The organism is Actimicrobium sp. GrIS 1.19 (assembly GCF_035984655.1).
In the GTDB taxonomy this organism is placed as follows: Bacteria; Pseudomonadota; Gammaproteobacteria; order Burkholderiales; family Burkholderiaceae_D; genus Actimicrobium.
In genome coordinates, this window is sequence record NZ_JAXCHT010000016.1 from 1 (window position 1) to 55,873 (window position 55,873).

General features: G+C 61.0%; 61 protein-coding genes and 1 tRNA gene (1 of these 62 cut by a window edge). 32 read left to right on the forward strand and 30 right to left on the reverse strand.

The window, feature by feature from the left end:
• The first annotated feature begins 253 nt into the window (after positions 1-253).
• Entirely contained in the window at positions 254-853 is a 600-nt protein-coding gene (locus RCH09_RS12230) for a hypothetical protein (protein WP_326941379.1), read from the forward strand.
• Positions 854-1,002: 149 nt separating this feature from the next.
• On the opposite strand, the gene RCH09_RS12235 is transcribed toward RCH09_RS12230, so the two are convergent.
• Both RCH09_RS12235 and RCH09_RS12240 read right to left on the reverse strand, forming a co-directional pair.
• Positions 1,003-1,218 (reverse strand): hypothetical protein, encoded by a 216-nt coding sequence (locus tag RCH09_RS12235; protein WP_326941380.1) that lies wholly within the window; start codon positions 1,216-1,218, stop codon positions 1,003-1,005.
• A gap of 704 nt (positions 1,219-1,922) precedes the next feature.
• Positions 1,923-1,999, reverse strand: a tRNA-Pro gene (locus tag RCH09_RS12240).
• Between the two features lie 169 nt (positions 2,000-2,168).
• Between RCH09_RS12240 and RCH09_RS12245 the strand changes: the two genes are divergently transcribed.
• Positions 2,169-3,290, forward strand: coding sequence for a M14 family metallopeptidase (locus tag RCH09_RS12245; protein ID WP_326941381.1), 1,122 nt, complete (start codon positions 2,169-2,171; stop codon positions 3,288-3,290).
• Positions 3,291-3,302: 12 nt separating this feature from the next.
• Here the strand turns inward: RCH09_RS12245 and RCH09_RS12250 are convergent, their stop codons facing one another.
• Together RCH09_RS12250 and RCH09_RS12255 are read right to left on the reverse strand one after the other, a co-directional pair.
• Positions 3,303-5,096, reverse strand: a complete 1,794-nt coding sequence (locus RCH09_RS12250) for a hypothetical protein (RefSeq protein WP_326941382.1) — start codon at positions 5,094-5,096, stop codon at positions 3,303-3,305.
• Positions 5,093-5,566 (reverse strand): CesT family type III secretion system chaperone, encoded by a 474-nt coding sequence (locus tag RCH09_RS12255; RefSeq protein WP_326941383.1) that lies wholly within the window; start codon positions 5,564-5,566, stop codon positions 5,093-5,095. The genes RCH09_RS12250 and RCH09_RS12255 overlap by 4 nt, the downstream gene beginning before the upstream one ends.
• A 169-nt stretch (positions 5,567-5,735) precedes the next feature.
• On the opposite strand from RCH09_RS12255, the gene RCH09_RS12260 reads away from it, so the two are divergent.
• The 9 genes from RCH09_RS12260 (at position 5,736) to motD (ending at position 14,443) form a co-directional block, all read left to right on the forward strand.
• Complete coding sequence (locus RCH09_RS12260) at positions 5,736-6,221, forward strand: CesT family type III secretion system chaperone (protein WP_326941384.1); 486 nt, start codon at positions 5,736-5,738, stop codon at positions 6,219-6,221.
• 78 nt (positions 6,222-6,299) lie between these two features.
• Positions 6,300-6,629, forward strand: a complete 330-nt coding sequence (locus tag RCH09_RS12265; RefSeq protein ID WP_326941385.1) for a DHCW motif cupin fold protein — start codon at positions 6,300-6,302, stop codon at positions 6,627-6,629.
• A 142-nt stretch (positions 6,630-6,771) separates the two neighbouring features.
• Entirely contained in the window at positions 6,772-7,944 is a 1,173-nt protein-coding gene (gene flhB, locus RCH09_RS12270; RefSeq protein ID WP_326941386.1) for a flagellar biosynthesis protein FlhB, read from the forward strand.
• Positions 7,941-10,022 carry a flagellar biosynthesis protein FlhA gene (gene flhA / locus RCH09_RS12275; RefSeq protein WP_326941387.1) on the forward strand — a complete coding sequence of 694 codons (2,082 nt, stop codon included), beginning with the start codon at positions 7,941-7,943 and terminating at the stop codon, positions 10,020-10,022. Before flhB ends, flhA begins: the two co-directional genes overlap by 4 nt.
• Entirely contained in the window at positions 10,019-11,317 is a 1,299-nt protein-coding gene (flhF, locus tag RCH09_RS12280; RefSeq protein ID WP_326941388.1) for a flagellar biosynthesis protein FlhF, read from the forward strand. The genes flhA and flhF overlap by 4 nt, the downstream gene beginning before the upstream one ends.
• Complete coding sequence (locus tag RCH09_RS12285; protein ID WP_326941389.1) at positions 11,310-12,134, forward strand: MinD/ParA family ATP-binding protein; 825 nt, start codon at positions 11,310-11,312, stop codon at positions 12,132-12,134. Before flhF ends, RCH09_RS12285 begins: the two co-directional genes overlap by 8 nt.
• Before the next feature lie 21 nt (positions 12,135-12,155).
• Positions 12,156-12,890, forward strand: a complete 735-nt coding sequence (locus RCH09_RS12290) for an RNA polymerase sigma factor FliA (RefSeq protein ID WP_326941390.1) — start codon at positions 12,156-12,158, stop codon at positions 12,888-12,890.
• On the forward strand, positions 12,872-13,612 hold the full coding sequence (locus RCH09_RS12295) for a flagellar motor protein (RefSeq protein ID WP_326941391.1): 741 nt from the start codon (positions 12,872-12,874) through the stop codon (positions 13,610-13,612). Before RCH09_RS12290 ends, RCH09_RS12295 begins: the two co-directional genes overlap by 19 nt.
• A 3-nt stretch (positions 13,613-13,615) precedes the next feature.
• Positions 13,616-14,443 (forward strand): flagellar motor protein MotD, encoded by an 828-nt coding sequence (motD, locus tag RCH09_RS12300; RefSeq protein WP_326941392.1) that lies wholly within the window; start codon positions 13,616-13,618, stop codon positions 14,441-14,443.
• Here the strand turns inward: motD and RCH09_RS12305 are convergent.
• From RCH09_RS12305 to flgA, 7 genes are all read right to left on the reverse strand, one after another.
• Positions 14,425-14,760 carry a hypothetical protein gene (locus RCH09_RS12305; RefSeq protein WP_326941393.1) on the reverse strand — a complete coding sequence of 112 codons (336 nt, stop codon included), beginning with the start codon at positions 14,758-14,760 and terminating at the stop codon, positions 14,425-14,427. The two genes, motD and RCH09_RS12305, sit on opposite strands and share 19 nt — an antisense overlap.
• A gap of 93 nt (positions 14,761-14,853) precedes the next feature.
• Positions 14,854-16,080: an MFS transporter gene (locus tag RCH09_RS12310; protein ID WP_326941394.1), complete on the reverse strand. Its 1,227-nt coding sequence runs from the start codon at positions 16,078-16,080 to the stop codon at positions 14,854-14,856.
• Positions 16,064-16,516 (reverse strand): MarR family winged helix-turn-helix transcriptional regulator, encoded by a 453-nt coding sequence (locus tag RCH09_RS12315; RefSeq protein WP_326941395.1) that lies wholly within the window; start codon positions 16,514-16,516, stop codon positions 16,064-16,066. Before RCH09_RS12315 ends, RCH09_RS12310 begins: the two co-directional genes overlap by 17 nt.
• 375 nt (positions 16,517-16,891) lie before the next feature.
• Positions 16,892-17,185 (reverse strand): hypothetical protein, encoded by a 294-nt coding sequence (locus RCH09_RS12320; RefSeq protein WP_326941396.1) that lies wholly within the window; start codon positions 17,183-17,185, stop codon positions 16,892-16,894.
• A 201-nt stretch (positions 17,186-17,386) separates the two neighbouring features.
• Positions 17,387-17,860, reverse strand: coding sequence for a flagella synthesis protein FlgN (locus RCH09_RS12325; RefSeq protein WP_326941397.1), 474 nt, complete (start codon positions 17,858-17,860; stop codon positions 17,387-17,389).
• A 2-nt stretch (positions 17,861-17,862) separates the two neighbouring features.
• Positions 17,863-18,165 (reverse strand): flagellar biosynthesis anti-sigma factor FlgM, encoded by a 303-nt coding sequence (gene flgM / locus RCH09_RS12330; protein WP_326941398.1) that lies wholly within the window; start codon positions 18,163-18,165, stop codon positions 17,863-17,865.
• A gap of 114 nt (positions 18,166-18,279) precedes the next feature.
• Complete coding sequence (gene flgA, locus RCH09_RS12335) at positions 18,280-18,972, reverse strand: flagellar basal body P-ring formation chaperone FlgA (protein ID WP_326941399.1); 693 nt, start codon at positions 18,970-18,972, stop codon at positions 18,280-18,282.
• 174 nt (positions 18,973-19,146) lie between these two features.
• Between flgA and flgB the strand changes: the two genes are divergently transcribed.
• From flgB to flgL, 11 genes are all read left to right on the forward strand, one after another.
• Entirely contained in the window at positions 19,147-19,563 is a 417-nt protein-coding gene (gene flgB, locus RCH09_RS12340; RefSeq protein WP_326941400.1) for a flagellar basal body rod protein FlgB, read from the forward strand.
• Between the two features lie 5 nt (positions 19,564-19,568).
• On the forward strand, positions 19,569-19,973 hold the full coding sequence (gene flgC / locus RCH09_RS12345) for a flagellar basal body rod protein FlgC (protein ID WP_326941401.1): 405 nt from the start codon (positions 19,569-19,571) through the stop codon (positions 19,971-19,973).
• Between the two features lie 23 nt (positions 19,974-19,996).
• A complete protein-coding gene (locus tag RCH09_RS12350) occupies positions 19,997-20,683 on the forward strand; it encodes a flagellar hook assembly protein FlgD (RefSeq protein ID WP_326941402.1) in 687 nt (228 codons plus the stop codon).
• Positions 20,684-20,722: 39 nt separating this feature from the next.
• The gene (flgE, locus tag RCH09_RS12355; RefSeq protein WP_326941403.1) at positions 20,723-21,937 is read left to right on the forward strand and encodes a flagellar hook protein FlgE; all 1,215 of its coding nucleotides are present in this window, start codon (positions 20,723-20,725) and stop codon (positions 21,935-21,937) included.
• Positions 21,938-21,974: 37 nt separating this feature from the next.
• Positions 21,975-22,715 carry a flagellar basal-body rod protein FlgF gene (flgF, locus tag RCH09_RS12360; RefSeq protein WP_326941404.1) on the forward strand — a complete coding sequence of 247 codons (741 nt, stop codon included), beginning with the start codon at positions 21,975-21,977 and terminating at the stop codon, positions 22,713-22,715.
• A 200-nt stretch (positions 22,716-22,915) separates the two neighbouring features.
• On the forward strand, positions 22,916-23,698 hold the full coding sequence (gene flgG / locus RCH09_RS12365) for a flagellar basal-body rod protein FlgG (protein WP_326941405.1): 783 nt from the start codon (positions 22,916-22,918) through the stop codon (positions 23,696-23,698).
• Positions 23,699-23,712: 14 nt separating this feature from the next.
• Entirely contained in the window at positions 23,713-24,384 is a 672-nt protein-coding gene (locus tag RCH09_RS12370) for a flagellar basal body L-ring protein FlgH (protein WP_326941406.1), read from the forward strand.
• A 9-nt stretch (positions 24,385-24,393) separates the two neighbouring features.
• Positions 24,394-25,503, forward strand: coding sequence for a flagellar basal body P-ring protein FlgI (locus RCH09_RS12375; RefSeq protein WP_442785035.1), 1,110 nt, complete (start codon positions 24,394-24,396; stop codon positions 25,501-25,503).
• Between the two features lie 33 nt (positions 25,504-25,536).
• Entirely contained in the window at positions 25,537-26,460 is a 924-nt protein-coding gene (gene flgJ / locus RCH09_RS12380) for a flagellar assembly peptidoglycan hydrolase FlgJ (protein WP_326941407.1), read from the forward strand.
• An 81-nt stretch (positions 26,461-26,541) separates the two neighbouring features.
• Positions 26,542-28,464: a flagellar hook-associated protein FlgK gene (gene flgK, locus RCH09_RS12385; protein WP_326941408.1), complete on the forward strand. Its 1,923-nt coding sequence runs from the start codon at positions 26,542-26,544 to the stop codon at positions 28,462-28,464.
• Positions 28,465-28,472: 8 nt separating this feature from the next.
• On the forward strand, positions 28,473-29,687 hold the full coding sequence (gene flgL / locus RCH09_RS12390) for a flagellar hook-associated protein FlgL (protein ID WP_326941410.1): 1,215 nt from the start codon (positions 28,473-28,475) through the stop codon (positions 29,685-29,687).
• Here the strand turns inward: flgL and fliR are convergent.
• The 13 genes from fliR to fliF all read right to left on the reverse strand — a co-directional run bounded on the left by fliR (position 29,684) and on the right by fliF (position 40,589).
• Positions 29,684-30,460 carry a flagellar biosynthetic protein FliR gene (gene fliR / locus RCH09_RS12395; RefSeq protein WP_326941411.1) on the reverse strand — a complete coding sequence of 259 codons (777 nt, stop codon included), beginning with the start codon at positions 30,458-30,460 and terminating at the stop codon, positions 29,684-29,686. The genes flgL and fliR overlap by 4 nt on opposite strands.
• 8 nt (positions 30,461-30,468) lie before the next feature.
• Entirely contained in the window at positions 30,469-30,738 is a 270-nt protein-coding gene (fliQ, locus tag RCH09_RS12400) for a flagellar biosynthesis protein FliQ (RefSeq protein ID WP_326941412.1), read from the reverse strand.
• Positions 30,739-30,747: 9 nt separating this feature from the next.
• The gene (fliP, locus tag RCH09_RS12405) at positions 30,748-31,503 is read right to left on the reverse strand and encodes a flagellar type III secretion system pore protein FliP (RefSeq protein ID WP_326941413.1); all 756 of its coding nucleotides are present in this window, start codon (positions 31,501-31,503) and stop codon (positions 30,748-30,750) included.
• Positions 31,493-31,948, reverse strand: coding sequence for a flagellar biosynthetic protein FliO (fliO, locus tag RCH09_RS12410; RefSeq protein WP_326941414.1), 456 nt, complete (start codon positions 31,946-31,948; stop codon positions 31,493-31,495). The genes fliP and fliO overlap by 11 nt, the downstream gene beginning before the upstream one ends.
• Positions 31,945-32,358 (reverse strand): flagellar motor switch protein FliN, encoded by a 414-nt coding sequence (gene fliN / locus RCH09_RS12415; protein ID WP_326941415.1) that lies wholly within the window; start codon positions 32,356-32,358, stop codon positions 31,945-31,947. Before fliN ends, fliO begins: the two co-directional genes overlap by 4 nt.
• Positions 32,351-33,352, reverse strand: coding sequence for a flagellar motor switch protein FliM (gene fliM / locus RCH09_RS12420; protein ID WP_326941416.1), 1,002 nt, complete (start codon positions 33,350-33,352; stop codon positions 32,351-32,353). Before fliM ends, fliN begins: the two co-directional genes overlap by 8 nt.
• Before the next feature lie 6 nt (positions 33,353-33,358).
• Positions 33,359-33,877, reverse strand: coding sequence for a flagellar basal body-associated protein FliL (fliL, locus tag RCH09_RS12425; protein ID WP_326941417.1), 519 nt, complete (start codon positions 33,875-33,877; stop codon positions 33,359-33,361).
• 203 nt (positions 33,878-34,080) lie between these two features.
• On the reverse strand, positions 34,081-35,394 hold the full coding sequence (locus RCH09_RS12430; protein WP_326941418.1) for a flagellar hook-length control protein FliK: 1,314 nt from the start codon (positions 35,392-35,394) through the stop codon (positions 34,081-34,083).
• 20 nt (positions 35,395-35,414) lie between these two features.
• Positions 35,415-35,855 (reverse strand): flagellar export protein FliJ, encoded by a 441-nt coding sequence (gene fliJ / locus RCH09_RS12435; protein WP_326941419.1) that lies wholly within the window; start codon positions 35,853-35,855, stop codon positions 35,415-35,417.
• Positions 35,856-35,887: 32 nt separating this feature from the next.
• Entirely contained in the window at positions 35,888-37,294 is a 1,407-nt protein-coding gene (fliI, locus tag RCH09_RS12440) for a flagellar protein export ATPase FliI (protein ID WP_326941420.1), read from the reverse strand.
• Complete coding sequence (locus tag RCH09_RS12445) at positions 37,291-37,947, reverse strand: FliH/SctL family protein (protein WP_326941421.1); 657 nt, start codon at positions 37,945-37,947, stop codon at positions 37,291-37,293. The genes fliI and RCH09_RS12445 overlap by 4 nt, the downstream gene beginning before the upstream one ends.
• Positions 37,940-38,935 carry a flagellar motor switch protein FliG gene (gene fliG, locus RCH09_RS12450; protein WP_326941422.1) on the reverse strand — a complete coding sequence of 332 codons (996 nt, stop codon included), beginning with the start codon at positions 38,933-38,935 and terminating at the stop codon, positions 37,940-37,942. Before fliG ends, RCH09_RS12445 begins: the two co-directional genes overlap by 8 nt.
• Complete coding sequence (gene fliF, locus RCH09_RS12455; protein ID WP_326941423.1) at positions 38,928-40,589, reverse strand: flagellar basal-body MS-ring/collar protein FliF; 1,662 nt, start codon at positions 40,587-40,589, stop codon at positions 38,928-38,930. Before fliF ends, fliG begins: the two co-directional genes overlap by 8 nt.
• A gap of 235 nt (positions 40,590-40,824) precedes the next feature.
• Between fliF and fliE the strand changes: the two genes are divergently transcribed.
• The 7 genes from fliE (at position 40,825) to RCH09_RS12490 (ending at position 46,437) form a co-directional block, all read left to right on the forward strand.
• Positions 40,825-41,166: a flagellar hook-basal body complex protein FliE gene (gene fliE / locus RCH09_RS12460; protein WP_326941424.1), complete on the forward strand. Its 342-nt coding sequence runs from the start codon at positions 40,825-40,827 to the stop codon at positions 41,164-41,166.
• A 562-nt stretch (positions 41,167-41,728) separates the two neighbouring features.
• Positions 41,729-42,799, forward strand: a complete 1,071-nt coding sequence (locus tag RCH09_RS12465; RefSeq protein ID WP_326941425.1) for a porin — start codon at positions 41,729-41,731, stop codon at positions 42,797-42,799.
• 226 nt (positions 42,800-43,025) lie between these two features.
• A complete protein-coding gene (locus RCH09_RS12470) occupies positions 43,026-43,304 on the forward strand; it encodes a DnaJ domain-containing protein (RefSeq protein ID WP_326941426.1) in 279 nt (92 codons plus the stop codon).
• Positions 43,301-43,828 (forward strand): hypothetical protein, encoded by a 528-nt coding sequence (locus RCH09_RS12475; RefSeq protein WP_326941427.1) that lies wholly within the window; start codon positions 43,301-43,303, stop codon positions 43,826-43,828. Before RCH09_RS12470 ends, RCH09_RS12475 begins: the two co-directional genes overlap by 4 nt.
• Before the next feature lie 39 nt (positions 43,829-43,867).
• Positions 43,868-44,566: a hypothetical protein gene (locus RCH09_RS12480; RefSeq protein WP_326941428.1), complete on the forward strand. Its 699-nt coding sequence runs from the start codon at positions 43,868-43,870 to the stop codon at positions 44,564-44,566.
• Between the two features lie 4 nt (positions 44,567-44,570).
• The gene (locus RCH09_RS12485; protein WP_326941429.1) at positions 44,571-45,797 is read left to right on the forward strand and encodes a hypothetical protein; all 1,227 of its coding nucleotides are present in this window, start codon (positions 44,571-44,573) and stop codon (positions 45,795-45,797) included.
• Between the two features lie 139 nt (positions 45,798-45,936).
• Positions 45,937-46,437 carry a hypothetical protein gene (locus tag RCH09_RS12490; protein ID WP_326941430.1) on the forward strand — a complete coding sequence of 167 codons (501 nt, stop codon included), beginning with the start codon at positions 45,937-45,939 and terminating at the stop codon, positions 46,435-46,437.
• A 19-nt stretch (positions 46,438-46,456) separates the two neighbouring features.
• On the opposite strand, the gene RCH09_RS12495 is transcribed toward RCH09_RS12490, so the two are convergent.
• From RCH09_RS12495 to RCH09_RS12510, 4 genes are all read right to left on the reverse strand, one after another.
• The gene (locus RCH09_RS12495; RefSeq protein ID WP_326941431.1) at positions 46,457-48,757 is read right to left on the reverse strand and encodes a helicase C-terminal domain-containing protein; all 2,301 of its coding nucleotides are present in this window, start codon (positions 48,755-48,757) and stop codon (positions 46,457-46,459) included.
• On the reverse strand, positions 48,721-49,230 hold the full coding sequence (locus RCH09_RS12500; protein WP_326941432.1) for a hypothetical protein: 510 nt from the start codon (positions 49,228-49,230) through the stop codon (positions 48,721-48,723). The genes RCH09_RS12495 and RCH09_RS12500 overlap by 37 nt, the downstream gene beginning before the upstream one ends.
• Positions 49,231-49,355: 125 nt before the next feature.
• Positions 49,356-49,931, reverse strand: coding sequence for a hypothetical protein (locus tag RCH09_RS12505; protein WP_326941433.1), 576 nt, complete (start codon positions 49,929-49,931; stop codon positions 49,356-49,358).
• 37 nt (positions 49,932-49,968) lie between these two features.
• On the reverse strand, positions 49,969-50,553 hold the full coding sequence (locus RCH09_RS12510) for a hypothetical protein (RefSeq protein ID WP_326941434.1): 585 nt from the start codon (positions 50,551-50,553) through the stop codon (positions 49,969-49,971).
• A gap of 338 nt (positions 50,554-50,891) precedes the next feature.
• Between RCH09_RS12510 and RCH09_RS12515 the strand changes: the two genes are divergently transcribed.
• Positions 50,892-51,314 carry a hypothetical protein gene (locus RCH09_RS12515; protein ID WP_326941435.1) on the forward strand — a complete coding sequence of 141 codons (423 nt, stop codon included), beginning with the start codon at positions 50,892-50,894 and terminating at the stop codon, positions 51,312-51,314.
• Here the strand turns inward: RCH09_RS12515 and RCH09_RS12520 are convergent.
• Entirely contained in the window at positions 51,306-53,966 is a 2,661-nt protein-coding gene (locus tag RCH09_RS12520; RefSeq protein WP_326941436.1) for a bifunctional acetate--CoA ligase family protein/GNAT family N-acetyltransferase, read from the reverse strand. The genes RCH09_RS12515 and RCH09_RS12520 overlap by 9 nt on opposite strands.
• 104 nt (positions 53,967-54,070) lie before the next feature.
• On the opposite strand from RCH09_RS12520, the gene RCH09_RS12525 reads away from it, so the two are divergent.
• Complete coding sequence (locus RCH09_RS12525; protein ID WP_326941437.1) at positions 54,071-54,694, forward strand: SAM-dependent methyltransferase; 624 nt, start codon at positions 54,071-54,073, stop codon at positions 54,692-54,694.
• A gap of 6 nt (positions 54,695-54,700) precedes the next feature.
• Here the strand turns inward: RCH09_RS12525 and RCH09_RS12530 are convergent, their stop codons facing one another.
• A complete protein-coding gene (locus tag RCH09_RS12530) occupies positions 54,701-55,063 on the reverse strand; it encodes a hypothetical protein (protein WP_326941438.1) in 363 nt (120 codons plus the stop codon).
• 160 nt (positions 55,064-55,223) lie between these two features.
• Here RCH09_RS12530 and RCH09_RS12535 point away from each other — a divergent pair, with 160 nt between their 5' ends.
• Positions 55,224-55,873: the 5' portion of a bifunctional enoyl-CoA hydratase/phosphate acetyltransferase gene (locus RCH09_RS12535; protein WP_326941472.1), read on the forward strand. It continues 376 nt past the right edge of the window; the window shows 650 of its 1,026 coding nt (coding positions 1-650); it begins with the start codon at positions 55,224-55,226; the stop codon falls past the right edge of the window.

Genomic DNA, 55,873 nt, shown 5'->3' on the forward strand with positions numbered 1-55,873 from the left:
GTAGGGCGAGTTTCTACTGATATTTCTTCAACTCCATAGTTGTTGCGATGACGATGAAAACTCCTGCCGAAATGTCGATTCATGAAACATTCAGGCTAGAGCCATCATCAGAGGCAACTCGAATAAAGTCAGCTAACAAGTTTGATGACGTTACCGCCTTGGTTGAGGGGGGGCTCGATGTAGGTGCAGCGATCTTGCCGCACGCGACCCCTGAGAGTGTCGATTCTCTCGGCGCAGTGTAAGGATGACCTCGGTGAAACAGATAGCCATTGTAGGTGAGGATAAATTAACGATGGCTCTTTTACGTAAGTGCGTCAGCACTTATATTCCCGACTTTCATGTCGTGCGGGCAGTAGTTACCAACGGTAGAGGCAACGTAAAAAAAGAAATTGCTGCGTATGCCATGCTGGCGAAGAAAATGCCGGTCCTCATTGGAATCGATCTAGATGACGACGAATGCGCGCCGTCACTTCGCGAGGACTGGGCCGAAATGTATGAAGAGGTTGCAAACTTGTTAATTCGAGTGGCTGTTGCCGAAGCCGAGGCCTGGGTGTTGGCTGACCGAAAGCGTTGTGCTCAATTTCTCGGTGCCACGTCAGATGAGATCGCCGCCAATCCAGAGACGCTAGTTGACCCGAAACGAGCTCTTCTCGATTTGGCCCGAGCGAATGCTGACACGGATTTGAAGAGAGACCTCATCCCTCGCAACTACAATCAATTCGATTTGCCAAGAATCGGGCCTGCCTACAATCTACGGATGACGAATTTCGTGGCAACGAAATGGAGGCCACATGTCGCTCGTGCTCGTTCGGACAGTTTAGATAGGGCAATCATTTGCCTCGAAAAGTTGTAAGCTCGTCGATGAGCCGAACCGCGAATGCAAGCTCAGTAGCAAGGCGACCACGTTTGGCCCCAACTGTATGGGGGTATTTTTGGGGGTATTCTTGTAGATCAAACTACGATTTTTAACATAAGTGGCTGTTTATGCTAATGTTTTCGCACTTAAGTTTGATTGACGCCGCCGTAGTCGACCAGCGCGTCCTCGCCAAGGGCGAACTCAAGGCGGTCGAACTGCTCGGGCTCCTTGGCTACCAGGGTCCCGGCGGAGCGCTTGATGCTGTTGTCGCCGGCCGGCGGCGAAGCTGTACCGGTCGACCAGGTCCTGGTAGATCGCAGTGTAGTTGCACCACAGGCGTAGCTGCTCAGTGATGAAGGCACGGTGCGATTCGCATGCCGACGGCGACACGGTCGGCAGCGCCGGTGGCCGGGATGGGGAATTTACGTCGCCGAGCCGGTGGCACCCGGGGGAATTTGAATCTCCCCAAGTTACACGCATGGCCAGGCTGCGGATAGTCTTGCGGTCGACGCGGGTGATGCAGGCTATCTCGCGCTGGCTCTTGCCTACTGCCAGCAGCGTCAGGATGGTGATTTGCAGATGCGGTTTCAAGACTCACTCCGAACTCCCTCGACGATCGAAGGAGAAAGATAACGTCATGCCAGCGGGATGTTCCCTGTGGTCGCTGCAGGCGCTTTACAGCGCTGTGAAGCGGTCAGTGGGTGGGGAGTTTGGGGTGGCCAGAGGTGGGGCATTTGACCGGCCAACGGGGCTCACGATAAAGGCCTTTATGTGCCAGGGCCAGTGGACGAGTTTGGACAGTATTTTCACTGGAGATGCGGAGTTCAATGATTACCCGTGAATCACCGTCGATCGAGCAGGGGTCACATGTCACCGGCTTAGACGTGAGGCGCTATTGATGGGGAAGAGGAAGGAGGCCGTCGCTTCAAACTGAGGGGTTAGCGCGATCACGGCCGCAACATTTAACGATCAGTTTGAGTCGCCGCCATTTACGGCACAGTTACGGCACGAGGCAACATAAAGCAAAAAGGCCAATCCGGAGATTGGCCTAAGTGTTTGATTCTATTGGTCGGGACGGAGTGATTCGAACACTCGACCCCTTGCACCCCATGCAAGTACGCTACCAGGCTGCGCTACGCCCCGACTGAGCCCGCAGTATATCAGAGCCTCTGGTCGCTTTGCCATGGGGCGGGTCAACAATCGACATCGCGCGTCGGCAAGGCGCTTCGGTGAATTCCTTTATCATTGCCGCACTTCCGCGCGCGTCGTCGCCCTCGGTATAAATCATTTGCCTCATTGAAGGAATCTCCCCATGACCATCAAAATCAGCCACCAGTTCGATGCCGGTGCGATCGACATCATCGCCGCCGACCACCCGCAACAGATCGATCTGCAGATCCGCAAGGACAGCCATGCCGAGTTCGCGCAGTGGTTCTATTTCCGCCTGCAGGGCGCGCGTGGCGAAGCCTGTCAGATGCGACTGCTGAACGCCGGGCAGTCGGCCTATCCGTCCGGCTGGGAGAATTACCAGGCCGTCGCCAGCTATGACCGCCAGACCTGGTTCCGGGTGCCGACCTCGTACGACGGCAAGGTACTGACGATTGCCCACACGCCGGAACGCGACAGCGTGTATTACGCCTATTTCGAGCCGTATTCGTGGGAACGCCATCTGCAATTGCTGGGGCAGGCGGAAGTCTCGCCGCGAGCACGGGTGATCGATCTGGCGACCACGCATGACGGCCGCGATGTGAATGCGATCGTCATTGGCGATCCGGCGGCAGCGAAAAAAATCTGGGTCATCGCGCGCCAGCATCCGGGCGAAACCATGGCCGAGTGGTTTGTCGAAGGCATGGTCCATGCACTGCTCGATCCGGCCAATCCGCTGGCGCGCCGCATTCTGGACAGGGCGGTGCTGTACATCGTGCCGAACATGAATCCCGACGGCTCGGTACGTGGCAACCTGCGCACCAGCGCCACCGGCGCCAATCTGAATCGCGAATGGATGACGCCAACGCCGGAACACAGCCCGGAAGTGTTTGCCGTGCGCGCGCTGATGCACCAGACCGGTTGCGACCTGTTCCTTGATGTGCATGGCGATGAAGGCCTGCCGTATGTGTTCGTCGCCGGCAGTGAAATGCTGGATGGCTTCAGCGACGAACAGATGGCGGCGCAGCAGCGCTTCGTCGACAGCTTCGTGCTGGCCAGCCCGGATTTCCAGACCAAATTCGGCTACGGCACCGGCAAGTACCGCGAAGAGGTGCTGAAGCTGGCGTCGAAGTATGTCGCGCACACCTTCAAGTGCGTCTCGCTGACGCTGGAACTCCCGTTCAAGGACAACGCCAATCTGCCCGACCCGCAGGTCGGGTGGAATGGGGCGCGCAGCGCGCTGCTCGGCGCGGCGGTATTGCAGCCGGTGTTGCAGGCGCTGGATTGAGGCGGGTTGACGTTACGATTGCAGGCAACTGATTCCGCAGCGCTGGTTTTCTTCCTCGTCAACGACCTGTATCGGCGGCGCGGCGGGGTGCGCCGGGGCCTCATGCCGCAGTCGAATTTCACGCATAACGCCCGCATGGCGCCAGTGCCAGTGCGGCAGTGCCGCTTGAACGGCGGACTGCTGCGCGGTTTTATGCTCCTCTGCCCCGGTTGTATCCTCGATGAGTCGCCCTAGCCTTAAATCCAGCTTGCGGCGTGTATTGATGTAGCGAGGGCGACCCGCTGTTTCAACCACCTGGGTCAAAGCCGGGACCAAGGGCCCATGCTCCTGCGCAAGTTGCACACCCGCTGCGCGTTGAGTATGACGATCGGCCGCTTCTTTGGTCAGTTTTTCGAAATGCGCCGGATCAACGTCCTGGAATATGCGCATCGTCAGCGCGTGCAATTCATCGGGCCTGAAGCCGTTTGCGTTGGGATCGGTCAACAGATCCCTGATCAGAGGCAGAACGTGCTGCTTGAATTTCTTGCCGTTTTCTTTTGATCCGTGAATCACCCGCTGATAGTTTTGCAACAGGACCTGGTTCAATTCATCCGCTGACAACCGTTGGAACAAGCCACCTGGCCTGGCGTAGATTTCGTATGTCTGCACCATCACCCGTGGTTCTTCCGGCGCCAGCGCATCAGAGCCCATCAGAAAACGGGTGGGATGCTTTTTGACCAGTTCGGCCAGCCTGGCCGGATCCAGTTTGCTTGCGACACGGCTCCATGACAGATCAATCATCAGGTTGGGGTGCTGCGACAGTAATTGGTCCACATATTCGCAGTGCTTGTCCGCGACCGGTCCGAAGCGATTGACGCCGCCGCAGTGGGCCCAGATGATCGTCGTGTCCTGCGTCTGCGGATCGTCGAGCAGCTTGACGACGCCAGCGAGATTGCCCGGGTGGCGGGGGCAACTGGCCTCGACCAGTGCACTGTCCATGTCGCAGTGCATGGTCAGCGCCATACCCGCAGTCCCGACCGTCTGGAGCAGCGTGTACATCGGTTTGATGTTTTCATCCAGGTCCGCCTGGCTGCGGTTGGGGATCAAGTACATCACCATTTCCTTTTGCAGCGTGACTTCGCCGACCGAGGCGATATCCACATCCATCGCATCCAGATTGCGCAGGAAACTCAGATAGGCGCGTGGATCCCCCAGATTCAATCCGGTCATGGCGATATCGATCATGTCCGGGTCTTCCGGAGGTAACCTCTTATATTGCTGAATCTGATGCCAGTCCGGGGATGAGTCGACCAGAAGCTCGATTTGTTGTTGCCTTTCATGCACCTGGTGGGCAGTCAATTCCGTGCCCGCCATGTCGGCCTGGCTGAGGTAATAACTATCGCCGCAACAGCCTGGTTGTTCCCGCTGCCGGATAAAGCGTTCGTCGCCCAGCAAGGACACAACCGGGGTGGAAATGGCACTGAGCAGGAGATGACGAATGTTGTTCTGTTTGGCCCATTCCACGATGACAGGCAACGGCAGACCGCGCCCGTCGTAGCGCAGCAAGTGAAAATGCACATCTGCGTGGGGAAGTATGGGTACCCCAGGCGCGCGCGTTTCGGCGCTGGCAAACTGGGCAGGTGAGTCGCCGGCAGGCTGGACAGGCGGTTGATCGGCGCCGAACGAACCGTGGCGCGACGGCACATTCTTGCCTGGTTCGAAAATCACCAGGCGCTGTATCTCTTCGAGGTTCAGGCGGCGTGGACCCTGCGTTTCGGCCGGCACCGGCGTGCTTGTCGCCGCGCGTGGCGAGGTAGCTGACATCATGATGGCACCTGTTCGATCGAAAGTGGGTAAAGCGCCGCGCGATTGCGCGCGATCTGGATGGGGGGTACGGCATTGCCAGCGCAATGCATACGATTGAAGTACTGCGCGCTGCGCACCAGCGATTTCACCACCGCCAGCAGTGCTTCAGGTGTGGCATCTGCCAGGCTGACATCTTCGATCAGCACCACGCTATCCATCGACTTGGAGAAACTGAAGTTACGCGTACTGGTCATGAGCATCATGAAATTCTGCTTGAGCATCATCGGGTACAGCTCGGCCTGATGCTCGGCGTCGAGTTGGCCAAGGCTGGCGTAGACGAACAGCATCGCCGGATTGGCCTTGGGTTTCCAGGAGACGGCAAGGATGACGCCGTCGTAGGTGATGCCTTCGCCGGTCAGCACGCGTTGCGGTGCGTGATAGCCGGTCAGGGCGCAGAAGCCGTGGATGAGTCGTTCAAAGCCGGATTGCATGATTTTTCTCGGATGGTGTTGATCGATTGCAGGCATGCGCGGAGGTGTCGTACTGCGTTGCTGCGGACATTGCCTGCGATGAGTAACGGTCGGCAGTTGCTGGTTCCATCATTGGAACCGCCCAGCGGTTTCCGTCATTCATGGGCTTCGTGATTCAGCAGGAGCAGCCATGCCGCCATCGTTCGAGAATGTCATCCGCAATTTCTGTCTGTATAAAGCGCTGGCCGAGCCGGAACATCTGCTCAAGGGCGGTTCGGTGCTGGTCAACGAGGTCGCGTTTTGCTTCATCTACGACCTGCACCGGATGCCGCAGGCCTTGACGCTGTGCACGGTGTTCGGCGCAGCGCCGCTGCAAAACGAGACTGCGATCTACCGTGCGCTGCTGAGCCAGAATCATGTCGGTCATGCCGGTAAGGGCCCGGGTTTTTGTATGTCGCCCAAGACCGGCGACGTGGTCCATCTGCGCACGATGCTGCTGGAGGAGGCGACCCCGGTTCGGCTGGCGAGCACGATGGTGTTCTTCAGTGAACGGGCGCGGGAGTGGCAAACCACCTTTTTCCTGCCGCAATCGGCGACCAGTCGCTTCTTGCGCACGCAGCAGCAACAACCGGGTGCGGCGTCGGCCATTGCCACTTCGGCATCGGCAACGCGGTAGAATCGGAAACATTCAAAAAAGCAATATTCGACTCTGACCCCACTTCTTACTGACCCCACTTTTTACGAGGGCGTTGCCATGCTGATCTCAAATATCCCGTTTGGCCTGACCGACTGGTCTACCGTGGCGCCGGTCGAGCATCCCGGCGAGCGGGGCGCGGCGGTGTGGCGCACGCAGGCGTTTGGTGCGCTGCGGGTGCGCATGGTCGAGTATTCGGCCGAATACATGGCCGATCACTGGTGCGAGAAAGGCCATATCCTGCTCTGCCTGGAGGGCGTGCTGGATACCGAGCTCAAGGATGGACGCGTGTTCCGGCTGACACCGGGTGTCAGCTACCAGGTCGCCGATCACGCCGAGCCGCATCGGTCCTTTACCGAAACCGGTGCGCGCCTGTTCATTGTTGACTGACGCCGGCCGGCCGTACCGCAATAACCCCACCCTTTCCCCCCTTGTTCCCCCGATCACTTTTGCTGCCTCAACGCAATAATCCTGTCTAACTGGAATCTTGTCGTTATCCCGACGGCAGGTTTGGTTTGGCTAGGAGCCACTGGTGGCAGAAGACAGCGATCTCGAACGCACGGAACCCGCTTCGCAGCAGCGCATCGACAAGGCGCGCGAAGACGGCGATGTGCCGCGCTCGCGCGAGCTGGCGACCTGCACGATTTTGCTGGGCGCCGGCGCCGGATTGCTGATGACCGGCGAGAACCTGCTGCGTCAGGTGAATGGCGGCCTGATCGCGGGCCTGAGCTTTGATCGGGCCCAGGCCTTCGACATGAGCCTGTTGCTGTCGCGTCAGGGCGGCCATCTGATGGAAGTGTTGCTGGCCTTTGCGCCGCTGGCCGGCCTGCTGATGCTGGTGGCGCTGGCGTCGCCGTTGCTGATTGGCGGCTGGCTGTTTTCGACCAAGGCGCTGACACCGGATTTCGGCAAGATGAATCTGTTCAAGGGCCTTGCCCGGATGGTCTCGCTCAATTCGCTGGTGGAACTGGTCAAGGCGATTGCCAAGGCACTCATCGTCGGCGTCATCGCCTATCTGGTGATGCGCAGCCAGATCGATGCCGTGCTGGGTTTGATGGTCGAGCCGGTGCGCGCCGGCAGCATGCATCTGTCGCAGATGCTGTTTTCCAGTTTCATGCTGATCGTGATGGGTTTGGTGATCATCGCCGGCATCGATGCGCCGTACCAGATGTTCAGCTACGGCAAAAAACTGATGATGACGCGCCAGGAAGTGCGCCAGGAAGCCAAGGAATCGGAAGGCAATCCGGAAATCAAGGCGCGCGTGCGGTCGCAACAGCGCGAGATGGCGCGCCGCCGGATGATGTCCGAAGTGCCGAACGCCGACGTGGTCGTCACCAACCCAACCCACTTTGCGGTCGCGCTGAAATACGCCGACGGCAAGATGCGCGCACCAACCGTGGTCGCCAAGGGGGCCGACGCCATCGCCGCCAAGATTCGTGAACTGGCCACCGCCAACAACGTGCTGATGGTGGAGTCGCCGCCGCTGGCACGGGCACTGTATCGCCACGCCGAACTGGGCGATGAAATTCCGGAAGCCTTGTACACCGCCGTGGCCGAGGTGCTGGCGTATGTGTATCAGTTGCGCGCCTTCCGCAGCGGCGACGGCGACCGGCCCGAATTGCCGACGGCGATCGAGGTACCGCCTGAACTCGATCCGCAGAATCCGGCGGCCTCGGTCAAGCCTGATCAGGGAGCACGCGCATGAATTCGAAATGGTTTGGCTGGATGAGCGGTCCCAACAGCAAGGCGTTCGCCGCGCCGGTGATCATCATCATGATGCTGTCGATGATGGTGCTGCCGCTGCCGGCCTTCGTGCTCGACGTGTTCTTCAGCTTCAATATCGCGCTGTCGATCATCGTGCTGCTGACCAGCCTGTACACCATCAAGCCGCTCGACTTCCTCGCCTTTCCGACCGTGCTGCTGGTCAGTACCATGCTGCGCTTGTCGCTCAACGTCGCTTCGACGCGCGTGGTGCTGACCGAAGGCCATACCGGCCCGGATGCGGCCGGCAAGGTGATCGAGGCGTTTGGTCACTTTCTGATCGGCGGCAATTACACCGTCGGTATCGTGGTCTTCATCATCCTGACCATCATCAACTTCACCGTCGTCACCAAGGGTGCCGGACGGATCGCCGAAGTGGGTGCGCGCTTTGCCCTCGACGCCATGCCCGGCAAGCAGCTGGCGATCGACGCCGATCTGAACGCCGGCCTGATCGGTGAACCTGAAGCACGCCGCCGCCGGACCGAAGTGGCGCAGGAAGCCGAGTTCTATGGCGCGATGGACGGTGCCTCCAAATACGTGCGCGGCGATGCCGTGGCCGGCATCATCGTCACCGTGATCAACATCGTCGGCGGCCTGATCGTCGGGCTGGTGCAGCACGACATGGCGTTTGCCGACGCGCTCAAGAACTACACGCTGCTGGCCATCGGTGATGGCCTGGTCGCGCAGATTCCGTCGCTGATCATTTCGACTGCCGCAGGTGTGGTGGTCTCGCGGGTGGCCAACGATGTCGATATCGGTACCCAGTTGATCAACCAGCTGTTCGCCAAACCGCAGGTGCTGTACATCACGGCCGCCATCGTCGGCGGCATGGGCGTCATCCCCGGCATGCCGCATGTCGCCTTCCTGCTGCTCGGCGCTGGCCTGGCCTGGGCCGGGTATGCCGCGTCGAAACGGCAGGCCGCAGGTCCGGTGGCCGAGCCGGAGCCGGTGGTCACCAGCGCGCCGGTCGAAAGCGAAGAAGCGACCTGGCAGGACATCGTGCCGGTCGACACGCTCGGCCTGGAAGTCGGCTATCGCTTGATCCCGCTGGTCGACAAGACCCAGAATGGCGAGCTGCTCAAACGCATCAAGGGCATCCGCAAGAAGTTTGCGCAGGAGGTCGGCTTCCTGTCGCCGCCAGTGCACATTCGCGACAATCTCGAACTCAAGCCGTCGTCGTACCGGATCTCGCTCAAGGGCGTGGAAGTCGGCAGTGGCGAGGCCCATGCCGGACAATTCCTGGCGATCAATCCCGGCATGGTGACCGGAACCCTGCCCGGTGCCCCGACCACCGATCCGGCCTTCGGACTGCCTGCGGTGTGGATCGAAGCCGGCATGCGCGACCAGGCCCAGGCGATGGGGTACACCGTGGTCGATGCCGGCACCGTGGTGGCGACCCATCTGAATCATCTGATCACCACCCATGCCGCCGAACTGCTCGGCCGGCAGGAAGTGCAGCAGTTGCTCGACCATCTGGCCAAGGAATCGCCAAAGCTGGTGGAAGACCTGGTGCCGAAGACGATCTCGATTTCGACGCTGCAGAAAGTGCTGCAGAACCTGTTGATGGAAGGCGTGCACATCCGTGACATGCGCACCGTCATCGAATGCCTGGCCGAGCATGCCAGCCAGACCCAGGAGCCGAACGAACTCACGGCGCTGGTGCGCATCGCGCTGGGTCGCGCCATCGTGCAGCAGATTTTCCCGGGCACCAATGAGCTGTCGGTGATGACGCTGGATAACCGGCTGGAACGCTTGCTGATGCAGGCATTGCAGGCCAGCGGTCCGGACGGCACCGGCATCGAGCCGGGGCTGGCCGATACGCTCACGTATCAAACGCAGCAAGCCACGCAGCATCAGGAACAGCTCGGCCTGACACCGGTGCTGCTGGTGCCGGCGCCGCTGCGGGCGTTGCTGTCGCGCTTTTTGCGCCGGGTTTTACCGCAGTTGAAGGTGTTGTCGCACGCCGAATTACCGGATTCCAAAACGATTAAAGTAACCAGTCTGGTCGGAGGACAAGCATGAACGTGAAAAAATTTTCCGCAAGCAGTTCGCGTGAAGCGTTGCGTCAGGTCCGCGAAGCACTCGGCCCCGATGCAGTGATTCTGTCGAATCGCAATCTGAACGGCATGGTCGAAATCCTGGCACTCGCCTCCGACGACATGACTTCGCTGGCCGGCCACGACGAGCTGCCCTCGGCCACCACGCTGCCCGAACAGGAGTCGGCCTTGCTGGGCGCCTTTGCGAAACGGCGCGCGGAAACCGATCAGGCTGCCGGGCTGGCGGAGGCGATCGAACAGTCGCGCATCGTGCGTGCACCGGAGTTCGCCGGACGCGACGACAGCAGCCGCGAGATGGCCGACATGATGCGCGAGATCCGTTCGATGCGCAGCATGATGGAATCGCAGTTGTCGGAATTGTCGTGGGCCTCATCGCAAAAACGCGAGCCCATGAAAGCCACCGTGGTGCGCGAATTGCTGGCCGCCGGTTTCAGCGCCAGCCTGTCGCGCTATCTGGCCGAGAACCTGCCGGAAGGCGGCACCGCCACCGAAGCCATGAGCTGGATCAAGGGCGTCCTGGCACGCAATATCAACGTCATGGGCAACGACAGCACGATGCTGGAACAGGGTGGCGTGTTTGCGCTGGTCGGTCCGACCGGCGTCGGCAAGACCACCACTACCGCCAAGCTGGCGGCGCGCTGCGTGATGCGCCACGGTCCCGGCAAGCTGGCGCTGATCACCACCGACGGCTACCGGATCGGCGGCTACGAACAGCTGCGCATCTACGGCAAGATCCTTGGCGTGATGGTGCACTCGGTGAAGGACGAAGCCGACCTGCGCATCGCCCTCGATGAACTCAAGAACAAACACACCGTGCTCATCGATACCGTCGGCGTCAGCCAGCGCGACCAGATGGTGGGCGAGCAGGTCGCGATGCTGCAAGGCGCCGGGGCGCATGTCAAGCGGCTGCTGTGCCTGTCGGCCACCTCGACCGGCGAGACGCTCAACGAAGTGGTGCGGGCCTATCAGGGCACCGGCCTGGCCGGCTGCGTGATGACCAAGCTCGACGAAGCCGCCACCATCGGCAATGTGCTGGATGTGGTGATCCGCCAGAAGCTGAGTTTGTACTACGTCGCCAACGGCCAGCGCGTGCCGGAAGATCTGCACGTGGTCAACAAGCAGTATCTGGTCGACCGCGCCTTCAAGCTCAAGCGTGAGAGCGCGCCGTTCCAGCTCAGTGATGCCGAATTGCCACTGGTGATGGCCAACACCACCCGTGGTTCGAACGACAAGTCACTGCGCGAGGTGAGCCTTGGCTAGTTTTCCATCCGATCAGGCAGAAGGCCTGCGCCGCATGCTGGCCGGCCCGAAGCCGCGCATCGTCAGTGTCGTGTCGGCACTTGGCGCCGACGAAAAAGCTGCCACCTTGATTAATCTGGCGGCATCGCTGGCGCGCACTGGCAGCGATGTGCTGTTGCTGGACGCCTGCGGCGCCGCGAACGGACTGGCGCAACGGTTGGGCGCGGCGCGTGCCGCGACGCTGATGCAAGTGGCGCGGCAGGAGCGCGGTCTGAATGAAGTGGTGCAGATGCTGCCGCAGGGCTTCGCGGTGGCCACGCTGGCGCGCGAAAACCTGCATCGGGCCTTGCAGGATGTTGATGCAGCACGGCGGCTGGCGAATGCCTTTGGCGTTTTGGCAAGCCAATCTGACATCATGCTGGTCGATGCCGAGCCGGATGCCGACGATGGATTTCCGATTCCGGCCATGCAGCGTGGCGAAATCGTGGTCCAGGTGTCATGTAGCGGTAGCTCAATTACCTCCGCCTATGCGATCATCAAGCGTCTGTCGGCGCGGCTGGGCCGCCGACCGTTCGGCGTGCTGGTGACCGGCGCCAGTCCGACCGAAGCGCGGCAGATTTATGAGAACATGGCGCAGGCCGCCAGCCGCTATCTGGCGGTCCAGCTGACATCGATCGGTTCGGTGCCGGCCGATGCCGATTTGCGGCGCGCGACCCAGTTGGGTCGCCCGGTCATCGATGCCTTTCCGATGGCGGGCGCCTCGGTCGCGTTTCGGCAGTTGGCCGGACGCTTCGCGCGCATTGACGGCGGGGTAGCACGCATACCCGAATATGCATGAGCAAGGGAGTCGACAAGTTTCATGTACACAGTCAGCGGAAAGTCCGACCGGAATCATCTGCTCGCAGAACACGCGCCGCTGGTCAAACGTCTTGCCCATCAGATGAAGGCGAAACTGCCACCCAGCGTCGAGGTCGATGACCTGATCCAGGCCGGCATGATCGGCCTGCTCGACGCCATCAACCGTTACGAGGAAACCCACGGCGCGCAATTCGAGACCTATGCCGTGCAGCGCATTCGCGGTTCGATGCTCGACGAATTGCGCAGCAGTGACTGGCTGCCGCGCAGCATGCGCCAGAACATGCGCAAGATTGAAGTGGCGATGAACGCGTTGCAGCAGAAGCTGGGGCGCGCACCGCTGGAAACCGAGCTGGCGCGGCACATGAAGATGACGCTGGAGGAGTACCAGGATTTGCTCGGCGAAGGTGGCGGGCATCAACTGGTGTATTACGAAGATTTTCACGACAACACCGAAGGCAACGAACATTTTCTGGATCGCTATTGCACCGACCTGTCGGACAATCCGCTGCAGAGTTTGCTCAATGCCGGTTTTCGCGACGCGGTGATTCGCGCCATCGGGGCGCTGCCGGACCGCGAGAAAATCCTGATGGGCCTGTACTACGAACAGGAGATGAATTTGAAAGAGATCGGTGCCGTCATGGGTGTGTCGGAATCCCGCGTATCACAACTGCATAGCCAGGCGATCGCCCGCATGCGTGCCTTCCTCAGAGAGAAAGCATGGACTGGGGTAGCGTAGCCGGGCTGGCGCTGGCACTGCTTGGCATTCTGGTCGGCCAGTTGCTGGAGGGCGGTCGTCTGGGCGCGCTGTTCCAGCCGACGGCGCTGGTCATCGTGGTGGTCGGCACGCTCGGATCGGTGCTGCTGCAAAGCGGACTGCCGACCTTCAAGCGCGGCATGCGCATGGCACGCACGATCTTTTTCAAACCGGTCAACAAGCACCGCCTGTATGCCGCCGACATCGCGCTGTGGAGCCAGACCGCGCGCCGCGAGGGCATGCTCAGCCTGCAGCGCTACATGGACAAGCAGGACGATCCGTTCATCAGCAAGGGACTGCGCCTGCTCACCGATGGCGTCGATCCGTTCAAGCTGCGCGAAATCCTCGGCATCGAAATCAGCACCTTTGAAACCGGCGAGCGACAGGCCGCGCGGATCTGGGATTCCGCCGGCGGTTACGCGCCGACCATCGGCATTCTGGGCGCCGTGCTGGGCCTGATCCACGTGATGGAAAACCTGTCCGATCCGAGCCGCCTCGGCGCCGGCATTGCGGTCGCCTTCGTCGCCACCATCTACGGCGTCGGCCTCGCCAACCTGGTATTCCTGCCGATCGGCGGCAAGTTGCGCACCGCCGTCAACGACGACGTCACCCGGCTGGAAATGCTGGCCGACGCATTTTTCTGCATCGCTGCCGGTGACAATCCGCTGTCGATCCAGGAGCGCATGATGGCCTACGAAAGATAAGCCGTGAGCAAGGACCGCGGCCAATCGACACCGACTGCACGGGCGCGCAAGCGCTTCGAGGACGGTGAAGCCAGCCATGAACGCTGGCTGATTTCGTATGCCGATTTCATTACCTTGCTGTTTGCGTTTTTTGTCGTGATGTATGCGCTGTCGTCAGTCAACGAGGGCAAGTACCGGGTGCTGTCGCTGTCGCTGGGGACGGCATTCGGCAATGCGCCAAGCACGATTTCGCCGGTGGTCAAGGGCAACGAGCCACCCGGCCTGTCGCTGCGCCGGCAGCCGGCGGCAGTCGACCGGGCCCGTCTGGAAGCGCTGCGCCGCGAAAAGGAAAACCTCACCGCGATCGCGCGCGACATCCTCAAGGTGCTGTCGCCATTGGTCAATTCCGGCAAGGTGCGTGTGACCCAGACCAGCCGTGGCGTGACCATCGAAATCAACGCCAGCGTCCTGTTCGCGCCCGGCGAAGCCAAACTGAGTACCGACTCGCTGCAGGCCCTGAGCGCAATCGCACGCGTGCTCAGCGAGGACACCCATGCGATCCAGATCGAAGGTCATACCGACAATGTGCCAATCAGGAACACCGCCTTCCCGTCCAACTGGGAACTCTCCAGCGTACGCGCCAGCAGCGTGGTGCGGCTGTTTGTCGAAAACGGCGTCGGCGAAAATCGCCTGACCGCCATCGGCCATGGTCCGAACCGGCCGGTTGGCAGCAACGACACGCCGGAAGGGCGCTTGCGCAATCGCCGTGTCGAGGTGCTGATTCTGGCGACGCTGCCCGAGCCGGTTACCGAAGTGCCGGTAGTGAAACCGGATCAGGACGGCGCGCGATAGCCTTCTTTATCGCCGAGCGTTTGCTCCCACGCGACGATCGATGCATGCGTCGCTTCGCGCCGTTCCTTGTCGAGCAGCGCACGGCCGGCCTTCGACGACAAGGTTTCGTAGTTGCGACGGTCGGTGCGCATGTCAACGCGACGCCAGCCCATCATGCATAACCAGTCCCACTGCTCGTCGTCAATCGGGGTTTTCAGACGCAGGTGCAATCCGTTGCGCGCCAGATTGCTGCCCGGCGGAGGCTTGGGGCCGGCCGGTGGCAATTGGCGACGTCTGCGGATACCGAACAGCTTGCGCAATGCATGAATCGGATTCATTACGGCCGTTGCCTCGGGAGTGGTGAATGGTTGGTGCTTGAGTTTAACTTCGAATCACTTTCCCGGCAGATAAAAGCGTAACGGTGGTGCTCGTCATGTTGTCGCCAAATGCCCAACCCGGGCTTCGCGAATCGGCAAATTCACCAGCGCGGCGGCCAGCGCCAGCACAATATCGGCGTACCACATCCAGTTGTAATTGCCCAGGCGCGAGATCGCCAGGCCACCCAGCCATGCGCCGAAAAATCCGCCGATCTGATGCGACAGCAGCGTCAGTCCGAACAGTGTGGCCAGATAGCGGGTGCCGAACAGCTTGCCGACGATGCCGGCAGTCGGCGGCACCGTCGCCAGCCAGGTCAGGCCGAGCGAGGCGGCGAACAGGTAAAAGGTCCAGGCGGTTTTTGGCGCCAGCAAATAGATCCCGATCAGCGCGGCACGACTGGCGTAGATGCCGAACAGCAGATATTTCATCCGATAGCGCGCGCCGAGCGCACCGACGCCGAGGCTGCCGACGATATTGAACAGGCCGATCAGCGCCAGTGCGGTGGCCGAGACACTGGCCGACAGACTGCACAACGCGACTTCGCCCGGCAAATGCGTCACCAGAAACGCGATATGAAATCCGCAAGTGAAGAAGCCGGCATGCAGGCACCAGTAGCTGCGGTCGCGCAGTGCCAGTTTGACCTGCGCGCCAAGGCTGATCTCGGCGACGGCGATGGCAGCCGGGGAGGGTGTGGCCGGCGCGCGGCGACGCAATGGCCAGGCCAGCGGAATCGTCAGCAGCGTGGTCGCCGCCATCGTGAACATTGCCGCGACCCAGCCCGCACTGTTGATGATCGCCTGCATCAAGGGAGCAAAGATAAACTGGCCGAACGAGCCACCGGCATTGATGAAGCCGGCGGCAAAAGGGCGTCGTTGCGGCGGCAGCGTTTGCGTGGCCGCGCCGATCAGGATCGAAAAACTGCCGGCGCCCGCGCCTGCCGCAGTTAGCAAGCCCATGCTCAGCAGCAGCCCCCATTGGCTCGACATGAATGGCGTCAATGCAGTGCCGCCGGCAAGCAGCAGGGCGCCCAGAATGATCACCTTGGCGGAACCGATCTTGTCGGCCATGACCCCGAACACCGGTTGCGCCAGGCCCCAGACAAATTGACCGATGGCCAGCGCGAAACTGATCGAGACGATGCCCAACCCGGTCGATGTATTGATCGGCGAGATGAACAGGCCGGTGGTCAGGCGCGCACCCATGGTGATCATCAGAATCGCTGCCGCGGCCAGCATCAGGCCCCAGGCAGCGCGCGGCGACATCTCATTCGACTGCGGCATGCAATTTCTCCTCAAGTAACGGGTTCAGTTCGTGCAGTGCGGCGCCGACATCGCTGTGCAGGGCATGCACCAGGTCGAGGCCCAGCGCCAGCTCGAGTTCGGTTTGCGCCTCGCGCCAGGCCTTGGCAGCGCTGTGTCGCTTTTCCTGCCCGGCGTCGGTAATGCGCACGATGCGGCGACGGGCGTCGGTGCCGGCAGTCTGCATGACCCATCCGGCGACGATCAGCGGTTTCAGGGTGCGGGTCAGGGTGGTGCGGTCGGTGCCCAGTTTGTGCGCCAGCTCGGCCATTGCGACACCGGCTGGATCAAGATTTTGCAGCAATGAATATTGGGTGGTTTTGAGGCCAACGCCTGCCAGATGCAGGTCGTACAGGCGTGACACCGTGCGCGTCAGTTTGCGCAGGGCGAAACAGGTACAACGAAAGGAAGCTGTCATCGTGAATTCCAGCGAAAATATATGTGTAGGCACACATAATTGTCGGGAAATATAAATCATGCGCTGGAAGATATCCAGTGATTTTTATTGTGGGGGGCGGGATTGGTGATGCCGTGGCGTGTGCCGCCAGCAACTGCGCGTTGCGCGACGTCTCTCTGCCTGATGCCGCGTGTTGATGCCCGGCCACGCCGGACGCCAATCTATCGGGACAACCCGGCGCGAATTCCGGATCGCAGGGATCAATCGGAAAGACGCGGCAGGATGATCGGCCGGATCAACACGGGATAGAACGGGTGCTGCCAGGCATGCCGTCAGGAAGACGGCCAACTCCCGGCAAACTGCAAGGCTTGCAGCCGGCCGGTCAACGCCGGAGTATCAGTGCCGTGCCGAACTGGTGCGCACGCCGCTGACCCGATATTTGCCGCGACGGTCACCCATCAGGGCGCGTAATTCGGCAATCGAGAGGTCGGCAACTTCATGCATGCGGATCAGCAGGGATGCACCGACCGGCAAGCGGCGGTGACGAATCTTGCTGATTACCGGTGGCGCCACTTCCAGCGCACGCGACAGCGCCGCGTCATTCTTGATCGCCAGCTTTTCGATGAGTGTGTTGAGCAGATGATCGGGATCGTAAGCCTGATCTTGCAGGTTTTGCACGGTTTGTGTCATGGCGTCTACCTTCGTGTTGAAAAAGTACATTCAGTTTGCCAACACAATGCAGGGCACGATGTGCGTTATCGCACATAAACATCTAATAACAGTTCTGAAAGTTAGCCCCGATGCATTTGTTTGATCTGGGGCAAACAAAGGTGGGGTGGAACATTTACGCATCCTGCACTTCACACGCAGGATGGTGTAGTTGAAAACTGCTTAACCGATCGCCAGGCCGCGCCCTGGCGCTTTTCCGGTCGATTGGCCGTCCGGGCCATAGAAGCCGCCATGTTGCGACTTGCCCTGCAGGATGTTGAGTTCGGTCTGGTTGCGGACCATATGACGCGCAATCAGCATGCCGTTGACACGATTGAGTTCCTTGGCTTCTGCAGTCAGCGTCAGCAGGGCCGACCACGGCGATTCCTTGCCGTTTGAATAATTCGCGTCGCACCAGGCGCGCATGCCTTGTTCGCTGGCCGGGAAGCCGGACTCTTCCAGTCGCGCGTGACGCGCTGTGGCCAGTGCCGTCAATTCCAGCAGCAAGGTCGATTTGGTGGCGGTCAGTTCCGGTAATCCGTCGACACTGCCGGCAATCAGGATGGCCTGCTCCTGCATCAGCACCGCAATCAGAGCACGGGTGCTTTCCTGTTCGGAGGGCAGGCTCGATGCGGGGGCGTTGGCAGGGGTAGACATGGTTATCCTTCTTTGCGTGCAGCGAATTGATCGCGTACGGTGTCGATCAAGCCGTCGGCAATTTTTTCGGGGTTGATTCGGAATGTGCCACTGGCGATGGCGGCCTTGATCTCGCTGACTTTTTTCAGGTCGAAGGTGCTGCTGCCACCCAGGGCCAGGGCCTGCGCCGAGATCTTTACGCTGCCGGACGGTCCGGCACTGGCATTGCTGACCGCTGCAGCCTGGTCGGCGCCCTTGCTGGAGCGGGTCTGGGTCGGCGAAACGCCAACACTGCCGGTCTTTTTGCTCGAATCGTCAATCTTCACGATGTTTCCTTGATTGGTCAGGGTACATCACCCCGTGTCATAGTCCCATAACGGCAGGCGGGAAAATAACTTTAGGACGATTGGCGTGGTTCCCTTGTCAATTTGGTACGTAATTCAGTAGGTGACATCAACTATCCCGCCCGCCCGCGCCACCCCGCTGACGACTTGCCCGCCAGCGGTCTTGGCCTGGGCAATCTGGCCGGCCACCGCATTGTTCAGCGCGCGCCCGTCGGTAGCGACTGAAAATCCCGGTCCGGTCGAGACTACCCGCACTGCCTGGCCCTGCTGCACCGCTTGTACTGTCTTGAGCGAATCCTGCCGCAGCGGGCTGCCCAGGCCGACTGAGCCTGCAACGGTACGTCCGATCGCCTGGGCCGGATCGGTCAGGACCCCGGCCGGCAGCAGGGTCAAGTCGCCCCTGATCCTGATCACATCATTCGGCCCTACCAGCTGGCCCTGCGACAGCGGGATCGCGCTGGCGACATAATCGGCGATGACCTTCACCTGCGCGGTGACATATACGGTCCACGGCGACGGCGCCGTGCAACGCACCCCCACGCTGGTCCTGCCCCAGACCCGGCTGCCCGCGGGCAGGAACGCTTCCGGCGTCTGGCAGGCCGGCAGACTGAGGCGGGCATCGAGCTGGCCAACCGTAATCTGCACCTCGCCCGGCAAGCCGGTGGTCTGGACGCGCAGGAACTGTTCGACGCTGCTGCGGATTTGCGCCGGGTCCTGCCGCGGCGCGAGGGTTTGCGCCGATGCGGACAGACTGATCAGTGCGGCAGACAGGAACAGAAGGGTTTTCATGGCGCTCAGTGGAGGGAATCCGGAATCTGAGTGTAGCGATGGATAGTTTCCACAAAGCGACAAACAGACCGGATTTCCCCGACTTGCTCGTCTGATCACCGCCCACCCGGCTGCGTATCATCAAGGCTGGAAAAACCATCAACCGCAGCTGCCATGGGCAGTGAGGAGAATGCCATGATTGGAAAACTGGACGATTACCTGCGCTTCAATGAGACCTCGCTGAATTTGCGCGGTCAGCGTCAGCAATTGATCGCCTCGAACATCGCCAATGCCGATACGCCCAACTATAAGTCACGCGACATCAATTTCAATAGCGCGATGAAGACGGCAATGGCGCGCAGCACGCCGCAGGCCGGCGCGTTGACCAAGACCTCGGATACCCACCTGTCGGCCAAAAGCGGCACTGGCGGCAGCGGCGTGAACGGCGTACCGTTGCTGTACCGGAATATCCAGCAGGGCGCCATCGACGGCAACACGGTCGACATGGACGCCGAGCGCGGCCAGTTTGCCGACAATGCGATCCGCTACGAAGCCGGCATCACCATGATCAGCAGCCAGATCAAAGGCTTGCTGAGCGCGATCCAGGGATAACCATCATGTCTTTGTTCAGTATTTTCAATGTGGCCGGTTCGGCGATGACAGCGCAGTCGCAGCGCCTCAATACCACTGCCTCGAATATCGCCAACGCCGACAGCACCACCAGCGCCAACGGACAGGTCTACAAATCCAAGCAGGTCATTTTCAGCGCCGTGCCTGTCGATGGCGCGGCCTCGGCCGGGGTCAAGGTGCAGCGCGTGGTCGAAGACAGCGCGCCGCCGCGGCTGGTGTATGACCCGAAACATCCGCAAGCCGATGAAAAAGGCTATGTCGCGATGCCGAATGTGAACGTGGTTGAAGAAATGGTGAACATGATCTCCGCCACGCGGTCCTACCAGACCAATGTCGAAACATTGAACGCGGCCAAGACGCTGCTCCTGAAAACCTTGACCATCGGTCAATAACAGTTCACCCAAGGATATTCACCATGTCATCCATTGCAGGCGTTGCCAATACCACCCCGTCCGCCGATCTGCTGGCCTCCGTCAACGGCACCAAGGCTGCCGCTGCCGCCACCGGGTCGGTGGAAGAAACCCAGGACCGCTTCCTCAAGCTGCTGGTCACCCAGATGAAAAACCAGGACCCGCTCAACCCGCTCGACAGCGCGCAGGTCACCAGCCAGCTGGCGCAATTGTCGACTGTCAGCGGCATCGACAAGGTCAACACCACGCTCGAATCGCTCAAGACCAGCTTCCAGTCGAATGAATCGGTGCAGGCGGCCGGCTTGATCGGGCATGGCGTGCTGGCACCGTCGAAGTCGATCTCACTCAGCTCGGGCAAGGCCATCTTCGGTATCGACCTGCCGTCGCCCGCCGACAAGGTGCAGGTCGTGGTCAAGGATGCCGCCGGCAATGCCGTGCACACCATCGATCTGGGTCCGGAAGATACCGGCACCACCGCACTGACCTGGGATGGCAGCAAGGACGACGGCACCAAGGCGGTGGACGGCACCTACACTTTCGAAGTCACGGCCAAGCAGGGCGCCACCGCGGTGGTCGCCACCGCATTGGGGTTCGGTGAAGTCGGCAGCGTCTCGACCGGCACCGCCGGCGTCAAGCTCAATGTCACCGGACTGGGCCCGATCAACTTTAACGATGTGCGGCAAATCCTGTAACAGGATCCGTTCCATATTTGCTGTCTACAGGAGAACACCATGAGTTTCCAACAAGGTTTGAGCGGTTTGAACGCGGCGTCCAAGAGCCTCGATGTCACCGGCAATAACGTCGCCAACTCCAGCACGGTCGGCTTCAAGAGCGGTCAGGCGCAGTTCGCCGATGTGTATGCTGCCTCGCTCAACGGCTCGGGCGCCTCCCAGGTCGGGATCGGCGTGAAGGTCTCGACCGTGGCACAGCAATTCACCCAGGGTAACGTCACCTCGACCAACAATCCGCTCGATCTGGCCATCAATGGCGCCGGGTTCTTCAGGATGGACAACAATGGCGTGACCACTTACAGCCGCAACGGCCAGTTCTCGCTCGACAAGACCGGCTATGTGGTGAATGCGCAGGGACTCAAGCTGACCGGCTACATTGCCAATGCCAAAGGGGTGTTGCAAACCGGCGCGCCCAGCGACCTGATCTTCAACACTGCCGATCTGGCGCCGCAAACCACCAGCAACGTCGGTTTGCTGGTCAATCTGGATTCACGCGAAGGCTTGCCGGCGACGGCGGTCTTCAATGCCACCGACCCTACCAGCTACAACCGGTCGACCTCGATTTCGGTGTTCGACACGCTGGGTAATTCGCATGTCATCCAATCGTTTTTCAAGAAGACCGCCAGCAATACCTGGGATGTGTATGGCACCAGCGACGGCGTCCCCTTGACCACGCCAAAAATCGGCACGCTGGTGTTTTCCAGCAGTGGTGCGCTGACCACGCCGCAGCCCTTCGTGGCCTCGGCCACCGTGACCTCCGGTGCGGTCGCGCCGTTGACCTTCAATGTCGATTTCACCGGCTCGTCACAGTACGGTTCGGCGTTTGGCCTGAATTCGCAAACCCAGGACGGCTACACCTCCGGCAAGCTGTCCGGGTTTACCACCGGCGCCGACGGCGTGATCACCGGACGCTACACCAACGGCAAATCCGCGACGCTCGGGCAGGTGGTGCTGGCCAACTTTACCGATCCGAACGGATTGGCGAACCTCGGCAACAACGCCTGGGCCGAAACCGCTGCCTCCGGCGGCCCGCTGATTGGCGCGCCGAGTTCTGGCAGCCTCGGCGTGTTGCAATCGTCGGCGGTGGAAGATTCCAACGTCGATCTGACTGCGGAGCTGGTGAACCTGATCACCGCCCAGCGCTTTTATCAGGCCAACGCGCAGACCATCAAGACCCAGGATCAGGTCTTGCAAACGCTGGTCAACCTGCGTTGATCCTGAATTGACCCTGAATAGCGCCACGGAGGATTGAATGGATCGGCTGATCTACACCGCCATGACCGGCGCCAAGCACGTCATGGAGCAGCAAAGCACGACCGCCAACAACCTGGCCAATGCCACGACCACCGGTTTTCGCGCGCAGCTCGATGCGTTTCGTGCGATTCCGGTGGTGGGCCCCGGCCTGCCGACCCGTGCCTTCGTGGTCGACTCGACCGTCGGCGCCGATTTTTCACAGGGCGCGCTGCAGGAAAGCGGGCGGGTGCTGGATGTCGCCATCCAGGGCAAGGGCTGGCTGGCGCTGGAAATGCCCGATGGCACCGAAGCCTATACCCGGCAGGGTAGCCTGAAGGTCAATGAAAACGGCATTCTGCAGAGCCAGAGCGGACATAATGTCATCGGCGACGCCGGACCGATCACGATCCCGCCCGACGTCAACATCACCATCGCCAAGGATGGCACCGTGTCATCGGTGGAAGCCGGCAGCCGGCCCGGGCAAGCGGTCATCATCGGCCGCATCAAGCTGGTCAACCCGCCGGAGGAGACACTGGTGCGCGGTGACGACACGCTGTTTCGGGTCAAGGGCAACGCGCCGGCCGAAGCCGATGCCAACGTCGCCCTGGTCAGCGGCGCGCTGGAGGGCAGCAACGTCAACGTGGTCGATGCAATGGTCACGATGATCAGCCTGTCGCGCCAGTTTGAAATGCACATGAGCATGCTCAAGAATGCCGAAGCCAATGCCACCAAGGCGGCGCAGATCCTGTCGGTACTCTGAGGTTTGACCGCTTCATTCGAACCCGCCGTATGGCGGGTTTTTAATTTCCGCAAGGAAATTTAAAGCGCCGATCAGCGCCCTGAAAGTCGACCATCTCCGCGCATTGAAACACGCATGCAAGCCCGACAATACGAACACTGACCAGAGTCCCGATACCCCGGACCGTGGTTCCCGTGGCGCGCTGATGTGTGGAGAAAAAAATGATTCGTTCCCTGTGGATTTCCAAAACTGGCCTGGACGCGCAGCAAACCCAGATGGATGTGATTTCGAACAATCTGGCCAACGTCAGCACCAGCGGCTTCAAGCGCTCGCGTGCGGTGTTCGAAGACCTGCTGTACCAGACCCTGCGCCAACCCGGCGCGCAATCGTCGCAACAAACCCAGCTGCCGTCGGGACTGCAATTGGGTACCGGCGTGCGACCCGTCGCGACCGAACGCATTCATACCCAGGGCAATCTGCAGCAAACCAGCAATGACAAGGATGTGGCGATCCAGGGCCAGGGATTTTTCCAGGTGCTGCTGCCCGATGGCAGCACCGCCTACACGCGCGACGGCTCGTTGCAGTCGGACAGCCAGGGACAGCTGGTGACCTCGAGCGGCTATGTGATCCAGCCCGCCATCACGATTCCGGCCGCGGCGCAAAGCCTGACGGTCGGTCGCGACGGCACCATCTCGGTGACCCTGCAAGGCGCCTCGGCGCCAACCCAGGTCGGGGCGCTGCAGCTGTCGACTTTCATCAATCCGGCCGGGCTGGAGAGCAAGGGCGAAAACCTGTACGTCGAGACCGGCTCCTCCGGCACTGCCAATACCAACACGCCGGGGACCAACGGCGCGGGGACGTTGTCGCAGGGGTATGTAGAGACTTCCAATGTCAACGTGACCGAGGAGCTGGTCAACATGATCCAGACCCAGCGCGCCTACGAAATCAACAGCAAGGCGATCACCACATCCGATCAGATGCTGGCGCGTCTGACACAACTTTAATTGCGGGGCCGGTCATGCATGTCACTTTGCGGGTTGTTTGTGTCGGGCTGCTGTTGGCAGCGCTGGGCGGTTGTGCGGTGACGCCCACCACCATCGTGCAGCAGCCAGCCACCACGCCGGCGCCGCGCGCGGCCGCTGCGCCGCCAAGCTCCGGTGCGATTTTCCAGAGCGCGGCCTATCGGCCTTTGTTCGAAGACCGGCGCGCGCGCATGGTCGGCGATATCCTGAGCATTTCGATCAGTGAAAAAACCACGGCATCGAAGGCCGCTGCGGCATCGTCCAGCAAGACCGGCAGCGCCACGTTGTCGGTGCCGAAATTCTTTGGCGTACCGGCCGCCACCACGGCCGATCTGGCCGTCACCGCCAGTGGCGGCAACAAGTTTGAAGACAAGGGCGCCGGCAGCTCCAACAACAGCTTCGTCGGCACCATCGGCGTGACCGTGGTCGATGTGCTGCCCAATGGCTATCTGGTTGTCAGTGGCGAGAAGCAGGTTGGCTTCGATCGCGGCACCGAATTCATCCGGCTGTCGGGCGTGGTCAATCCGGACAACATCGTCGCCGGCAACACCGTGGCGTCGACCCAGGTGGCCGATGCCCGCATCGAGTACCGCACCAATACGCACATCGACAAGGCTGAAATGATGAGCTTGCTGACGCGCTTCTTCCTCAGCGTTATTCCGCTCTAAAGGATGATCATGCACATCGTGACGACGCTTCGACGAATGGTTTGCGCAGCATGCCTGCTGGCGGTGCCGCTGGCGCATGCCGAGCGGCTCAAGGATCTGGCCAGCATCCAGGGCGTCCGGCAAAATCAACTGATCGGCTACGGGCTGGTGGTTGGCCTTGATGGCAGCGGCGACCAGACCACCCAGACTCCGTTCACGGTACAGAGCGTGATCAGCATGTTGAGCGGGCTGGGCGTGAATCTGCCACCCGCCACCACGCTGCAATTGAAGAACGTGGCGGCGGTGGTGGTGACGGCGTCGCTGCCGTCGTTTGCACAACCGGGACAAACGCTCGACATCACCGTGTCATCGATCGGCAACGCCAAGAGCCTGCGCGGCGGGACCCTGATGATGACGCCGCTCAAGGGCGCCGACGGCCAGGTCTATGGCATCGGGCAGGGCAGCATCGTCGTCAGCGGCGCCGGTGCCGCAGCACCCGGCGCGAAGGCGCAGATCAACCATTTGAGCGTGGGCCGGATCTCCGGCGGCGCGACGGTCGAACGCACCGTGGCCAGCAGCCTGCAGCAGGGCGATGCGATTTTCCTGGAACTGAACGAATCCGATTTTTCAACCGCCGCGCTGGTGGTCGAGGCGCTCAACAAGCGTTTTGGCAACGACACCGCCGCGGCACAGGATGGCCGCGTCATCAAGGTCAATGCGCCGCGCGGCAACGACGAGCGCGTGGCCTTCCTTGGCGCGCTGCAAAACCTGACGGTCAAGCCGGCGCAGGGCAGCGCCAAGATCATCCTGAATGCGCGCACCGGATCGATCGTGATGAACCAGGCTGTCACGCTGGAATCCTGCGCTGTCGCGCACGGCAATCTGTCGGTGGTGGTGAATACGGAATCAACGGCCAGCCAGCCCGGCGCACTGTCGGGCGGCCAGACCGTGGTGGTGCAGAACTCCAAGGTCGAAATTACCAAGGAGCCGGGGCAGGTCCTGCTGCTCAAGGCGGGCGCGGTGCTGGCCGATGTGGTCAAGGCGCTCAATGCAATTGGCGCTACGCCGCAGGATTTGCTGGCGATCCTGCAGGCGATGAAAGCCTCGGGCGCGCTGCACGCCGAACTCGAAATCATCTGACGAATTCCTCCGACGAATTCACCTGAGACTCTCATGGCCATCACTCCCATCAACGTTTCCGACCAGCTGGCCTTCGACCCGAAGGCCCTGGGCAAACTGAAGCAGGCCGCCGCGCAGAACTCGCCCGAAGCCATCAAGGCCACCGCCAAGCAGTTCGAGGCGCTGTTCATGAACATGGTCATGAAAAGCATGCGCGACGCGACACCGCAGGATGGTGTCTTCGACAGCAATGAAACCAAGACCTACACCGCCATGCTGGACCAGAAGATGAGCGAGAACCTGGCCAAACGCGGGGTCGGCCTGGCCGATGTGCTGTTTCGACAATTGTCGGCCGTCTCCGCCACGCCGCCGGCCGGCCCGGCGGATGGTTCGACGCTCGATCCGATCGACCGCAATCGGGTCAAGCCGCTCAACAATACATTCGGCAATGGCAATGGCGGCCTGCCGGCGCTGCCGGCCTTGACCATCCCGCTCGACAAGACCTTTCCGGCGCGACCAGCGCATGTGCAGGCATTCCAGGAAAAACTCGGCGCCCACGCCGAAGAGGCCAGCCGCGCCACCGGCATTCCGGCCAAATTCATGCTGGGCCAGGCCGCGCTGGAAACCGGCTGGGGCAAAAAGGAAATCAAGACCATGGATGGTTCGAACAGCCACAATGTGTTTGGCATCAAGGCCAACAGCAACTGGACCGGCAAGGTGGTCGAAGCCAGAACCACCGAATATGTCAACGGCGTGGCACAAAGCCGGGTCGAAAAGTTTCGCGCGTATGATTCCTACGCGGATGCCTTCAAGGATTACGCTGGCATGCTCAAGAACAATCCGCGTTATCAGAACGTGATTGCCAACGCCACCGACGCAACTTCGTTTGCGCAGGGACTGCAGCGGGCCGGTTACGCCACCGATCCGCATTACGCCGCCAAGCTGGGCAATATCATCAAACACTCGTTATTGGCATAGTCGTCCTGACAACAAGGCGGTTGCCTCGCTGCCAATCGCTCAAGTTCTGCTTCAGAATGCCGTTGACTAAGGTGTTCGCAGATGAAAGATGAAAACATCATGGGTAATATCTTCAGCGTAGGAACCAGCGGCCTGGCCGCAGCACAGATCGGCATTACCACCACCGGGCATAACATTGCCAATGCGGCAACGCCAGGCTACAACCGCCAGGTCGTCGTGCAAACGTCGGGGGGCGGGCAGGCTGGCGGCAATGGCTTCCTGGGCTCGGGTACCGATGTGGCAGCGATTAATCGCGTCTACGACACCTATACGGCGGGGCGTGTCAATGCGTCCCAGACCAGCAAGACCGGCTTTGATACCTATGTCGATCAGGTATCGCAAATCAACAATCTGCTGGCTGATGCGAAAACCGGACTGGCCCCGGCGATCCAGGATTTCTTCAATAACGTGCAGGGCTTGAGCGCCAATCCGGGCGGCGCGGCGCAGCGCCAGACGCTGTTGTCATCGGGGCAAAGCCTGGCCGCCCGCTTCCAGAGCATCGATGGCCAGCTCAGTGATATCTCCGAAGGCGTCAACAAACAGATCACCAGCACGGTGGGCACCATCAACAGCTATGCCCAGCAGATCGCCACGCTGAACGATGCGATCCAGAAGGCGACCGCCAATGCCAACGGCGCGCAACCGAACGATTTGCTTGACCAGCGCGATGCGATCGTTACCGCGTTGAGCAAGGAGGTCAAGGTCACCGTCAACGATCAGCCTGGCATCGGCTATGACGTCACGATCGGCAATGGTCAGCCCATCGTGATCGGCAACACCACATTCACACTGCAGACGGCGGCGTCGCCGACGGACACCAGCAAGCTCGAAGTGGCCTACAAGAATGGCGCCACAGTGTCGTTGTTGCCGGAATCGGCGATCACCGGCGGCACCCTGGGCGGCCTGTTCGATTTCCGCACCAACAGCCTCGATCCGGCCCGCAACGAGCTGGGCCGCGTCGCGCTGGGCATCGCCACCACTGTCAACGACCAGTCGCGCCTGGGTCTGGACCAGACCGGGGCGGCTGGCCAGAACTTCTTCACGGTGACCGGACCGGTGGTCACGCCGAATACCGGCAACACCGGCAGCGGCGTCATCGGAGCAACCATTTCGTCAGTCAGTGCGCTGACCGCCAGCGACTACTCGGTGGCCTATTCCACTGGCCCGGCCAACTACAAGATCACGCGCCTGTCCGACAACTTCGTGTCGAATTCGGCGACGCTGCCAGTGACGCAAGATGGCATCACGTTCGCCGCGCTGTCCGGCACGCCCGCGGGCGGCGACAATTATCTGGTGCGCCCGACCGTCAGCGCCGGCGCCGGCATCAATGTCGCGCTGTCGGACAAGACCCAGATCGCAGCGGCAGCACCGATCGTGACCGGCTCGGCCGCCACCAATGGCGGCGTCGGCAAGATCAGCGCCGGCTCGGTGAACGCCAGTTACCTCGCCACGCCGTTGACGGGCACCGTGACGCTGGCCTATAACAGCACCACCGGCAAGATCGACAGCGTGCCGACAGGCACCACCGGCCTGCCGCAAACCTACACATCCGGCAGCAACATCACCTTTGGCGGCATCAGCTTCACCATCACCGGCAATCTGGTCAATGGCGATCAGTTCACGGTCGGAAAAAACACCAGCGGCGTCGGCGATGGGCGCAATGCGATTGCGCTGGCGTCGCTGCAAACAGCCAACACGCTGGACAACGGCACCTCGACCTTTGCGGGCGCGTTTGCCCAGCTGGTCACCAACGTCGGCAACAAAACCCGCGAGGTAACCGCCAATGCAGCTGCCGAAGGCAGTCTGCTGTCGAGCGTGACCGCGATCCAGCAATCGCAGTCCGGCGTCAACCTCGATGAAGAAGCCGCCAACCTGCTGCGCTATCAGCAGGCTTACCAGGCCTCCGGCAAGGTGCTGCAGATCGCCGGGACCCTGTTTGACGTGTTGCTCACCCTCGGTCGTTAGGACTAATCATGCGTATCAGCACAACCTCGTTCTTCGAAAATGCGAGCAGCAAGATCAGCGATCTGCAAGCGACGCTGGCCCACAAGCAGGCGCAGATTTCGGCCAACACCCGCATCCTGACGCCGGCCGACGATCCGGTTGCCGCCGCCGCAGCGGTCGAAGTAACGCAGGCCGACGGCGTCAACACCCAATACGCCGCCAATCGCGAAAGCGCCAAGACCGCCTTGACGCTGCAGGAAACCACGCTGTCGAGTTACACCGATCTGCTGCAGAACATCAAGACACTGACGGTAGCGGCCGGCAATGGCGCGCTCGACGACACCCAGCGCAGCTACCTCGCCACCGAATTAAGCAATAACTACGATCAGCTGCTGGGCATCGCCAATACCCGCGACAGTGCAGGCAACTTCATCTTCGGCGGATACAAGACGACCTCGCAGCCGTTTACCGCAACCGCCGGCGGGGTCACCTACAACGGCGACCAGGGGCAGCGCCTGCTGCAGGTAAGCACCTCGCGGCAGCTGCCGATCAACGATTCCGGCACCGACATCTTCTCCAACATCAAGACTGGCAACGGCACGTTCACCACCGCTGGCGTGGCTGGCAATACCGGCAATGCCGTGATCAATCCGGGCACCGTCACCAACGTGGCCGCCCTGACCAATCACAATTACAGTATCGATTTCACCAGCGCGACCGCCTTCAAGGTGTACGACGTCACGCTGGACCCGGGCAAGGCGGCCCCGCTCGCGGCCTCCGGCACGTATGTCCCCGGCCAGGCCATTGCCTTCGATGGTTTGCAGTTCGACATTTCCGGCACGCCTGGCAGCGCTGATCGATTTACGGTTGCGCCGAGCACCAATCAAAGCATTTTTACCAGCATCAGCAACCTGATCACGACCCTGAAGACGCCGGCGATCGGCACTGCCGGCAAGGCCGCCTTGCTGACCGGACTGAACGCGGCCAACACCAATTTTTCGGCGGCGCTGGATGTGACATTGACGGTGCGTGCTTCCGGTGGCTCGCGCTTGCAGGAGCTTGATGCGCTGGATAATGAAGGCTCGGCACGCACCATTCAATATGCAGCGCGGTTGTCGACATTGCAGGATCTCGACCTGGTCAAGGCCTATACCGAACTGACCCAGCAGCAAGCGACGCTGACAGCGGCGCAGCAGTCGTTCGTGAAGATAGCGAATCTGTCCCTGTTCAACTACATCAACTAGCCGCCGGTCATGTGGCGCATCGTTTCGATGGTTTCCTGAAACAGATTCGCCAGCGGCGTGGCCAGATACGGTAACGTCAGTCCCAGCATGGAAAACCCGACCGCCAGCGTGATCGGGAAGCCAATCCCGAACAGGTTCAGCTGCGGCGCTGCGCGCGTCAGAATACCCAGCGCCACGTTGGTAATGAGCAGCGCACCCACAATTGGTAACGACAGCTGCAGACCAGCGCTGAACAGCCGCGCGGCCCAGTGCACCACCTGATCGGCCAGATTTCCGACCATCGGTCCGGACGTAATGGGCATGGTCGTGAAGCTGTCGACCAGCGTTGACAGCAGTGCCAGGTGAACGTTGGCAGCCAGATACGTCATCAGCGTCAGCAGTGCCAGAAACTGGCTGACCGCATTCGAGCGACCTTGCGATTGCGGGTTGAAGAACGTCGCAAAGCCCAGTCCCATGGTCATGCTGGCGACTTCCCCGGCCAGTTCGACGGCGGTAAAAATCACCCGCATCGAAAATCCCATCGCGATGCCGATCAGCATTTGCTGCGCCAGGATCATCAGGCCCTGCAGCGAGAACGGCTCCAGTCCGGCCGGTGTGGCCAGCCCGGGCGCGACGATCATTGCCAGCAGGATGCCCAGGCCGACCTTGACGCGGCGCGGGACCGTGACATTGCCAAACAACGGGGCCACGCTGATCAGGCCCAGAATGCGCGCCAGCGGCCACATGAAACCGGTGATCAGCGTATTGAGTTGGTCCGACGTGAACGTGAACATGGCGGCGCTCAGCCGATCATGTTGGGAATATCGGTAAAGATCTGGCGCATGTAATCCAGCATCACGGACAGCATCCATGGCCCGGCCACCACCAGCGTGACAAAAATGCCGACCAGCTTCGGAATGAACGACAGGGTCTGTTCATTGATCTGGGTGGCGGCCTGAAAAATACTCACGATCAGGCCAATGATCAGCGCCACCAGCAGCAGCGGGGCGGCCACCATCAGCGTGATCTCCATCGCGTAGCGGCCCATCGTCATGACGCTTTCGGGGGTCATTGCGCGCTCCTAATAAAAGCTTTGTGCCAGCGAACCGATCAGCAGTTGCCAGCCGTCGACCAGCACGAACAGCATCAACTTGAACGGCAGCGAGACGATCGATGGCGACACCATCACCATCCCCATCGACATCAGCACGCTGGCGACCACCATGTCGATGATCAGAAACGGAATGAAGATGGCAAAGCTGATCTGGAATGCGGTTTTCAGTTCGCTGGTGACAAAGGCCGGCACCAGGATGCGCAGCGGGACATCTTCCGGACCCTGCAACGCCGGGCTGCGCGACAGGCGCACGTACAGTGCCAGATCGGTCTGGCGGGTCTGCTTCATCATGAATGCCTTTAACGGCGCGGCGCCCTTGTCGAGCGCCTGCATCATGGTGATCTTGTTATCTTGCAGCGGTACATACGCATCGGCATAAATCTTGTCGAACACCGGTCCCATCACGAACAGGGTCAGGAACAATGCCAGTCCGACCATGACCTGATTCGGCGGCGCCGACTGCGTGCCGAGCGCCTGGCGCAGCAGCGACAGCACGATGATGATGCGCGTGAAGCTGGTCATCATCAGCAATGCCGCCGGCAGGAACGACAGCGAGGTCAGCAGCAGCAGCGTCTGCAGACTCAGCGTGTAGCTTTGCCCGCCGCCGGCGATCGGAACGCTGCTCAAGGCCGGCAGCCCGGCCTGTTGCGCGTACCCGGCCAGCGGCAGGGCGAACAACAGGAGGGCGATCCAGCGGGGTACGGAAGACGGCTTAATGTGCATTGCCTGAGCCGGGGTCGGAAGGGGATTTTTGCGCGTTGCGCCGGTCGATGGTTTGCTTGAGCCAGACCGAGAAATTCTTTGCCAGCGGCGTCATTGGGGCGAGGTCGAGGCTGTCCTGGCGCGGCATGGTCGACAGGGCGTTGATGCTGCTGGCAGTCACGCCAACGACGATCCATTGATCCGCTACTTCCACCACCAGAATCCGCTCACGATTGCCGACATTGATGCCGCCGACGATTTTCAGCGCGCCACTCGGCGCGTGTTTGCCGGCGCCCATTTTTTTCAGCGACCATGCCAGTGCGATCAACACGCCCAGCACCAGCAGCAGTCCCACCATGACTTGCATCATGCCAGGCGCGGAGACGGGCGCCGCAGCAGCTGGCGCGGTCGCCGCGTGCGCGTGCATCGCCGTCAGCAGCGCCAGCAGGAACACGGCTTGCTTCATCGATTGAGCTTCTTGATGCGCTCGGCCGGCGAGATGATATCGGTGAGCCGAATGCCGAACTTGTCATTGACCACCACCACCTCGCCTTGCGCGATCAGGCAGCCGTTGACCAGCACGTCCATCGGTTCGCCGGCCAGGCCATCGAGCTCGACCACCGAGCCTTGCGCCAGTTGCAGCAGGTTCTTGATGGCGATCTTGGTGCGGCCCAGTTCAACCGTCAGCTGAACCGGAATGTCGAGAATGAAATCGATGTCGTTGTGGGTCGCGCCCTTGGTGCTGCCGGCGAATTCCTTGAACACCGGCTGCGTGGCTTCGGCCGCCTGCAGCGCGGCTTTTTCAGCCTGCTCCTGCTCGGCGATCGCGGCGCCCCAATCGTCCTCGGCCGCCTGTTGCTCGTCGTTATCAGCCATTGTCATCTCCTAGCATTGAATCGTGGGAACTCTGGGCCAGCAACTTCTCGACCCGCAACGCGTACTGCCCGTTGAACTTGCCATAGCTGCATTCCATCACCGGCACTTCGTCGACTTTCGCCATCACGAATTCCGGCACGGTGATCGGAATGATGTCGCCGACTTTCATGTTGAGGATCGCGCCGAAGTTCGAGCGCGCGATGCCCAGGTCGGCAACGATCTCGACTTCCGCAGTCTGGATCTGCTGCGTCATCAGGCGAATCCAGCGCTTGTCGATTTCCAGTGTCTCGCCCTGCAGGCTGGAGGTCAGGATGTCGCGAATCGGCTCGATGGTCGAGTAGGGCATGCAGAAGTGCATCTCGCCGCTGACCGGGCCGAGCTCGACCGTGAAGGTGGTGCAGACCACGACCTCATTGGGCGTGGCGATATTGGCAAACTGCGTATTCATTTCGGAACGGATGTACTCGAACTCGACCGGATACACCGGCTCCCAGGACTTGGCGTAATTCTCGAACACGATGCCCAGGATGCGCTGGATGATGCGCTGCTCGGTCTGGGTGAAATCGCGCCCTTCGACACGCGTATGAAAACGCCCGTCGCCGCCGAACAGATTGTCGACCATCAGGAACACCAGGTTCGGATCGAACACCATCAGCGTGGTGCCACGCAAGGGTTTCATGTGCACCAGGTTCAGGTTGGTCGGCACCACCAGGTTGCGGATGAATTCGCTGTACTTCGAGACCCGCACCGGACCGATCGATACTTCGGCGCTACGCCGCAGAAAGTTGAACAGGCCGATGCGCAGCAGGCGGGCAAAACGCTCGTTGATGATCTCGAGCGTCGGCATGCGGCCGCGCACGATACGTTCCTGGGTGGCCAGGTTGTAGGGGCGCACGCCCGACTGATCTTCGGGAGCCTGCGCGTCCTCCTGGTCGCCGTTGACGCCCTTGAGCAGCGCATCGACTTCTTCTTGCGAGAGGAAATTATCGGCCATGGCGATTTATTGAATCACAAACGAAGTAAAAAAGACGTCCTTGACTTCCTGCGGCTTGCCGTTGGCGGCGAAAGGCTGCTTGACCTGCGCGGCGATTTCGCCGGCGAGTGCCTTCTTGCCTTCGGCAGTGTTGATTTCCGACGCTTTTTTACTCGACAGCAGCAGCAGAATGCGGCTGCGCACCTGAGGCAAGTACAGCTTGATCTCTTCGACTTCCTTTTCGTCGGCCACCTGCACCGTCATGGCAATCTGCAGGAACTGCTCGCCGGTTTCCTGCTGCAGGTTGACCGTGAACGGCTCCATGACGACGAACACCGGCGGTTTGGCAATCTCATGCTTGGCGGCTTCGGTTTTTGGTTTGGCGCCCATCATGAAGTACGCTGCCGCGCCGCCGCCGATCAGCAACACCACGAGCAGGATAATGACCAGCTTGAGCTTCGATTTCTTTTTGGCGATCGGGGCATCGGCCATCGCCTCTTCGCCTTTGGGCGCGGCCTTCGGGACTGCTTTCGGGGCGGTTGCCATCGGGTTTCCTTGTTTGGTGCTCTGATTTCTCAGTCACCATTATTGAAATAAAAAGTCGCAGCGAATACGTTAAAAAGAGTGTGGAAGCCGACGCAGATCGCGGTATGGCTGCAGCGCGTTGCCGTTTGAGTTGCCTGCCGCCATGGTACGCCGAAATGCCCGAGCCGGAACGCCAGTGCGGCGATTTCTGAGGCGCGAAAAGCTCAGGCGAAGGTGTCGACCAGCCCATTGCCGGACTGTGTGATGCGGCTGCTGGCAGGCGCACTGGTGGTCGCGGCGGAATCAAAGGACGCGCCGCTGCCACGCCGCGATCCTGCGGTGTTGCGCGCTGCGCCGTCCTGATTCGGATTGCCCGAGCCGACGCTGGTCTGGCCAAGCGTGACCCCAGCGTCGCTGAGCATTTCGCGCAGTTTTGGCAGCGCTGCCTCAAGTGCCTGACGTACTTCAGGTTGGGTGGAAAAAAAGCTGGCGTCGGCCTGACCGTTGGTGACCTGCAACACAACCTGCAACGGACCGAGGTCCGGCGGGTTCAGCGTCAGTGAGGCCGACTGTTCGCCACCGGCGACCAGCCAGACCACCCGTTGTCCCAGCGCCTGATCCCAGCCGTTGTTGCCGACCTGGGGCGCCAGCACATTGCCCGGGTGCGGGCCGGCTGGCGGCGTGATGGCCAATGCCAGTTGTTGCAGCTGCGGCAGCACGTTGCTGGCCGTCGGTGTCGTTGCGGTCAGCACCTGGGTCGATTTCAGCGTCGCAGCCTCTCCCTCTGACTTGGCTGTGACTGTCTTGCCGGGCGCGGCGGTGAAGCTGTCGGCTCCCTTGACGGAGGCATCGCGGGCCGGTCCCTCGGCGGTGCCGGTGTCGATCGCAGCGGCTTTGGCCGACGCCGTACCTGCGGCGGTGGCACCGGGCAGCAGAGCCGGCAAGGCGGCCTTGCCCTGGGCTGCATCGCTGGCTGCTTTCTTGGCATCGGTGGCGCTGTCGGCCGAATTGGCAGCAATTTGCACGGGCTCGCTGTCGGCCGCGGCACCAGCGGCAACAGTGGCTTCCGGACTGGTCGCCTTGGCAACACCTTGGGTCGCACTGGCGACCAGCGCGAGAATCGCCGCCGATGCAGCCAGCGCGGCATCGGTGGCGCTGACGGGGGCTGTCGCATCCTGTTGCTCGACCGGCTTGTCCTTGGTGTCGTCCTTGCCCTTGACTGCCGGTGCTGCTGGCGTCGCTGCTGGCGGCGCAGCAGCGACGGTGTCGCCCGCGCCGGCATTGGCGGTGCTGTTGGGCGATCCGCTCGTGTTGTCGGTCTTGCTGGCGCTGGAGGCATTGACCTTGTCGTTGCGCGCCGGCGCCGGTTTGGCGGTCTCGGCCACACGGGTTGACTGGTGCTCCGCCTGCCGTTCGCTGACCTGGCGCGACAGCACCTGGCCGAACTGCTGGTCCGCACTCAGCCCGTCGTTCTGCCGCTGGGATGGCGTCGGGGTGGCATTGAAATTCGGCAGGGTGTGGACGGGAGGCGTTTGCATGATGGGTTCAGGCCGGGTTATTAGCGTTTGTACAGGTTGGCGCGTGCCGCGTGTTCGTCCGTGGCTTTCTGGTCGCGCTTCGCTTCCTTGCGTTGTTCTTCCTTCAGCGCCCGCGACGCCAGCGTGCCATACGACATGCGCTTGCGTTCGCTGGCCTGCCAGGCAGTGCGCGCTTCCTCGATGCGCCGTTTCGCGTCCAGCAACACCAACTGCTGGCTGGAAGCGGCGTTGTCGAGCTTGTCGATGAACAGCTGAAAATTGCGGTAGCCCGAGGCACTCAGTCCGACTGACAGATTGTCCTGGAAACGCGCCGCGTACTCGTCGCGGTAACGCAGCAGCAAATTCAGTTTTTCAGTGACTTCGTCGCAGGCACGGATCGCGTGGCCCAGACGTTTGGCGGCCTCGTCGGTTTCTTTCACCGCGAGTTCTATCAAGGTATCGATTGCTGAGGAGGTGGCCATAGGAATTGATTATCTGCCGCAATGCTGGCGTGTCATCCGCCGAACAGGCCGGCAAGTTGGGTCATGCTCTCGTTTATGTCAGAGCGCTCGTTGATCCCCTGCTGCAGGAAGGCTTCGATCCGCGTGTTCAGCACGATGGCCTCGTCCAGCACCGGATCCGAGCCGGCACTGTAGGCGCCCACGCTGATCAGGTCGCGATTGCGCTGATAGCGCGAATACAACTGCTTCAGGCGGCGCGTCAGCTTCTGGTGTTCCGGCGAGGTGATGCTGTGCATTGCGCGGCTGATCGACTGTTCGATGTCGATGGCCGGGTAATGACCGGATTCGGCCAGTTGCCGGTCCAGCACGATGTGACCGTCGAGAATCGCGCGCGCGGCGTCGGCAATCGGATCCTGCTGGTCATCGCCCTCGGTCAGCACGGTGTAAAACGCCGTGATCGAACCGCCGCCTTCGCGTCCGTTGCCGGCGCGCTCGACCAATGCGGGCAGTTTGGCGAATACCGATGGCGGGTAGCCCTTGGTGGCGGGCGGTTCGCCAATGGCCAGCGCGATTTCACGCTGCGCCATTGCATACCGCGTCAGCGAATCCATGATCATCAGCACATGCTTGCCCTGATCGCGGAAATGCTCGGCAATCGCGGTGGTATACGCGGCGCCCTGCAGACGCAGCAGCGGCGGCGTGTCGGCCGGCGCCGCCACCACCACCGAGCGGGCCATGCCTTCCGGCCCGAGAATCTGCTCGATGAATTCCTTGACCTCGCGGCCGCGTTCGCCGATCAACCCGACCACGATCACGTCAGCGGTGGTGTAGCGCGCCATCATCCCGAGCAACACGCTTTTGCCCACGCCCGAACCGGCAAACAGCCCCATGCGCTGGCCGCGGCCGACCGTGAGCATGCTGTTGATGGCGCGCACGCCGACGTCGAGGACCTCGACGATCGGCGCGCGCGTCAGCGGATTGGCGGCGCGCACATTGAGTGGCGCCGCGTGGCTGGTCAGCAGCGGGCCAAGGTTATCCAGCGGGCGGCCGGCGCCATCGAGCACGCGGCCCAGCAATTCATCGCCGACCGGCAAATGGCGGCCGCGATCACTCGGGCGACGGCGCGGATGGTCGATCGATCCGGGGCGGGGCAGCGAGTGCACCACTTCGACCGGAAACACGCGGGTGCCCGGCACCACGCCTTCGACATCGCTCTGCGGCATCAGGAATAATTTTTCATTGTCGAAGCCGACCACCTCGGCCTCGATGCGTGCGCCGTTCGGCAGCGGCACCGTGCAGGCGCTGCCAACGGCCAGCTTCAGTCCGACTGCTTCCATCACCAGCCCGGCAACGCGCGTGACGCGCCCCGACACCAGCATCGGTTCGGCAATCAACAGGAGCTCGCTGCAGTCGCGCAGGTAGGATTGCCAGTGCGCCTTGCGCGTGGCGCCGGCGTTCATGGGTCGAGCCAGCCGGAGTTCTGGCCGAGTGCGACCGACAGGCGATGCCAGCGGGTTTCGAGGCTGGCGTCAATCTGGTTGCTGGCGGTTTCAATGCGGCAGCCGCCGCGTTGCAGATGGGAGTCCTCGGCGATGCGCCAACCGGCCTTGTCGAGTTCGTCATGCATCTGTTGCTTGACCAGCATCGCATCCTCCGGCTGCAGGTACAGCACCGCCGGCTGGTGCAGGCTGGGCAGATAGCGAATCGCTTCGGTCACGATCGGCAACACCAGTTCCGGCTTGATATCGAGTGCCGTCTTGAGCATGGCCCGGGCCAGGTCGAGTGTGAGTCGCAGCAGGTCGTCGGCGATGAGGGCATCCGCGCGGGTCGCTTCAAGTCCCAGCGAGACTGCCAGCAGGCGCAGCTGGTCAGCTTCGCCGCTGGCCTGCCGGCGTCCTTCTTCGAGGCCCTCGGCACGGCCTTCCGCCAGCCCGATGGCATGACCCTTCAAGCGCGCCACTTCGCGGATTTCAGCTTGCTCTTCGATCGTCACGCGCGCCACGACAGGCGTGTTGACCACCGGATTGGCACTCGGCCGGGTGTCGCCGAACGACGCCATTTCCCACCGCTGATAGGCCGATTGCTGGCCTTTCGGGATGGGCGCGTCAGACATACGCGTCGTCGCCTTTTGCGCCTAACTGAATCTGGCCTTCGTCGGACAGCCGGCGCACCGTCTGCAGGATTTCCTTTTGCTGGGCTTCGACTTCGGACAGGCGCACCGGTCCCTTCGATTCCAGATCCTCGCGCATCATTTCGGCCGCGCGGGTCGACATGTTCTTGAAGATTTTCTCGCGCAGGTCGACATTGGCGCCCTTGAGCGCGATGATCAGCGACTCGGATTGCACCTCGCGCAAAATCACCTGGATGCCGCGGTCATCGATGTCCATGATGTTATCGAACACGAACATCTCGTCCATGATCTTCTGCGCCATGTCGCTGTCGTAATTCTTCAGATTGGTCAGCACCGATTGCTCATTGTCACCCGACAAAAAGTTCAGGATTTCGGCCGCCGCGCGGATGCCACCCATCGGTTTTTTCTTCAGGCTCTCATTGCCGGTCAACAGCTTGGTCAGCACTTCATTGAGTTCCCGCAGCGCCGCCGGTTGCACGCCGTCGAGCGTGGCGATGCGCAGCACCACGTCATTGCGCAGCCGTTCGGTAAAGTGGTCGAGGATTTCGCAGGCGTGATAGCGCTCCAGATGGACCAGAATGGTGGCGATGATCTGCGGATGTTCGTTACGCACCAGTTCGGCGACCGATTGCGAATCCATCCACTTCAGGCTTTCGATACCGCTGGCGTCGCGTGCACCGAGGATACGGTTCAGCAGCGACGACGCCTTGTCGTCGCCCAGCGCCTTGGTCAGCACAGTGCGAATGTATTCGTCCGAATCCAGTCCGAGCGACGAGCTCGCTTCGGTTTCGACCCGAAAATCGCTGAGGACTTTTTCCAGTTCCTGATTGCCCACCGCTTTCATGCTCGACATGGCCGCGCCCAGCTTTTGCACTTCGCGCGGACTCAGATACTTCATCACTTCTGCAGCTTCGTCTTCGCCAAGGGCAAGCATCAGGATCGCGCCTTTTTGAACACCATCATCACTCATTGCCATTCACCCAATTTTTGACGACGTTGGCGACCACCTTCGGGTCATCCTTCGCCATTTTTTTTGCCATGTCCAGATTGTGCTGATAATTGTGCGGCCGGACTTCCACCGGTTCGTCGCCCTGCACCGGTTCATCGTCGCTGACGACGTCAACCATCGGCGTGTGCTTGACGGGCGGCGTACTCAGCTTCTTGATCATTGGCTTGAGTACGCCGAAGAACAGATACAGCAGCACTGCCGCGCCGATCAGGTACTTGCCGACATCCTTGGCAAGCTGCAGCGTCTCCGGTTTTTTCCAGATTGGCTCTTCCGGAATGACCTCTTTGGCAAGTCCGGCAAACGGGCTGTTGACCACGTTGAGCGTATCGCCGCGTTCCTTGTTGAAGCCCATTGCTTCCTTGACCAGATCGGTGATTTGCAGGCGCTCGGCATCGCTCAATGGGGTCGGTACGACTTTACCAGCCTTATCCGTGACTTGCTTGTAATTAACGACTACTGCGACCGAAATACGCTTCACGCCGCCCATCGGCTGCTGTACATAGTGGACCGTCTTGTCGACTTCATAATTAATCGTCGAATCCTTCTGCGACGGTCCCGCCGCGGCTGCTGCTGCGGCCGCTGCTGCTGCGGCCTTTTCCGCTGGCGTGGTCGGCGTTCCCGGTGCAACGATCGGGGCGGTCGAGGTCGCGCCCGGCTGGTTGGTCAGTGCGCCCGGCACGCCGCCATTTTCGGCCTTGGCGCCTTGCGACTCGCTGGTTTGCTGGCTGCGAATCGAGGACTGGTTGGGCGGTCCGTTTGGCTTGTAGGTTTCGACAGCCTGCTCGCTGTTGGAAAAGTCGATGTCGGCGGTGGCTTCGGCGCGCACGTTGTTGGGTCCGACAATCGGTGTGATGATCGACTCGATGCGCCGGGCAATGTTCTGCTGGACTTCCTGGACATATTTCAGCTGGGTCGGGTCGAGGCCATTGGCCTTGGCCGATTTGTCGGGATTCGACAGCAGGTTGCCGTTCTGATCGATGACGCTGATGTTGCCGGGGGGGAGTTCAGGCACGCTGCTGGCGACCAGATGGACGATCGCGCTGACCTGCTGTTCACTGAGGCTGCGGCCTGGATGCAGATTCAACACTACCGAGGCGGTTGGCTTTTGCTGGTCGCGCACGAATACGGACGATTTCGGCAACGCCAGATGGACGCGCGCACCTTCCACTGCGCCGATGGATTGAATCGAGCGCGCCAACTCGCCTTCCAGCGCACGCTGGAAATTTACCTGTTCGAGAAACTGCGAGACGCCGAGCTTCTGGTTTTCCATCAGTTCAAAGCCGACATTGCCGCCTTTTGGCAAGCCCTGCGCGGCAATGCGCAAACGCGCGTCATGCACCTGATTGGCGGGCACCAGGATTGCGCCGCCGCCCTCGGCAAACCGGTACGGCACGTTCATCTGTTGCAACTGAGTAACGATCGCACCGCCGTCCTTGTCGGAATAATTGGCAAACAGGACACGGTAATCGGGCTGCTGGCTCCACATCCAGACGCCGGCCATGACTGCGATCACGATCGCTGCCCCCAACATCATGAGCAGGTTGCGCCCGCCCTGCGACTCGGCGAAGCCGAGTAACGCATTCTGCGGCGCGGCGTTTTCGGCGATCACTGCCATGATGAAGCTCCCTGGATACTGCGATTGATCGATTCGTGTTTCATAATTTCCCTGGTGAAAGATATCCACGCTGATCGTGATTGTCGCGCAGACCAGTCATTTCAATCCTTTGAGAAGAGCAATATTTACCGTAGTGCTCGTATCAGCGCGTCCCGGTGCCGATGCTAATGTGGGACGGTGAAAAAACCGCCCGGGGTTGCCCAAGGCGGTTCTGAAAAATCAGGACGGAGCACACATGAAAACTTCAATGATCGATTCGAGCCGGATCGAAGCCATGATCAGCCAGCTCAAAGCCGCCGCCACAAAGCCGCAGAGCGGTGTTGACGCCGTCGGCGGCACTGCTGCGAGCGGCAAGGTTGGCTTTGCCGATGCGCTCAAGGCGTCCCTTGATGGCGTCAACGCCTCGCAGAAAAGTGCAGAAGGGCTGGGATCGCGCTTCGCGCTGGGCGACGACAAGGTCAGCCTGTCCGATGTCATGATCGCCTCCCAAAAAGCCAATATCGGTTTCCAGGCAACCATCCAGGTGCGTAACAAGCTGGTGTCAGCCTATCAGGACATCATGAACATGCAGATTTAGGCGCCATGGCAACATCGATGGGGATTTGCGGCACTCGTGTCGCTGCCTCCCGGTAACTTCTGATTGACGCGTCCGATTGGCGCGACATCAATCGCAAAATTCTGCAAGAAATGCGGCCGAACGGTTGCATTCACAGCGTCGGCCCGACAAGATAATTGTCGAGGGCGCCCTGTCACTTCGTGGTCCGCGAGGTGTTCGATCCTCCCGGAAATACCAACCCTCCCTGATTCTCATTTAGTTCGTTTTGCGGGCCTCAATGTTTAATTTTGACATTTATGTAACTATTTGACGACAAAACAACAATGAGTTGGCAATATAAATCAGGCGATACATTGACGTTAATAAAGTGATCCGACACCATTGGTCCAATGCTTGCAGGACCGGGCGCATCGATTTCTTCATGTTGCATGGCGAGGTTGATTTGCCCGCATTCCCATAGCAGTCGACTCGTCAATTTCCTCAAGGTTTCGCGGGGTGACATTCTTGAAGAAATTGATTCCAGGTGCATTTTTTCAGCAACGCGGCGAGCTCCTGTTTCGCTGTTCTCTTCAAGGAATTTTCAATGAAATATTCAACACTTGCAGTTTTGCTCATCGGCGCCGCATCAGGTACCGCGATGGCGCAAACCAATGTCACTGTGTACGGGATTGCCGACGTCGGTCTCGTCGCCGAGCGTGGCAGTGCAGCGGGTTCGGTGAGCAAACTTACCAGTGGCATCGCGTCAGGCTCGCGGCTGGGTTTCCGCGGCACTGAGGATCTGGGCGGGGGACTGGCGGCCAATTTCTTGCTTGAAACCGGCATCGCCATCGACGCCGGCGGATTTAACCAAAGTAATACCGCATTCGGTCGCCAGGCATTCGTCGGCCTGTCCGGCGGATTCGGCGCCCTGACATTGGGTCGCCAATATACGCCGCAATATCTGACGCTGGTCCTGGCCGATCCTTTCGGCACAGGTCTTGCCGGTGACGCCGCCAACATCATGCCGAACACCGGCGATGCAGCCAGCCGGATGAACAACACCATCAAGTACGCGTCACCGAATCTGCAGGGATTCACGGGCGAAGTGGCGTATGGCTTCGGCGAAGTCGCAGGCAGCACCAAGGCAGCACGCCAGTACGGCGCGGCGATCGGTTACGCCAACGGTCCAATCGCAGTTCGCCTTGGTTATCACAACCGCAACAACGATACCGCGACCGTGACCAATACGTCGGCCGCAAAGAACACCTTGCTGGCGCTGACTTACGACCTGAGCGTCGTCAAGCTGCATCTCGGTTACGGCGTCGACAAGGGCACCAACAGTTCGATCCTGCGCAATACAGGCAACCCGTACGGCAGTGCCGTCGCGCCAATCGCCTCCACCGATAGCCGCGACCTGCTGCTTGGCGTTACGGTGCCATTTGGCGTGCATACGCTTCTTGGATCCTACATTCGCAAGGATGACAAGACCGGCAATAACCGGGACGCCAACCAATGGGCAATCGGCTACCGCTACGCCTTGTCGAAGCGGACCGATTTGTATTCTTCCTATGCCCGCATCAAGAACGACAATGGCGCCGGTTACACTGTCGGCAGTGCGATCGAAGCAGGGTCGGGCGACAAGGCCTTCAACGTTGGTGTGCGCCACACCTTCTGACCTGAAGCCGGGTTGACGAAACCAAAGCGCCTGCGGGCGCTTTTTTTTGTTTCGCACGGCAAATCCTGCCGACCAACGGTCCTCGACCATCGGCTGCGCCTGCCTCCAATCGACGCCAGCCGCCGTGTGGTGTATCCTCCGCTTGATTCCGATCCCTGACTTGTGTCGCGTTGCATGCCGCGCGACTGGTCCATTGTTCGCAATTTCGCGCTGACTGCCCAAGCCCATGAAAAATTACTACGCCGTGCTCGGTCTGGACAGCGACGCATCGACCGCCGCGATCAAGAGTGCCTATCGCAAGAAGGCCTCCGAATTCCATCCTGACAAGAACACCGCAGCCGATGCACCCGACCGGTTTCGGGAAGTGCAGGAAGCCTATGACCTGCTGGCCGACGATGCGAATCGCACCGCCTATGACGAAAGCCGTCGCCGCAGCCTGATTGAAATACCGCTGGAAGCTGCTGAAGACATCTGGAGAACCTATATGAACAAGGTGCTGCAATGAGCCTGTCCTATTTTTTTGAAGACCTGAACAAGGCATACAAGGCCGAGCTCGAAGATTTGCACAGCGACTCCGAGGGCAACGACGTACTGGCCAAACGGCTCAAGGACAAACGTGCCCAGTTCACGTTGCTCATGCCAATGATCGATAGTGCCCCCGAGATGGTCGCGGTGGCATTTCATGGCGGCGTGCAGTTTATGAATCTGCAAGCGTTGTACCTGTTATCGACCACCGAACCGGACGATTTTCCGGATTGGTCGCAGCTGCGCGATACCGTGCAATTTTCGACCTCGACGCAAAAACTGGCGGATCAGGTGTTGCAGGAACCGGGCGGCGAACGTTTTCTGATTACGACGATCTGTCTGGAATATTTGCACGGCAAGGCCGGGACCCCGCAACGCGTCGAATCCGATGAGGAAGAGCACGATGAGGGCGAGAATGGCCGCAGCGATAACGATGAAGAAACCGATCTGGACGAAGCTGGCGCGGATTGGATGTCGCAGCAGGGTTTTGATCGCCGCGAATAACGTATCGGCACTTTTTCCATCTTTCCATACAGAGTTTTCATGACCAATGCCCTCGTAGTAAAAGCTGCCAGCCTGATCCGGGCCGGCGATATCGCAGGCGCCGAATTTGCGCTGGTGTCGTTGGCCGAGTCGCATGGCGACCAGGCGCTGGTGGCCGTGCTTGAAGAAATGCCGCCGAAGGATTTGCTGGCCGTGATCCGCGAATTCGACTCCTCCCATGAATCGGTGGTGAACCTGCTGGTGACGCCCGAGCAGTTTGCCCGCGCGTTTGTCATGGAGCGGCTGTATGGCGATCATACCCATACGCATTTGCGCGGCATGGTCAATGCGGTCCTGTTTCGTGAAGATGCCAATGCAGGCGAATTCCTGGAAGCGATTGGCGAAATCGATGGCGGCTGCGAGGCCCTGGTCGATTACCTGTCCGATCGTGACGAGATGGTCGTGCATTTTGCCAACTACGACACCTTCAATCACCTGCACACGGAAGAATCCGACGCAATCGAGAAATCCGAAGCCAGCGATCACGACTGGAAAGAGATGACATGGTTGCTCAAGAACGATCATCCGGACATGTTCGAACAGATCTTGCCGCAGCTGAAAACACGTCTGAAAAAACGCCTTCAGGCCGAGGCGGAACTCGAAGCGCAGGAAGCCGACCCGACAGCCATTCCGACCCGTGTGGCGGCGCCAGCGGCAAGCAAACCAGCGCCCGGACCATCAGAAGAATCTGCGCTGTAGACGGATGCCAACTACCAAACAAGCCGTTGCGCTGGTCGACAAGCGCCCGTTCTTTGAAAAAGCCTTATCCCACGGCGTCAAGCATGGTCTGATCACGGCCGAAAAATGCAACGCCATCATTGCCGACGGCGCCAAGGGCACGGTCCAGGTGGCGGCCCATTTCGGCACCAGCCACTTGCAGGTCGAGCTGGAAAATGCGCGCAAGCGTATCGTCACGCTGGTCAGTCTGTTCCTCGAAGACAGCAGTGGTGGTGATCTCGACCGGGCCGCGCAATCGCTGCAGGAGAACAGTTTTCTGTTTCACTCGCGCAGCGGTAACGACATGCTCAAGAAGCTGCACGCGATGCCGGAGACCACCATCAGCGGTGACATGAAAAGCCAGTCGCTGATGGACTTTCAGAATGAGCGCACGCTGCTCAAGCCGTATGGACTTGCGACTTACCGCAAGGAACTCAAGCGGCGACAGGAAGCCGCCGCGGTGATCGCCGCAGCGCACTGGTTCTGTGATGACTTGCGTGTCCCGCACCAGGCGCTCGATTTCCTCGCGGTGGAATCGGTGATTCGCAGCGCAATTCTGGCGCGTTATTGCGGGTTCGACCAGGCGCCCAATCACGCGGAGTTTGCCCGTCTGGTGACCACCGTGCGCAACAAGGCGCCGGCGGGCGGCAAGCTGCGCATCGCCAAGGCAGTGCTCGACGACGTGCCCGACGAACACCATGCGATTGCCGACGAAATTCGGCGCGACATCGAAAAACAGGACGGACCGCTGATCCTCAATCCGGCGCGTGCGCTGGATGTGGTGCTCAACATTATCGAGTCGCGCTATTTTCTGCGCGATGCCGATCTCGATGATATCGACAGCTTTGCCGGATTTGTTTCCGAGCAGTGGCAGGCGGCCACCAAGGGCAAGGATGATCCGTATTCGCGCCTGACCATGTTCATGTGCCTGGCCACTGGCATGAAGCCGAAGACGGTGCTCACCGATACCGAGGCGCGCGCGATGGTGCGCCATGTTCGCAAGGACGGCTTCGATAGTGCGGCGGTAGCGGCTTTCATCAACCAGGCGGCGCCGTTCGAGATCAAGGACAACCTGCTGGCATTGTGGGACGATGAATTTTTGCCCGAAGCACGCGAGCGGATTCTTGACGAGAGCGATGTCAGCCTGCAGCGGGCGATGATGTTCATGACGGACAATCTGAACGTCAAAGCTAAACGTAAATCAGGAAAATAAGCAGTTTTTTCTGCGTCGCCAATGGTCTGCGCGATAATACGGAATTGGAGCGATTCTTCTGCGCCAGTCGCGCCACCAACAGTTGCAAAAGCACATGGACCGTGACTGGTATTGACCCACTTTTTTGGAACTACGTATTTTGACTACGACAAGAAGCAAACGCTGGAACGGCAAGATCGAAACCCTGACGCCGGAATTTCTCAACCAGGTCATGATCCAGATGGAGACGTATGGCGATCGGGTGCAATTTGCCCTGAGCACGCCTGGTGCCAAGCCCAACTATCAGGTCATCAACAGCGACGACAAGCGCATGGCCTTTGACAGCAATCATCATTTGCTGCATCCGAAAGCCGATGAGTTCGAAGGCGTCAATGCCACCGGCATTCTGAGCACCGATAAAATCAAGGCGGCCATCGCCGGCGGGGGCAAAGCCGCGCCGGTCAAGCGCAGCACCCGCAACACCGCGGCCACCATCAAGGCCACGGATCTGGTCGACGCGGCCAAGTACGCCTACTTCAAAACCAACCGGTCGATGTTGCCGGCGGCGATAGGCGAACATTCCGATGAGATCACGACGCTGATGCGCAATGGCATGTCCGCCGAAGATGCGTTCGGCGAAGTGGTCAAGCGCCACTTCTGACGATTCCGGCGCGACTGCGTCAGGTGCTGCTGCCAATGTGCCACCAGCGTGGCAGCAGCGCGCGCACTTCCGCGCGCAGGAAGCGGTCGTCGATCAGCACCACAATGCCCTCGTCCGATTGGGTGCGGATCACCCGCCCGGCCGCCTGCACCACCTTCTGCAACCCGGGAAACAGGTACGTGCTGTCATAGCCGTTGCCCAGTTGCGCCTCGATGCGCCGCATGATTTGTTCATTCACCGGATTCACTTGCGGCAGTCCCAATGTGGCAATGAAGGCGCCGATCAGACGGTTGCCGGGCAGATCAATGCCTTCGGCGAAGGCGCCGCCCAGTACCGCGAAGCCCACTCCCTGTCCATCAATCGCAAAACGCTGCAGAAAGCGTTCCCGCGCCGCTTCGTCCATGCTGCGCTCCTGTTCCCACATCGGGATCTGCGGATGGCATTGCCGAAACAGGGCGGTGAGTTGCTGCAGATACGCGAAGCTGCTCAAAAAAACCAGATAATTTCCGCTGCGTTCGCCGAACTGTTGCGCGATCAACGCCACGATGGGCGCCAGCGAGGCGTCGCGATGCTGGTAACGCGTGGAGATACTGCTGACCACGCGCACCAACAATTGCGCCGCCGTGAAGGGCGAGACGACATCGATCCAGCCTGCGTTCGACGGCAGTCCCAGCGTGTCGCTGTAAAAATGCCATGGGCTCAGCGTGGCGGAGAACAGCGTGGTGCTGCGGCTGGCGGCAAAGCGCGGTGCCAGGAATGGCGCCGGGATGACATTGCGCAAGCACAGCACCGAGTCGTGCTGACCGGTTTTGCTGATGTCAAACAGCGTGTTGGCGTCGAAGCTGTCGACCAGCCGTGAAAACTGCAATGCATCGAAATAGAATCGCTGCAGCACCGCATCGACGCGGGTTGGATTGTCATTGAAAAATTCACCGATGGCGCTGATGACCAGTTGCAGCGCCGCGAGAAATTTCTCCGGCGGCGCAGGCCACACCTGGTACGGTGCCTGCTGGGTTTTCAGCAGCGCGTTCCATTGCCGGCTGAGGCGATCGAGCGGCCCGCGCAGAAGTGCTGGCGCGCTCAAACGCAGCCGGTTGAAGGCGCGCTGATCGAGCTCTGCGGAGTACATCTTGCGGCCGCGTTCGATCAGGTTGTGGGCTTCGTCGACCAGCACCGCGACCTGCCACTGGTTGGCGACGCTCAGGCCGAACAGCATGGCGCTGGCATCGAAATAATAGTTGTAGTCGCCGATCACCAGATCGCTCCAGCGCACCAGATCCTGGCCCAGATAGTATGGGCACACCTGATGGCTGAGCGCGACGTCGCGCAGACTGTTGCGGTCGAGCGTGCCGCGCTGCACCGCGGCGGCACGCGCCTGCGGCAGTCGGTCGTAAAACCCCCGGGCAAGCGGACACGAATCACCGTGACAGGCCAGTTCGGGGTATTCGCAGGCCTTGTCACGCGCGACCAGTTCGACAACCCGCAACGGCAGTGTCGGCGCAGCCTGCCTGAGCAAGGTGACGGCGTCGAGCGCCAGTGCACGGCCGGACGTTTTCGCGGTCAGGAAGAAGATCTTGTCGAGTTGTTGGGCGGGGGCCGCCTTAATCAATGGAAACAGGGTGCCGATGGTTTTGCCGATGCCCGTCGGCGCCTGGGCCAGCAGGCAACGGCCACTGGTGGCGGCCTGATACACCGCCTGCGCAAGCTCGCGCTGACCTGGCCGAAAGGTGGCGTGCGGGAAGGGCAAGGCCGTCCAGGCGGCGTCACGCGCGCGGCGGTGGACCAATTCCTGTTCGGCCCATGCCAGAAAGCGTTCGCAGTGCTGCTCGAAAAATGCCTGCAGCGTGGCCGCCTCGCATTCCTCGGTCAACACCGTTTCCTGCTGGGTGCCGATGTCGAGGTAGACCAGCGCCAGCGTCAGCGCCGCCAGGCCACGCTGCTGGCACAGCAGCCAGCCATAGATACGGAGTTGCGCCCAATGCAGATGGCGATGGTTGTCTGGCATGCGGGCCAGATCACCGCGGAATGTCTTGATTTCTTCGAGCTGGTTGGCGGCCGGGTCATAGCCATCGGCGCGGCCACGTACATGCAGCTGGCGCCAGTTTCCGGCCAGACGGATTTCAGATTCATAGCCAGCATTGCGGCGGCCTGTCACCAGCGTGTGCCCGGCAATGCCTTCCTGCGCGGTCGGCGATGGTGTGAATCGCAAATCCAGATCGCCCTGCTTGGCCGTGAATTCGCACAGGGCACGAACCGCCACGACATACTGTCCTGGCGCGGCGTTTACCTGCCCGGTTTGCGGAACTCGTTCTCGATCCATGTCGCGGCGGTCGCCCGGGTGAGCTTGAAGGTGGGCATCACGCGCACCTGCGCGAGTTGTTCGCGCGCGCCGTCGAAGGCGCTGAGCAAGGCGTACGGATCGTCCTCGTCGGGAACGATATCGAGCGTAACTTCGAATTCGGCGGTGTCAGTGCTGACTATCACACTTTTGTGCAGTTGCGCATGCAGTTGCTGTTCATGGCGGCGCAATACTTCGGCCGCCGTCTTGACCAGCGTGTTGAATGCATTGGTGTCGAGCGGCTTGGGGTTCTTCTTGTCGCGTCCCATGGTCCATGGGCCGATCAGGGCCGGTTCGGCTTCACCTTCCTTGATCATGGCGACGGCCCAGCCTTCGTCATCGTCGTTCTTGATCACGCGCGCGGTCCAGCCGACGCTGCGCCACAGGCGTGGCTCGTTGATATCGGCATCGGGATCGATGTCGGGCAGGTCTTGCTGGTCGGGGAGGTCGGACATGGGGGCGGGGAGGAGTGGAATCGCGCTTCGGATCAAGGCGTGATTTTACCGCTGTCGGAGCCGCTATCGTTGCGATGGCGGGAGAAAAAACCTGACGCCTGCCATGGCGTCAGGTCAGGTTGCGACTAGATGCAGTTGACCTGCACCGCGGTCACTTTGGCGCCGTTGAGGGTGCCCGCGCCGTTGCTGACGGTACAGACCTGGTTGGCGGGTTGCGCCAGCACTGCCACACCGTAGGTATTGCCATCGACCACGACCGTAGGAAAGACAAAGGTCGTGCTGCCGGCCGTCACGGCGACCTGGTCGCTGCCGTTGGTCAGAACCAGCCCGGCGCCGGTCAGGCCGGCGACGGTGCCGCCGATGGCGAACGTATTTGCAGAGCACGTCACGTTGACCGACGACAGCGCAATCCCGGTGGCCGTGCCGCTGGCGTTGGAAACGATACAGGTTTGGCGCGTCGGCTGGCTCTGCACCGTGACGGCATAGCTGGCGTAGGAGCCGATCTGGTTCGGAAAGGTGTACGAGGTCGCATTTGCCGGAATCGCGACGGTGCCGCCGGCATTGGCCAGAACCAGGCCATCGGCGGTCAGGTCGGTGACTTTACCGCCGATGCTCACCGACGTGTAACCGCCGCAAGCGGCGAGGGCGAGCGCCATCGCGAAAACAGGTAACAGGCGCAGGCAGGATGGTATTTTTTTCATGGATGACTCCGGAATGGGGGAAGTGGGGCGCGACAGTTTATTGACAGGCGACCAGCAGGTTGGTGACGTCATCGGCGACCACTGTGCCGACGCCATTTTGCACCGTGCAGGCCAGGCCTGTCGGCTGCGCCAGGACAGTGACGCCATACGACTTGCCACGACCGACCTTGACCGGCATGACAAACGTGGTGCTGTTGGCGGGCACGTTGAGTGCATCCGCGCCATTGACCAGAGTCAGCCCGGCACTGGTCAAGCCCGTTATGGTGCCGCCGACGTTTTGGTTCGGCACGCAGGTCACGACCAGATTGTTGATGTCGCTGTTGGAGGCGACCCCGGTGTAGTTGGTCACGGTGCAGGTGAGGCCGACTGGCTGGGTTGTGACGCCGACGATGTAGGCGGAGCCGACCGGAATGCGCGACGGGAAGTTGAAGGTGGTTGTGGTCGGCGTCAGCGTCACGCTGGCCACGTTGTCCGACAGGACCAGTGTGCCGCTGGTCAGTCCGGTGACATTGCCGCCGAGTGCGACACTGACGTTGTTGCTGGAGCCGCCGCCGCAGGCGCTCAAGGCAGCGGTGAGTGCCAGCGCGAAGAGTGCCCGAAAAATCCCGATTGGTGCGTTCATATGTTTTCCAGAAAAGGTGAAAGTCGCATCGATGGTCCGATGGTTGCAGTGCAGCGTACGCCGCCGGTCGTCGATCTTTTGCGGCTGCGACATCGTCACACACAATACCGCCGCTACTGCGTGTGTCAGCGAACAGAATTGGCGCTGTGATGGTAACGGTTTGTCCCGCCGAGCGGGGATTTCAAGATTGAAAGATTGGAAATACTTACATCCGATTACAAAAAAATGTCGCCGCGAAATCGGCAACGGGCCGCGATCCGTTTTAATGACGGCAACCATGCGGATGGCCGCGCACACGCGCATAATCCGGTGGTATCAACGCACTTTGGGAGAGCAACATGAAAGCACTTCGAACAGGTCTGGTCGCCTGCATTCTGATTGGCAGCACGCTTGCCACCAGCGTCCAGGCCGACCCGCATCATTATCGCGGCGGTGGCTACGGTCACGGTCACGGCGGCTGGGGTTGGGGCGGTGTCGGGCTGGGTCTGGTGGTCGGCGCGGCGCTGTTCGCACCCTCGTATTACGCCCAGCCCTATGCGCCGTACGCCTATTATCCGTACGCGCCGGTGGTAGTGACACCCGCGCCGCAGGTCACTTACGTAGAGAGCACGCCGCAACAATGGCCGCAGGCCGGTTCCGCACCGGGGCCGTCCGGCTACGAGTATTACTGCAACAATCCCGATGGCTACTATCCGTTCATCCGTCAGTGCAACAGTGGCTGGCGGCAGATTGTGCTTGACCAGGCGCCGCGCTCACGCTGATTGCAGATCCAGGCGTAGCGCAATCAGCGCCTCGCCCGGCACTGGCGTGGCGCTGAAGCCCAACGTTTGCGCCAGTCGCAACAGACCCTGATTGCCCGACATGGTCTCGCCGACCATGTAACGGGTACCGCGGTTGCGGCAGTAGGCAATCAATTGTTCCATCAATAATCGCCCCAGGCCGAGTCCCTTGATGTCGCTGCGTACGATGACGGCAAATTCGGCCTCCAGATTATCCGGATCGGCCACCGCGCGCGCCACTCCCAAGGTTTCCGGTTGGCCGCTGGCGTCCGGCCGGGTGGCGATGAACGCCATTTCGCGGTCGTAATCGATCTGGGTCAGGCGCGCCACTTGCGGACCCTGCAATTCACGCAAGCTGGAAAACGCGCGGTTGCGCACGTCCGCCGAACTTAAGTGGTTGAAGAACACCAGATGCGCCGCGCCATCTTCGGGCTTGATCGGACGAATGCACAAGGCCTCGCCATGCCAGTCAATGGTCTGTTCCAGCGCCTGAGGATAGGCACGAATCGCCAGCCTGGCGTGACCGCTGGCGGGCGCCGCCGGGGCCACCCGCATGCGCGCATCCAGTGCGATGACGCCATCGGCGTCGGCCAGCAGCGGGTTGATGTCGAGTTCCTGCAGCTCCGGCAATTCCTCGGTCATTTGCGAAATCTGGATCAGCGTGCGCAGGATGGCGTCCAGATTGGCGGCCGGGCGATCCCGATAGCCAGCCAGCAAACGCGACACCCGGGTGCGCGCCACCATGTCGCCGGCCAGCACCGAATTCAGTGGTGGCAACCCGACGGCGTGGTCGTCCAGCAGTTCGACCGCAACGCCGCCCTGGCCAAACAGGATTGCCGGACCAAACACCGGATCGGTAGTGACTCCCATGATCAGTTCATGCGACAGCGGACGACGTGCCATTGCCTGCACGGTAAAGCCCTGCAGATCAGCGTGCGGCAGCAGCGCACCCAGGCGCTGCTGCATCGCTGTGGCAGCATCGCGCACCGCCGCGGCCGAGGTCAGGTCGAGCACCACGCCGCCGACATCCGACTTGTGCGAGATCTGCGGCGAGAGAATCTTGAGGGCCACCGGAAAGCCGATCTCCTGTGCGCTGGCAACGGCGCCATCGACATCTGCCGCAGAGCGGGTCGCGACCACAGGTACACCGTAGGCAGCCAGCACGGTGCGGGTTTCCGTCTCCGACAGCAGGGTACGTCCGTCCGCCAGCGCGGCATGCAGGATGCTGCGCGCACGCAGGCGATCCGGCGTGAAGGGATCGGACACGGCAGCCGGTACCTCCATGAGCAATTGCTGGTTTTGCCGGTAGTCGACCAGTTGCATGAATCCACGCACGGCTTCTTCGGGCGTTCGGTACGTCGCGATGCCGGCATCGGAAAATATCTTGCGCGCTTCGGCAACGGTCGCGCCGCCCAGCCAGCAGGCCAGCACAGGGCGTTCCGATTTCAGCAGCACCGGTGCCAGCGCGCGCGCAATCTCCGTGCTTGACACCAGCGCGGTGGGGGCGTGAATGAACAGGATCGCATCCGACTGCGGCTCCTTTTGCAGGATGTCGAGCGTGGCACAGTAGCGTTCGACCGGGGCGTCGCCGCCGATGTCGACCGGGTTCGCATGCGACCAGCCGGCCGGCATCACCGCATCCAGTTGCGCCAGCGTAGCGGGCGCCAGCGTGGCGAGGCTGCCGTGCAGGTCAATCAACGCATCGGTGGCCATCACCCCGGGGCCGCCGCCATTGGTCAGGATAGTCAGGTGCCGTCCATGCATCGGCCGCGCATGGGCCAGCGTCTCGACTGCGCCGAACAGCGCCTCGGTGGAAAACACCCGCAACATCCCGGCACGCCGGATGGCGGCGTCGACCACATCGTCGGCGCCCGCCAGCGCGCCGGTGTGCGATGCGGCCGCCTGCGCGCCCTCCGCCATGCGGCCGGCCTTGATGATCACCACCGGTTTGCCGCGCGCGGCGCTGCGCGCAGCCGACATGAATTTGCGGGCGTCGCGCACATCTTCGATGTACAGCAGGATGGCGTGGGTGTCGCCATCGCGGGCCAGGAAATCGAGCAGATCGCCAATGTCGATGTCGGCGCTGTCGCCTAGCGCAATGAATTTGGAAAAGCCGATGCCGCGGGTGTTGGCCCAGTCCAGCACGCCCGTCATCAGTGCGCCGGATTGCGATACGAAGGCCAGCTTTCCCGGCAGCGCGGCCGCGTGCGCAAAACTGGCATTGAGACCGATGCCGGGCACCAGCAAACCAACCGAATTCGGACCCAGGATGCGCAACAGATGCGGTTTGGCCGCGCGCAGCATCTCCATGCGCAGTCGACCCATGCCGGTGGTCATCACGATGACCGCCTTGCAACCGCGCTCACCCAGTTCGGCAATCAACGCGGCAACCGTGTCGGGTGGCGTGCAGATGATCGCCAGATCGGGCACCTGCGGCAGCCGCGCCACGCTATGCCAGACCGGCAGGCCCTCCAGCACGTCATACTTCGGATTGACCGGCAGGATCACGCCGCCGAAACCGGCTGTCACCAGATTGTGCAACACGGTCGCGCCGACACTGTGCGGGCGCAGCGACGCGCCAATCACCGCGACCGAGTTCGGATTGAACAGTTGCTGGAGGTTGCGGATGCTCATCTTCGGCTTTCGGCTGACATGATCCAGCGATGATTACATACCTGCCGCGCCAAATCCTTATTACACTGCGCCCCTATCCCGTTTTTTACTGTTGGAAGTCCGTCATGCTCATCATCACCATCAAACAAGGCAAGGAAAAAAGCCTGCTGGAACGCGATCCGTGGATCTACGCCTCGGCGGTCGAACGCGTCGATGGCAAACCGCAAGAAAAAATGACCGCCGGAATTACTGCGCTGGTGCATTCATCGTCGGGCCAATTCCTGGCGCGCGCGGCCTACAACTCGAAATCGCAAATTCGCGCGCGGGTCTGGAGTTTCGATCCGGCCGAAGCGGTCGATCATGCGCTGATCAAGCGCCGCGTCAAGGCGGCGGTCGCCAAGCGCATCGGCAAGAAAGGCCAGCCGATTCATCTGGTGCTGGGCGACGAAGACGGCTTGTCCGGGCTGGTGGTGGATTGGTACAGCGGCATCAACGGCTATCTGGTGTGCGAGTTCCAGTCGGCCGGCGTGGATGCGTGGAAAGTGCCGATCGTGCAGGCGCTGATGGCCGAGACGGGCTGCGGTAACGTGTTCGAGCGTGCCGATGCGCTGCTGCGCAAGGGCGAGGGATTGCTGGTGAAATCCGGTGTACTGGCCGGCGAGGCGCCGCCCGACGCCATCGCAGTGACTGAAAAAGGCGTCAGCACCATGGTCAACATCAAGACCGGGCGCAAGGCCAAGTCGGTCTAGCGACGGTTATTTGGCAGAAGCGTCGATATCGGCCAGCGATTCGCGGCCACGCTGGGTGATCTCGAAGCTGCCGTCGTCATTCCGCGTGATGTGGCCTTTCTTGCCAAGAAATAGTGACACGTCGGCCGCCAGCGCGGTCAGCGGATCGGTCGACACCGCGCGCAGTCCCTCGATGCATTGCCGCAGGAACAGGGTCTGCTGGCCCTTTTCGGTCAGCATCAGGTGGCCGTCCTTGGCGTGACTGATGAATTTCAGTCCGTTGAGTTTTTTGGAATTGCGGGCAATGCAGGCACTGGGCCGTTCGCCGCGGGACGCTTTGCCGATCTGGTTGAGTGCTTCGTATTCGTCGGTGGTCAAACGGTCGTCCATGATGTGTCCTGTGAAGAGTGCGGGTGGGTCTGGTGCGCATGGTACGCGCCGGGCCGGGTAGCGGCAAGCCACGGCTGGTTGAATTATCCCGGCTGGCATGTAATGCTGTGGTGCACAATGTGCGTTCACGTACCGACGTCGTGACGCATATCATTCATACCTGCAATGGCACGGTCGGGCATGCGCGGCGGCATTCGCCGTATCGCATCGCGCGCCTGTCGTGCATCTCCAGGAGCATCGGCCCATGCCTAAAATCACCGAATCACTGCGCGAATTGATCGCTGCAGGATCGTCCCTTCAACCGATAAACGTCGCTGTGTGCCATCCCTGCAGCGAGATCGCGCTGCGCGGCGCGATCGAGGCGGCCGAAGCGCGGCTGATCACACCGATGCTGGTCGGTCCGCTCGACCGGATCCGCTCGATCGCCGGTCTGGCCGGTCTCGATCTGCGCGGCTGCGAGCTGATCGACACGCCGCACAGCCATGCCTCGGCCGAACGGGCGGTCGCCCTGTGCCGCTCCGGGCAGTGCGAGGCACTGATGAAGGGCAGCCTGCATACCGATGAAATGATGCACGAAGTCATGCGCACGGACACCGGCCTGCGCACTGCCCGACGCATCAGCCATGTCTATCTGATGGAAGTGACGAGCTATCCGAAGATGCTGATGATCACCGACGCGGCAATCAATATCTATCCGACCCTGGACGACAAGCAGCATATCGTCCAGAACGCCATCGATCTGGCGCTGGCGCTGGGCATTACCCTGCCCAAAGTGGCGATCCTGTCGGCGGTCGAAACGGTCGATGCCAA

Bases quoted from the DNA above. Each gene is read 5' to 3' on its own strand.
- fliJ (WP_326941419.1), bottom strand. From the start codon at position 35,855: ATGGCCACCTCCTCAGCAATCGATACCTTGATAGAACTCGCGGTGAAA.
- RCH09_RS12480 (WP_326941428.1), top strand. From the start codon at position 43,868: ATGACCAATGCCCTCGTAGTAAAAGCTGCCAGCCTGATCCGGGCCGGC.
- fliN (WP_326941415.1), bottom strand. From the start codon at position 32,358: ATGGCTGATAACGACGAGCAACAGGCGGCCGAGGACGATTGGGGCGCC.
- RCH09_RS12265 (WP_326941385.1), top strand. From the start codon at position 6,300: ATGCTGATCTCAAATATCCCGTTTGGCCTGACCGACTGGTCTACCGTG.
- fliL (WP_326941417.1), bottom strand. From the start codon at position 33,877: ATGGCAACCGCCCCGAAAGCAGTCCCGAAGGCCGCGCCCAAAGGCGAA.
- flgK (WP_326941408.1), top strand. From the start codon at position 26,542: ATGAAAGATGAAAACATCATGGGTAATATCTTCAGCGTAGGAACCAGC.
- RCH09_RS12320 (WP_326941396.1), bottom strand. From the start codon at position 17,185: ATGACACAAACCGTGCAAAACCTGCAAGATCAGGCTTACGATCCCGAT.
- fliE (WP_326941424.1), top strand. From the start codon at position 40,825: ATGAAAACTTCAATGATCGATTCGAGCCGGATCGAAGCCATGATCAGC.
- RCH09_RS12375 (WP_442785035.1), top strand. From the start codon at position 24,394: ATGCACATCGTGACGACGCTTCGACGAATGGTTTGCGCAGCATGCCTG.
- RCH09_RS12485 (WP_326941429.1), top strand. From the start codon at position 44,571: ATGCCAACTACCAAACAAGCCGTTGCGCTGGTCGACAAGCGCCCGTTC.
- RCH09_RS12495 (WP_326941431.1), bottom strand. From the start codon at position 48,757: ATGGATCGAGAACGAGTTCCGCAAACCGGGCAGGTAAACGCCGCGCCA.
- RCH09_RS12430 (WP_326941418.1), bottom strand. From the start codon at position 35,394: ATGCAAACGCCTCCCGTCCACACCCTGCCGAATTTCAATGCCACCCCG.
- flgA (WP_326941399.1), bottom strand. From the start codon at position 18,972: ATGAAAACCCTTCTGTTCCTGTCTGCCGCACTGATCAGTCTGTCCGCA.
- flgG (WP_326941405.1), top strand. From the start codon at position 22,916: ATGATTCGTTCCCTGTGGATTTCCAAAACTGGCCTGGACGCGCAGCAA.
- fliI (WP_326941420.1), bottom strand. From the start codon at position 37,294: ATGAACGCCGGCGCCACGCGCAAGGCGCACTGGCAATCCTACCTGCGC.
- RCH09_RS12325 (WP_326941397.1), bottom strand. From the start codon at position 17,860: ATGTCTACCCCTGCCAACGCCCCCGCATCGAGCCTGCCCTCCGAACAG.
- flgJ (WP_326941407.1), top strand. From the start codon at position 25,537: ATGGCCATCACTCCCATCAACGTTTCCGACCAGCTGGCCTTCGACCCG.
- RCH09_RS12370 (WP_326941406.1), top strand. From the start codon at position 23,713: ATGCATGTCACTTTGCGGGTTGTTTGTGTCGGGCTGCTGTTGGCAGCG.
- RCH09_RS12515 (WP_326941435.1), top strand. From the start codon at position 50,892: ATGAAAGCACTTCGAACAGGTCTGGTCGCCTGCATTCTGATTGGCAGC.
- RCH09_RS12350 (WP_326941402.1), top strand. From the start codon at position 19,997: ATGTCATCCATTGCAGGCGTTGCCAATACCACCCCGTCCGCCGATCTG.
- fliG (WP_326941422.1), bottom strand. From the start codon at position 38,935: ATGAGTGATGATGGTGTTCAAAAAGGCGCGATCCTGATGCTTGCCCTT.
- flgF (WP_326941404.1), top strand. From the start codon at position 21,975: ATGGATCGGCTGATCTACACCGCCATGACCGGCGCCAAGCACGTCATG.
- RCH09_RS12250 (WP_326941382.1), bottom strand. From the start codon at position 5,096: ATGATGTCAGCTACCTCGCCACGCGCGGCGACAAGCACGCCGGTGCCG.
- RCH09_RS12295 (WP_326941391.1), top strand. From the start codon at position 12,872: ATGGACTGGGGTAGCGTAGCCGGGCTGGCGCTGGCACTGCTTGGCATT.
- RCH09_RS12305 (WP_326941393.1), bottom strand. From the start codon at position 14,760: ATGAATCCGATTCATGCATTGCGCAAGCTGTTCGGTATCCGCAGACGT.
- RCH09_RS12260 (WP_326941384.1), top strand. From the start codon at position 5,736: ATGCCGCCATCGTTCGAGAATGTCATCCGCAATTTCTGTCTGTATAAA.
- fliF (WP_326941423.1), bottom strand. From the start codon at position 40,589: ATGGCAGTGATCGCCGAAAACGCCGCGCCGCAGAATGCGTTACTCGGC.
- RCH09_RS12505 (WP_326941433.1), bottom strand. From the start codon at position 49,931: ATGAAAAAAATACCATCCTGCCTGCGCCTGTTACCTGTTTTCGCGATG.
- RCH09_RS12245 (WP_326941381.1), top strand. From the start codon at position 2,169: ATGACCATCAAAATCAGCCACCAGTTCGATGCCGGTGCGATCGACATC.
- fliR (WP_326941411.1), bottom strand. From the start codon at position 30,460: ATGTTCACGTTCACGTCGGACCAACTCAATACGCTGATCACCGGTTTC.
- RCH09_RS12525 (WP_326941437.1), top strand. From the start codon at position 54,071: ATGCTCATCATCACCATCAAACAAGGCAAGGAAAAAAGCCTGCTGGAA.
- RCH09_RS12445 (WP_326941421.1), bottom strand. From the start codon at position 37,947: ATGTCTGACGCGCCCATCCCGAAAGGCCAGCAATCGGCCTATCAGCGG.
- RCH09_RS12470 (WP_326941426.1), top strand. From the start codon at position 43,026: ATGAAAAATTACTACGCCGTGCTCGGTCTGGACAGCGACGCATCGACC.
- fliP (WP_326941413.1), bottom strand. From the start codon at position 31,503: ATGCACATTAAGCCGTCTTCCGTACCCCGCTGGATCGCCCTCCTGTTG.
- RCH09_RS12310 (WP_326941394.1), bottom strand. From the start codon at position 16,080: ATGCCGCAGTCGAATGAGATGTCGCCGCGCGCTGCCTGGGGCCTGATG.
- RCH09_RS12315 (WP_326941395.1), bottom strand. From the start codon at position 16,516: ATGACAGCTTCCTTTCGTTGTACCTGTTTCGCCCTGCGCAAACTGACG.
- RCH09_RS12290 (WP_326941390.1), top strand. From the start codon at position 12,156: ATGTACACAGTCAGCGGAAAGTCCGACCGGAATCATCTGCTCGCAGAA.
- flgL (WP_326941410.1), top strand. From the start codon at position 28,473: ATGCGTATCAGCACAACCTCGTTCTTCGAAAATGCGAGCAGCAAGATC.
- flgB (WP_326941400.1), top strand. From the start codon at position 19,147: ATGATTGGAAAACTGGACGATTACCTGCGCTTCAATGAGACCTCGCTG.
- flhA (WP_326941387.1), top strand. From the start codon at position 7,941: ATGAATTCGAAATGGTTTGGCTGGATGAGCGGTCCCAACAGCAAGGCG.
- RCH09_RS12530 (WP_326941438.1), bottom strand. From the start codon at position 55,063: ATGGACGACCGTTTGACCACCGACGAATACGAAGCACTCAACCAGATC.
- RCH09_RS12475 (WP_326941427.1), top strand. From the start codon at position 43,301: ATGAGCCTGTCCTATTTTTTTGAAGACCTGAACAAGGCATACAAGGCC.
- RCH09_RS12510 (WP_326941434.1), bottom strand. From the start codon at position 50,553: ATGAACGCACCAATCGGGATTTTTCGGGCACTCTTCGCGCTGGCACTC.
- RCH09_RS12500 (WP_326941432.1), bottom strand. From the start codon at position 49,230: ATGTCCGACCTCCCCGACCAGCAAGACCTGCCCGACATCGATCCCGAT.
- RCH09_RS12520 (WP_326941436.1), bottom strand. From the start codon at position 53,966: ATGAGCATCCGCAACCTCCAGCAACTGTTCAATCCGAACTCGGTCGCG.
- fliM (WP_326941416.1), bottom strand. From the start codon at position 33,352: ATGGCCGATAATTTCCTCTCGCAAGAAGAAGTCGATGCGCTGCTCAAG.
- fliO (WP_326941414.1), bottom strand. From the start codon at position 31,948: ATGAAGCAAGCCGTGTTCCTGCTGGCGCTGCTGACGGCGATGCACGCG.
- RCH09_RS12465 (WP_326941425.1), top strand. From the start codon at position 41,729: ATGAAATATTCAACACTTGCAGTTTTGCTCATCGGCGCCGCATCAGGT.
- fliQ (WP_326941412.1), bottom strand. From the start codon at position 30,738: ATGACCCCCGAAAGCGTCATGACGATGGGCCGCTACGCGATGGAGATC.
- flhF (WP_326941388.1), top strand. From the start codon at position 10,019: ATGAACGTGAAAAAATTTTCCGCAAGCAGTTCGCGTGAAGCGTTGCGT.
- RCH09_RS12255 (WP_326941383.1), bottom strand. From the start codon at position 5,566: ATGCAATCCGGCTTTGAACGACTCATCCACGGCTTCTGCGCCCTGACC.
- flgC (WP_326941401.1), top strand. From the start codon at position 19,569: ATGTCTTTGTTCAGTATTTTCAATGTGGCCGGTTCGGCGATGACAGCG.
- flgE (WP_326941403.1), top strand. From the start codon at position 20,723: ATGAGTTTCCAACAAGGTTTGAGCGGTTTGAACGCGGCGTCCAAGAGC.